Below are 56,511 nucleotides of genomic sequence, written 5' to 3' on the forward strand. Positions count from 1 at the left end.
AGCAACATCAGCAGCCTGGACGCCTGCATCACCCGCCTGCGCATCGCGGTGCGGGAGCCGGCCAAGGTCAACCAAGCCAAGCTCAAGAGCATGGGCGCGTCAGGCGTGGTGGTGGTGGGCAACGGCATCCAGGCCATCTTCGGCCCGCAGTCGGAAAACCTGAAAACCGATATGGAAATCTATCTGCGCGGCGCGGGCGCGGACGCCGAAATCGACGCCCCGGCCAGCGCGCCGGCTCCGGCGGCGCAAGCGGCGACGCCGACGCCCGCAGCGGATCAAGGCCAGGCCGCGGCGCTGCGCCAGGCGCTGGGCGGCGCGGCCAATCTGGCCAAGGTGGAAGCCATCGCCCATACCCGCTTGCGCGTGGAGCTGAAGCAGGGCTCGCTGCTCAATCAGGACGCGGCCCGAGCGGCCGGCGTGGCGGCGATGCTGGAAGTGGCGCCCGGCGTCTGGCATTTGATCGTCGGCGATCAAGCCGCCGGCCTGGCTCAAGCGCTTCAAGGCTGAGCGAACCGAAACGATCCGCACCACGTAAAAACGCCAGCGCAAGCGCTGGCGTTTTTTATTGGCGGGGCCCGTCTCGGCTATAAGGCGAACAACTCGCGCAGATGGCGCGCCACGCCGGCTTCGCGGTTGCTGCCGATGCGCGGCACATCCGGCAGTTGCTCGGCCAGCCGCGCCTGGGCGTTGCCCATCATCCGCGGGTGGCCGGCGGTGCGCAGCAGTTCAATATCGTTCTGACCGTCGCCAAAGGCCAGGCAATGCGCCTTGTCCAGGCCCAGATCCGACAACACCAGCTCCAGCGCGTGGCCCTTGGATACCCCGGGCGCCATCACCTCCAGGCAATCGTCGGCCGAGAAAGTAATGTACAGCTCATCGCCGAAGGCCTGGTGCAGCTTGCGCTCCACCTCCAGCAAATACGCGTGCTCGCCGATGTAGAGCACCTTGCCGACGCCCTCGCCGCCGTGCCCGGCCAGATCGGCCAATTGATAGCGCAGGCCGGAATCGGCGTGGAAATTGAGTAGATACTGGCAGGGTTGGTCGATCAGCCAGGCGTCGTCCAGATAGAAATTCAGCACCGTGCCGGCGGCGAACTCCGGCTGCGCCAGCCGGCGCACCAAGACGGGATCGATATCCTGGCGATGCACCAGCTTGTCGTCGGGATCATGCACCCGCGCGCCGTTGGACGTGATCAGGTGAGCGCGGATGCCCAGCGCCTGGCGTATGCCCTGCACGTCCAGATAATGACGGCCGGTGGCGATGGCGAAACGCACGCCGCGCGCCTGCAGGGCCTGCAAGGTGCTGGCGGTGAAATCGTCCACCGCGTGATTGGGGTCCAGCAAGGTGCCATCCAGATCGGATGCGATGAAGTGATACACCATCAAACTCCCGCGACAACAGAAGCGCACAGTATACGCCCGCCCGGCGGCGCTGCCCATCAATGCGAGCGAGCGCTTTCTGGTCCGAACCGGGATCAGCCGGGCGCGCTCTCCCCGCCGAACTGCTCATAGGCCTGCAAGGCCTCCGCCGCCGTCATCAAGGAAGGACCGCCGCCCATATAGACGGCCACTTGCAGCATCTCCATGAATTCGGCGCGGCTGCAGCCCAGTTCCACCGCCGCCTTGGCATGGAAGGCCAGACAGCCGTGGCAGCGGTTGGCGATGCCTATGGCCAGCGCGATCAGTTCCTTGGTCCGGTTCGACAAGGCGCCGTCCGCGTGAGCGGCCCGGCTCATCTGGCCGAAGCCTTTCATCGTTTCCGGGATTTCCTTGCGCAGCTTGCTCAACTCCGCGCCCAGTTCCGCACTCAAATCAGGGTAATGAAGGCTCATGCTCGTCTCCTTAACATAACAATATATATTATATTTAATCATATATTGAAAGATGAAAGCAAGCCGCAATGCAAAAAGCCGAACTCATCGAGTTCGGCTTTTCAGGCAGCTGGTGACCAGCCGCCATGGACGGCATGTAAAACGCCTCCGCCGCCCACTCGGCCTAAATCCCCTCCCTGCCCGACAAGGCCAGCAAACGCTCCTTGCGGGTTTTGCGCATGCCCACCAAGCTGATGACGATCCACAACACTTGCGCCAGCAATGAAGCCAAGTTGAAGGCGTAACACAGCGAGATCAGCAGCAGCATCGCGCCAATCAGATTGAAGCCGCTATAGCTGTAGTCGCTCAAGTCCACCAGCCTCCATTGCAGCAGGCTGTAGGCCAGGAGATAGAAAAACACCCCGATCAGCCCTATCCAGTCATACCACATCATCGCTCACCATCCTTGCGGTGTTCCGCCTTATTGGACCTGACGAGGCACCCATTCGTCCCATTCCCGCCGTTGCAGCAATTGCTCCCCCTCCCAAGCGCTTTGCTCTGCCTGAATGCGAAAATGATGGGCATCCGCCGTCAGCCTCAACTCGCTCTCCACCCTGACCCGCCAATCACCGCGGCCGGCGCTATAGCTCCACTTCACCACCCCGCTGGCCGATAAAGGCTGCTCGGGCCGGATACGGTAAATTTCCTCGCAGCTTTGCGCCACTTCCAAACCATGGTCGTCAAAGCGATAGTGGCCGAAGTCGTCGCGAATCTCGGTGCGCACCTCGCCGCTCATCGCGTCCTCGATGATTTCGCGGCTGCTGGCGGGAGAGCGCAAATAACTCAGCGCCAGCGGCGGCGCGCCTTCCGGCTCGGCAAAGGGCTGCGCCACCACGGTGCTCAGATCATGCACCGGCAGGCTGAGCGTGGCGCCGGCCAGGTCCAATGTCAGCCGGGCATGATCCGCTGCCGGCCAGATCAGCGGGAAGTAAGCGCTGGAGACGCTCAAGCGCAGCCGATGGCCCGCCGGCAGACGGTAGCCGCAATCATCCAGTTGCAGCCGGATATCCATCCACTCGTCCGGCCTGACCGCCCGCCGCTGTTGATAACCGTCGCGCAGCGCCAGGTTCAGCACCCCGTAACTGATGCGGGTGACCGCGCCATCCGGCGCCACATCGTTGAGCCGCACCGCCAGTTGACCGCTGGGGCTGTCGCACTTCAGCCGCAGCCGCAGCGTCGGCGCGCCCAACAGCGGCAGCTCCCGCTCCAACGCAGGGCTGTCGAACACCAGCGAGCCGGCGTCGTCGCGACGCTGATCCAGCGGGAACTCCGGCCCCAGCCAGATCACGCAGTATTCGCCGCAGGCGGCGCCGGTGGTCAGCGGCGAACGAATCGCGGCCTCCCCCTCGCTGGCCATGTCCGGCCGCAGCTCGCCCGCGGCGTTCAGCCCCCACTCCCTTCGCTGAACATGCGGGCTGGGCCAGGCCGGGTCGCGCAGCCAGACGCCCGGACGTGCGGCATAACTGGCCCGCGGCGGCGCCGCGTCTTGCAGATACAGGGTGACCGGGTCTTCCGCCATGATGCCGGTGTCGATATCCTTCAGCCAGTAGTCCCACCAGCGCAGCGCTTCCTGCAAAAAACCGATCGCCGGATCCGGTACTGCGAAGTGCGGATACTTATGGGCCCACGGACCGATCAGCGCTTTTTTCGGGCAGCTCAGATGCCGCATCATCCGGCCGACGGCGTTGTGATAGGCGTCTCCCCAACCGCCCACCGCGTAAACGGCGGCCTTGATGCTGCTGTAATCGGCGCAGATGGAACCATGCCGCCAATAGTCGTCGTCGGTCTGATGGCTCAGCCAGGTTTTGAGCAACATAGGCATCCGCTCCAAGCGTTGCAGCCAACGCTCCCGCCAGGCCTCGCCCACCAACAGCGGATCGGGCGCGGCGGCGCAATAGCTGAACATGGTGCCGGCCCAGCCCAGGTTTTCCAGCAATAGCGCACCGCCCTTATAGTGGATGTCGTCGGCGTAGCGATGGTCGGTGGAGCATAGCGTGATGATGGCCTTCAAGGCCTCCGGTTGGCGGGCCGCCACTTGCAGGCTATTGAAGCCGCCCCAGGAGATGCCCATCATGCCGACCTTGCCGCTGCACCATGCTTGCGCGGCGATCCAGGCAATCACCTCCAGCGCATCGTCCTGTTCCTGTTGCAGGTATTCATCGACGAAGTCGCCATCGGACTCGCCGCAGCCCCTCATGTCCACCCTAAGACATGCATAACCGTGGCCGGCGAAGTACGGGTGAGTCAGTTGGTCGCGCACAGCCGTGCCGTCGCGCTTGCGGTAAGGCAGGTATTCCAGAATCGCCGGCACCGGGCTGGCTTCGGCGTCCATCGGCAGCCACATCCGCGCGGCCAATTGGCAGCCGTCAGCCAGCGTGATGGTGAAGTGCTCCACTTCGCGAATGGCCCGCGGCAGCTGAGTGACGGTTTTCATGATCGCGTCTCCTTGACGACTACGGGCGCGTCGGAAGGCGGACATGTCAGCTTGCCGGAACGCACCAAGGCGATAAGCGACAGCATGCAGCCCATGATGATGAGCAAGGCCGGCAAACCACCTAGATTGGACATCATTTTGACGCCATCGACGCCGCCGGCGTAACTGGTCATCACCCAAGACACCACGCCGATCACCCCGCCCCACACCACTTTCATGCCCATGCCCGCTTTTTCGGCGCTGTCTGAGGAAAAACCGGCGGTGCACAGATTGCTGATAGCGTCGGTATTGCTGTCCGCCGCAGTGACATAGTTGAGGAAGGCGATGAACACCACCATGGCCACCATCAGTTCGCTCAAGGGCATCTGGCGGATGATGGTGTACAGCACATTCTCCACGCCCTGGCTCTCCAGCACGCCTTTGAGCAGGCCGGCCTGGCCCAAATCAATGGATAGGGCCGTTCCGCTGAAAATCATGATCCACAGCGCGGTGAAGCCGGCCGGCAGCAGCAAATTCATCACGATCACCTCCCGCACGGTGTAACCGCGGGAGATCTTGCCCAGAAACATGGCGCTGATCGGCGCCCAGGCAAACCATACCGCCCAATAGAAGATGGTCCAGGAGCCCGCCCAACCATCCTGGCTGGCCGCGCCGGTGGACAGGCTTAACCGAAAGAACTGGTTCAAATAGTTGCCAAACGACTCCAGGCCAAACGCCAGGATGAAAGTAGTCGGCCCAAAAATCAGCAAAAACCCGGCCAGCCCCAGCAAAACCCAGGTATTGACGCTGGACAACCAGCTCAGCCCGCGTTGCAAGCCGCTGAGCGCCGAGCAGACAAAGGTCACGACAATGCAGGCAATCACCAGGCCGATGCTGAACGGGCTGGCAGGCAGGGGCAGATACTGGTTGATGCCGCCCACCAGCGCCAAGGCGCCGGTGCCCAGGCTGGACGCCATGCCGGCCACCAGAGAGTACAAAGCCAGGGCGTCGATCAATTGCCCGCTGCGGCCCCCCACCCAGCGTCCCAGCAAGGGCCGCAACATGCTGCCTACCGAGAACGGCAGCTTGAGGTTGTAAAACACCAAGCCGAACAGCAGGGCCGGCACGGTGTAAATGGCGTAAGGGGTGAATGTCCAGTGCAGAAACATGGCCGACATGGCAAAACTGGCGGCCTCGGCGCTACCGGCGCGCAGGCCATACGCCGCCGGCGGGTAGTACAGGTGGTAGATCGGCTCGGCCGAGGTCCAGAACAGCACCCCAACCGCCATCGTGGTCATCAAGGTGACGGCGAACCAGCGCTTGCGACCCAACAAGGGCAAGGCGTCCGCACCGCCGATGCGCAGCTTGCCTATCGGCGAGCAGTAGACCCAGACACAGGTCAACAACAGGCTGAAACTGGCTAGGCTGAATAGCCAGGAAAAGTGGCCCAGTATCCATTTATTGGCTGCGCCGGCCAGACGGAGGAAGACCGACAGGTCAAGATAGCTGAGCAGCAAGGCCGCCAACAGCAGCAAAAAGGTGGGCCAGAATACCAGGGGCCGGATGCGATGATGGCTACGCATGGTTTGTCTCCTTGATGGAGCCTGCCGCCGCTGTCGCCCCTGGGGCGGCGGTTCTGATGCCGGCGCGGCTTGCAGGCAAGCCTGGGCTATTACCCAGGCCAAACCAGTGTCGGCGATAAACCCAAGCCGGGACAAACGATAGTTTTAGATAGATTTATGTTTTCAGCTCATCAATCAAGCCGTGTGATCGCCATCTTGCAGGCGTGAGGCCACCATCCGATGTCACCGCCGCATCACCGCCAGCGAGGCCAGCCAATCCGCGAACAATCTGGTGGCCGGCTTGGGCCGCCTCCGTTCCGGCAGCAACAAGTAAAAAGCGCCGCTCATCGTCACCTTGGCGTCCGACGCCATCACCAGCGCTCCGCTGGCCAGATAGCTGTCGATCAGATGCCCCCAGGCCAGCGCCACCCCCTGCCCGGCCAGCGCCGCCTGCACTGCCAAATGGTGGTTGGTCACGCTCAATTGTCTGGCGGCCGGTCTCCAGGCGATGTTTTGGGCGGCAAACCACTGCGGCCAGTTGAACCAGTCGCGCTGACCGCCATCCATGGTGATCAGCGTCTCGTCCAACAAAGCCGCTGGCTGGGCCGGACCGGCCGGCAAATAGCCCGGGCTGCAAACCGCGTACATGTGCTCATCGAACAAGGCCACCGCATCGGCGTCCTTGGGAGGCTGACGGAAATAGTAAACGCCGAGGTCGAATTCGAATGCCTGCAGCTCTTGAATATTATCATTGGCCAGAATGCGGATTGAGAGGTCGGGCTGAGCTTGGCGGAAGGCGGAGAGATTGGGCATGAGCCACAAGGAGGCGAGCGCGGTGGAACAGGCCACCGTCACCTGCTTGTCTTGCTGCCAATGCATCAGACTGGCGGTGGCGCCGGCCAATTGCTCCAGGGCGGAGCGGACTTCGCTCAGGTATTGTTCGCCGGCCGGAGTCAATTCCACCTTGCGGGTGCCCCGCTGCAGCAATTTGCACCCCAGATAGTCTTCCAGTAACTGCAGCTGACGGCTGACCGCGCCTTGCGACAGATTCAGTTCACCGGCGGCCTGGGTAAAACTGGAGAGCCGGGCCACAGCTTCAAAAGCGATCAGGGTATAAAGAGGCGGCAGCGGTTTCATGGCCTCATTATGGCACGCCCCCCAAAACCGGCGACAGGACAGACGTCCGCCGCCGCAATGCAAAAAGCCGAACTCAACGAGTTCGGCTTTTCAGGTATCTGGTGGCCAGTCGCGGAATCGAACCACGGACACGCGGATTTTCAATCCGCTGCTCTACCAACTGAGCTAACTGGCCATCACTGCTGCGCTGTCGCGCCGTCAGAGCCACGCATTTAATCAGAGGACGAATTCAGAGTCAAGGAATAATTGCAAAAAAACGAACCGCGGCGGCGCGGGAAAAGCAGGCGGGCGGGCCCTCTGAAACGACCGGCCCGCCGGATCAAAGACTTAGATCGCATCCGGCTGACGGGATGGATGCGCGTCGGCGAAAGCCGGCAGTTGCTCCAGCGCGTCCGCAACGCGGACGATGTGCGGATACGCGCTCAGGTCCAGGCCGAAACGCCGGGCGCTGAACACCTGCGGCAACAGGCAGACATCGGCCAGCGTCGGCTGCTCGCCCGCCGCGTAACGGCTGGGCGATTCCGCCAGCGCTTGCTCCAGCGCGTCGAAGCCGGTGCGAATCCAGTGCCGTATCCACGCCGCCTTGCCCTCTTCGTCCTTGCCGTACTCGGTCTGAAGATACTTGCCGACTCGAGTGTTCTGCAAGGGATGGATGTCGGCGGCGATGGCCAGGGCCAGCGCGCGGACCCGCGCCCGCGCCGCCGGAGCGGACGGCAACAGCCGCGGCGCATCCGGATAGGCCTCGTCCAGGTATTCGCAAATGGCCAGGGACTGCGCGATCTTGACCCCGCCGTCGTCCAGCAACGGCACCAGCCCCTGCGGATTGATGGCCAGATACTCGGGGCTGCGCTGCTCGCCCTTGAGCAGATTGACCGCTTGATAGCGGTAATCCAGCCCCTTGAGATTCAGCGCGATGCGCACCCGGTAAGCGGCGCTGGAACGGAAATAACCGTAGAGCACGCGCTCAACCATGTTTCACCACCGTCTGCTCGATGGCGCCGAAGACGCTGGCGCCGGCGGCGTCCTTCATCTCGATGCGCACGCGGTCGCCCACCTTCATGAACGGAGTCGTCGGCGCGCCGCTCTCTATGGTTTCTATCATCCGCTGTTCCGCCAGGCAGCAGGAGCCGACGCTGCGGTCGTGATTGGACACGGTGCCGGAGCCGATGATGGAGCCGGCGGCCAGCTCGCGGGTCTTGGCCACGTGCGCCACCAGTTGCGGGAAGCTGAACTGCATTTCCACGCCGGCGTTGGGACGGCCGTAAGGCGCGCCGTTGTATTCCACCAGCAGCGGCAGATGCGCCTTGCCGTCGCGCCAGGCGGCGCCCAATTCGTCCGGGCTCACCGCCACCGGCGAGAAAGCCGTGGCCGGCTTGCTCTGGAAGAAGCCGAAGCCCTTGGCCAGCTCGTTGGGGATCAGATTGCGCAGGCTGACGTCGTTGACCAGCATCAGCAGGCGGATCTGGCCCGCGCAGGCGTCGGCGTCCGCGCCCAGCGGCACGTCGCCGGTGATCACCGCCACCTCGCCCTCGAAGTCCAGGCCCCAGGCCTCGTCGCGCAGCGGGATGGGCGCCAGCGGCGGCAGGAAGGCGTCGGAGCCGCCCTGGTACATCAGCGGGTCATGGTAAAAGCTGGCCGGCACCTCGGCGCCGCGCGCCTTGCGCACCAGCTCGACATGATTCAGATAGGCGCTGCCGTCCGCCCATTGATAGGCGCGCGGCAGCGGGCTGTGGCAGCGCTCCGGCTCGAACGGGAAAGCGCCCGACACCTCGCCCGCGTTCAGCGCGGCGTAGACTTCCTGCAGCCGCGGCGCCAGCGCGTCCCAGCCGTCCAGCGCCTGTTGCAGACTGGCGGCGATCTGCGGCACCGCCACCGCACGGGACAGGTCGCGGCTGACGACCAACAACTGGCCGTCTCGGGTTTGATTCTGATATGTGGCGAGTTTCATCTTCTATTCTTTCTGCAGCTGGGCAGCTGAAATTCCAGTGATACGGGTATGACATGAAAGCTTCGTTTGAGGAGCATTTCGTCGCGAGCGGGCTGAGGTCGAAACGAGAAGCGCAGCGGTACAAATGGTACCGCGAACATCACAGTTTCGAGATCAGCCTGCGCAGTAGAAATGAACTCAAACAATCAGGGCTTGGGTTTCCAGCTGTCCACATACTGGGTCCACTCCACCGCCGGCATCTGCGGCCCCTGCTCCAAGGCGTCCCGCGTGTCTATCATCACCGCCACTTCGTCGGTGAAGGTCTTGGGCTCCGTCATCGCCTTGGCGAAGGCCTTGGGATGCGGCCCGTGAGTGAAGCCCGCCGGGTGGAAGGTCAGCATGCCGGGCTTGATGTTGTCGCGGCTGAAGAAGTCGCCGGCGTGATAGAAGATCACTTCGTCGTAATCGTCGTTGTTGTGATAGAACGGGACCTTCAAAGCGCCGGGATCGGATTCGATCGGCCGCGGCACGAAGGTGCAGATCACAAAGCCGTCGGCGACGAAGGTGGTGTGCGCCGATGGCGGCAGATGGTAGCGATGGCTCATCAGCGGCCGGATGTCGCGCCAGTTGATGCGGGCGACGGAATGATTGCCGTGCCAGCCTATCGCGTCCAGCGGATTGAACGGGTAAGTCACGGTGGACAGCGCGCCGCGGCGCTTGATCACCACTTGCCACTCGTCCTCGGTCTGCTGCGCGCGGAAGGCGTCGTCGATGGACGGCACGTCCAGCATCGCCTCGTCGAAGATGGCGTGCGGTCCCACCAGGCCCTTGTCCGGCAATTGGTAGGCGCCGTTGCTGGCTTCGATCAACAGCATGGTGGTGGGCGCGGCCGGTTCGATGCGCCAGCTGGTGGAGCGCGGCATCAGAATGTAGTCGCCGTCGCGGTAGCTCAGGTGGCCGTAATCGCAGAACAGCTCGCCGCTGCCGGCGTGGATGAACAGCATGTCGTCGCCGTCGCCGTTGCGGAACAGCTGGGTCATCGCCTGATCCACGCTCCAGATGCGCAGCTTGCATTGCGCGTTGTGCAGCACCAGCGGCGCGGCCCAGGGCGCGGCGACGCTCTTGGGCAGTTCGTTCAGATCAAAGGCGCGCGGGCGCAACGGGCCTTCCCAGGCGCTCCAGCCGGTGGGCGGATGCTTGTGGTGCAAATGAGTGGCGGGACCGAAAAAACCGCTGCGGCCCACTTCGCGCTCATAGATGGCCGTGTCCGGGAAATCGGCGTGGGCCTGGCGCGAGACGGTGCCTTCGCGGTGGGGGTACTGAATCCATTTACGCATGGTGTGTCCTTCAATCCCGCCGCCTGGGCGGCGGGATGGCATCGATGAACTGCGGGCTTTAGATGACGCCGCGGCGGATCTGGTCCTCTTCGATCGACTCGAACAGGGCGCGGAAGTTGCCCTCGCCAAAGCCCTCGTTGCCCTTGCGCTGGATGATCTCGAAGAAGATCGGCCCGATCACGGTCTCGGTGAAGATCTGCAGCAGGATGCCGGCGCCGTCCACCGGCGCGCCGTCCACCAGGATGTGGTTTTTGTGCAGGCGCGCCAGGTCTTCGCCATGGCCCGGCACCCGCTCGTCCACTTTTTCATAATAGGTGTCCGGGGTGTCGAGGAAGCGGGTGCCGGCGGCTTTCAGCGTTTCCACGGTGCGGTAGATGTCGCGGGTGGTCAGCGCGATGTGCTGGATGCCCTCGCCGTGGTATTCACGCAGGAATTCCTCGATCTGGCTCTTGTCGTCGGAGGATTCGTTGATCGGGATGCGGATTTTGCCGCAGGGGCTGGTCATCGCCTGGGACACCAGGCCGGTGAGCTTGCCCTCGATGTCGAAGTAACGAATTTCGCGGAAGTTGGCGATATCGGTGTAGAAACCCGCCCACTTGGCCATATTGCCGCGGAACACATTGTGGGTCAGGTGATCGATCTCATACAGGCCCACGCCTTGCGGATGCTGGTCTACGCCGTCCAGCGGCTGGAAGTCCACATCGTAGATGCTGTGTTCCGGACCGTAGCGATCGACGAAATACAGTGCCGAGCCGCCAATCCCCTCCACCGCCGGAATATTCAGCTCCATGAAGCCGATCGGGCGCTCGTATTTCTTGGCGCCCTGGGCCAGCGCGTATTCATAGGCCTTGGCCGCGTCCTTGACGCGCCACGCCATCGCACAAGCCGACGGGCCGTGCTCGTGGCCGAAATCGTTGGCCGGCTGCGACGACTCGCCGTTCAAGATGAAATTGATGTCGCCCTGGCGGAACAGGCTGACGTTCTTGCTGCGGTGGCGCGCCACTTCGCTGAAACCCAGCGACAGAAACAAGGCCTTCAGTTTGGCCAGGCCTTCGGCGCTGGGCGCGGTGTATTCGACAAATTCAAAGCCGTCGGTGGCCAGGGGGTTTTGCAGTATGGTTTCCATTTTCATCTGTTTCTCCTGTTGTAGATGAGTGTGCGGCCGCTGGGCGGCGAGCGGAGCGTGGCGCCGCTCTGAACCGGCGACTTGATCTGGTATTCCGCGCAACAAGCTTGTTTATAAACAAGTAACAGTAGCTTTTGATGACATGTCTTGTGATAGTCTTGTCATGACATGTTGTAAAAAGCCCTGTGCAACGCATTTGGCTTCGCGTGGAAAAGTCGGAAGGGAAAAGACTGAATGAGGAGAAAGGCGCTTGCCGCGCGCTGGTTTGACTTGCCGCGACGAACGACAAGCTTCTCCTCAGAATGTGAATCTTATCTCCGCCGTCTTATTCACTCGACAAACCCCGGTGCTTTTTTAGCGCCGTGTGTAGAATGCGTTTTTAGGCTTTTTATTCTATGGAAACTACGGGGCAATTTTCTTGCTAAATACCAAGAAACCAGTAATAACTAAGTATAAAACACTAATATTTTGCCTCTTTTAGGAGAAAACATGCCAAGTCTTACATTAGATAAGACAGACTTGCGTATTCTGGCCGAACTGCAACACGACGGCCGCTTAACCAATGTGGAATTAGCAGAACGGGTGGCCCTGTCTCCATCCCCATGCCTGCGTCGCCTAAAGCAGCTGGAGGAATCCGGCGTGATCCGCCAATACGTGGCGCTGCTGGACCCGGCCCGCATCGGCCTGGGCCTGCAAGCCTGGGTCAGAGTCACGCTGGAGAAACGCGGCAACGCGCATCTGCAAAGCTTCATCGAATCGGTGCAAAGCTGGCAGGAGGTCATCAATTGCTTTGCGATGACCGGCGAGATGGATTATCTGCTGCAGGTGTACTTCGAGGACATGGAGCACTTTTCGCGCTTCGTGATGGACGAGCTATTGCAACACCCCGGTGTCGCGGATGTGAAGTCCAGCTTCGTGCTCAAGGAGATCAAGCGGACCACCTCGCTGCCGCTCGGCCAGCTGCGTGGTCTTTAAGGCGGCGCGGCCCCGAACCGCATACGGATTTGAAAAAGAACGGCCCGGAATACCGGGCCGTTTTGCATGGGAACGCGTCCCGATTCACAAACCTAGCCGCTGCCAAATGGTGGACACCAAGCCGGCCTGATTCAGCGTGTAGAAGTGCAGACCCGGCGCGCCGTGCTGCAATAAGCGATCGCACAACTCGGTCACCACGTCCAGGCCCAGTGCGCGGATGGACGCGCTGTCGTCGTAATAGGCCTGCATGCGCTGGCGCAGCCAACGCGGCACTTCCGCGCCGCACATGTCGGAAAAACGACACAGTTGCCCGAAATTGGAGATCGGCATGATGCCCGGCACGATGGGAATATTCACTCCCCGGCCCTGAACCTCGTCGACGAAGCGGAAATAGGCGTCGGCGTTGAAAAAGTACTGGGTCATCGCCGAATTGGCTCCGGCGTGGACCTTGCGCACAAAGTTGCCGATGTCGTCCTCGGCCGAGCGCGCCTGCGGATGGAACTCCGGATAGGCGGCCACCTCGATGTGGAAATGGTCACCGTGCTCGGCGCGAATGAATTCGACCAACTCGTTGGCGTAGCGGAATTCGCCGGCCGCCACCATGCCGGACGGGATGTCGCCGCGCAGCGCGACGATGTGGCGGATGCCGTTGTTGCGGTATTCCTTGAGGATGGCGCCGATATTCTCGCGGGTGGAGCCGATGCAGGACAGGTGCGGCGCGGCGGCGTGGCCTTCGCTGCGGATTTCCAGCACCGTCGCCAGCGTGCCGTCGCGGGTGGTGCCGCCGGCGCCGAAGGTGACGGAAAAGAACTGCGGCTTGAACTGGGCCAGCTGCTGGCGCGTGGTGCGCAGCTTGGCGATGCCTTCCGGCGTCTTGGGCGGAAAGAATTCGAAACTGAAGGTTCGGCTCTGTGCTGTCATGATCTCTCTGCATCTCCCTGCGGGAGACTCCTTTGTTTTTATAGGTTGGCCGCGATCCGCAGCAGCGGACAAGAAAAAACGGACAGCACCATTCTAATAGCCCTGTCCGTTTTTCTATCGTTATAAAAATCAATAACGATAGTGATCCGGCTTATATGGACCTTGCTTGGGCACGCTGATGTAGGCGGCCTGTTCGTCGGACAGCTCGGTCAGCCTGGCGCCGATGCGGCCCAAGTGCAGGCGCGCCACCTTCTCGTCCAGATGCTTGGGCAAGACATACACCTGTTTGCCGTATTGCAGGCCGTTAGCGAAGATTTCCACCTGAGCCAGCACCTGGTTGGTGAAGGAGTTGGACATCACAAAGCTGGGGTGGCCGGTGGCGCAACCCAGATTGACCAGCCGCCCCTCGGCCAACAGGATCACTCGCTTGCCGTCAGGGAAAATGATGTGGTCCACCTGCGGCTTGATATTGTCCCACTGGTACTGGCGCAGGCTGGCGACTTCGATCTCGCTGTCGAAATGGCCGATATTGCAGACGATGGCGTTGTTGCGCATCTTCTTCATATGTTCGTGGGTGATCACGCCGACATTGCCGGTGGCGGTGACGAAGATATCGGCCTGGTCGGCCACTTCGTCCATGCGCACCACGCGATAGCCTTCCATCGCCGCCTGCAACGCGCAGATCGGGTCCACTTCGGTCACCCACACCGTGGCGCCCAGGCCGCGCAAGCTCTGCGCGCAGCCCTTGCCCACGTCGCCGTAGCCCAACACCACCGCCACCTTGCCGGCCACCATCACGTCGGTGGCGCGCTTGATGCCGTCCACCAGCGATTCGCGGCAGCCGTAGAGGTTGTCGAACTTGGACTTGGTCACCGAGTCGTTGACGTTGAAGGCCGGGAACGGCAAACGCCCCTCCTTCTCCAGCTGATAGAGCCGGTGCACGCCGGTGGTGGTTTCCTCGGTCACGCCCTTGATGTGCTTGAGCCGCTTGGAATACCACTGCGGGTCTTTTTCCAGATAACGGGCGATGGCGGCGAACAGCGCGGTCTCTTCCTCGTTGGACGGGTGGCTGATCGCGCCGCGATCGCTTTCCGCCTTGCTGCCCAGCATCAGCAGCAAGGTGGCGTCGCCGCCGTCGTCCAGAATCATATTGGCGGGCTCCTGCTCCGGCCATTCGAAGATTTTGTGACTGAACTCCCAGTATTCGTCCAGGCTCTCGCCCTTGAAGGCGAATACCGGAATGCCGGCCGCGGCGATGGCGGCGGCGGCGTGGTCCTGGGTGGAGAAGATATTGCAAGAGGCCCAGCGCACTTCCGCGCCCAGCGCCACCAGGGTCTCGATCAAGACCCCGGTCTGGATCGTCATGTGCAGACTGCCGGCGATGCGCGCGCCGCGCAGCGGCTGGCTGTGCCGGTGCTCATCGCGCAAGGCCATCAGGCCCGGCATTTCTGTTTCGGCAATCGCCAGTTCCTTGCGGCCCCAGGCGGACAGATTGATATCGGCAACATGAAAATCGGTGAAATCAGCCATCGCGAGCATTCCTTAGTTCACGCAGCCGGCCAGGATGCGGCTCACCCGCTCCCGTGCCCGGCACGGTTTTGATCAGGTGAGCGCCGTTGAAACGGGAGCGGCCCGAGCCTGGGGATGGATCATCCTCGCAGCGCCCCTCGGGCCGACCGGCCGCCGGCGGCGTGGACACGCGGACGGCGACGTTTCGATTATACCTATGCCGCTCGGAAAAGGTAGGAGTCTGCATGCCAAGAAGATACACTAGCCGCTTGCCGATTCATCCTCGCCCCATGACTTTCGACTTCACCCCGCTGGCCGCCCTGTCCGGGATCGCCGCGCTGATTTCCACCGCCATCGCCGCCATCGCCTGGTATCGCCGCCAGTTTCCCGGGGTGCGCTGGCTGGCGCTGCTGATGAGTTCGGTGGCGTTCTGGGCCGCCGGCGCGATGTGCGAGCTGTCCGCCGCCAGCCTGTCCGCCAAGATCGCCTGGTCCAAGCTGGAATACCTGGGCACGCTGAGCACCCCGGTGCTCTTCCTGCTGCTGGCGCTGGACTATAACCGCATCCAGCTGAGCCGGCGCTGGCTGGCGGCGCTGTTCGCCCTGCCCTTGCTCTGCCTGCTGCTGGCGTTCAGCAACGAAAGCCACCAATTGGTGTGGACCGGCTACCGGCCCAGCCCTTCCGGCTACAATCTGCTGATCTACGGGCACGGCCCGGCGTTCTGGATCGGCGTCGCCGGCTATTCCTACCTGATGATGCTGATCGGCTCGCTGATGCTGATCCGCGCGCTGCATTACTACCCGGCCCACTTCCGCGGACAATCCATCGTGCTGATGGCCAGCGCCTGCGCGCCCTGGCTGGGCAACATCCTTTACCTGAGCGGCGCCATGCCCTTGCAGGGCCTGGATCCGACGCCGCTCGCCTTCACCGTCACCGGCCTGGTGTTCGCGCTGGACCTGCTCTACCTGCGCCTGCTCTACTTGGTGCCGGTGGCGCGCGCGCGCTCCTTCGAAGCCATGGGCGACGGGGTGCTGGTGGTGGACGACGAGCTGCGCATCCTGGACCTCAATCCGGCCGCCGCGCGGCTGCTGGGCCGGCCCGGCCGTCAATTGCTGGGCCAGCCCTTGCCGGCGGACTGGCCGCGAGAGCAGATCCTGCGCGGCCGGGAGCAATCTCTGGAGCTGTCCTTGCAAGACGGCGCGCGCATCCTGGACCTGCGCGTGTATCCGATCGCCCAGCAGCCTCAGCCTCACTCCAGCCGCATGCTGGTGGCCCGCGACATCACCGAGCGGCGCCGGGCCGAGGAGGCGCTGCGCGGCGCCAATCAGACTTTGGCCCTGCGCATCGCCGAAATCGAAGCGCTGCAGGCGGCGCTGCGCGAGCAGGCCTTGCGCGATCCGCTGACCGGTTTGTACAACCGCCGCTATCTGGACGACACCTTCGCCCGCGAACTGAGCCGCGCGCGCAGCGAGGGCGCGCCGCTCAGCATCGCGCTGATCGATCTGGACGATTTCAAGCGCATCAACGACAGCTTCGGTCATTACTTCGGCGACGAGGTCTTGCGCCGCCTGTCCGCGCTGCTCGCCGAAGACGGCCGCGGCGGCGACATCCTCTGCCGCCTGGGCGGGGAGGAGTTTCTGGTGCTGATGCCCGGCTGCTCGCCGTCCCAGGCCTGGGAACGCGCCGAGCGCTGGCGGCAAGCCTTCGCCCGTCAGCCCCACGGCGCCGGCGACGACAGTTTCTGCGCCACCTTCTCCTGCGGTCTGGCCGCCTTCCCCGTGCACGCGGACAGCCCGGCCGCCCTGTACCAGGCCGCGGACCGGGCTTTGTACGCGGTCAAGGCCGGCGGCAAGAACGCCTGCCGCCTGAGCGCGGCCCTCTAGCAAGACACAAAAAAACGCCTGTCCGTGGACAGGCGTTTCTTGGCGCGAAGCCGAGCGCGGTTTACAGACCGGCGTCGGCGCGCAGCGCTTCCACCTTGTCGGTGCGCTCCCAGCTGAATTCCGGCTCTTCGCGGCCGAAGTGGCCGTAAGCGGCGGTCTTGCTGTAGATCGGGCGCAACAGGTCCAGCATCTGAATGATGCCTTTCGGGCGCAGATCGAAATGCTTTTTCACCAGCTCGACGATCTTCTCGTTCGGAATCGAGTTGGTGCCGAAGGTGTCCACCGCGATCGAGGTCGGCTCGGCCACGCCGATGGCGTAGGAAACCTGGATCTGGCACTGGCGCGCCAGGCCGGCGGCGACGATGTTCTTCGCCACGTAGCGGCCTGCGTAGGCGGCGGAACGGTCCACTTTGGACGGGTCCTTGCCGGAGAAAGCGCCGCCGCCATGCGGCGCCGCGCCGCCGTAGGTGTCGACGATGATCTTGCGGCCGGTCAGACCGCAATCGCCCATCGGGCCGCCAATCACGAAGCGGCCGGTCGGGTTGATCAGGAATTTGGTTTCCGGCGTGATCATATCCGGCGGCAGCACCGGCTTGATGATGTCCTCGATCACCGCCTCGGTCAGCGTCTTGTGATCGATCTCCGGGGTATGCTGGGTGGACAGCACCACGGTGTCGATGCGCTTGGGCAGGCCGGTGGCGCCGTCGTAGACGCAAGTGATCTGGCTCTTGGCGTCCGGGCGCAGCCACGGCAGGCGGCCGTCCTTGCGCAACTCGGCCTGACGCTGCACCAGACGGTGCGCGTAGTAGATCGGGAACGGCATCAGCGTCGGGGTTTCGTCGCAGGCGTAGCCGAACATCAGGCCCTGGTCGCCGGCGCCCTGGTTCAGATCCAGGCCTTCGCCTTCGTTGACGCCCTGGGCGATGTCCTGCGACTGCTTGTCGTAGCAAGCCATCACCGCGCAACCGCGGAAATCGAAGCCCAGCGCGGAATCGTCGTAACCGATGCGCTTGATGGTTTCGCGGGCGATCTTGATGTAATCGATATTGGCGCTAGTGGTGATTTCGCCGGCCAACACCACCAGGCCGGTGTTCACCAGGGTCTCGGCGGCGACGCGCGCGTGCTTGTCCTCGCGCAAGATGGCATCGAGGATGGCGTCGGAGATCTGATCGGCGACTTTGTCCGGGTGTCCTTCCGACACCGACTCAGATGTAAACAGATATTCGCTCATTTATTATTCGTTCCCGAAAAATGCAAAACCTTGTGATGATAAAATAGGTCGCTTTAAGACCAAGACTGAGCTTCATATGTCTAAGCTAGTCCATTTATTGCTGTCTTTCCTGGCGCACCTGCCTTTATCCTGGCTACAAGGCCTAGGTGCCGTTCTTGGACGACTGACTTATCATGCGTCCCCCCGCTACAGAGCACGGCTCCGGGAGAACCTAAGTTCTAGTAAAATCTGTGGAAATTATCAGCTTTTACCGCGTTTAGTCAAACAAAGCGCCGCGGAAACCGGAAAGGGCGCGCTGGAACTGGCCATCGCCTGGTGCCGCGAGCCGGACGACATCGCCGCCATGGTCCAATCCTGCTCCGGCTGGGAGCACGTCGAGGCGGCGCTGGCCAAGGGCCACGGCATCGTCTTCGTCACCCCGCATCTGGGCAGCTACGACATCGCCGGCCGCTACATCAGCTCGCGGCTGCCGTTTCCGCTGACCGCGATGTACCGCCCTCCCAAGATGGCTTGGTTGGAACCGGTGATGCAGGCCGGCCGCGCCCGCGGCAAGGGCAAGACCGCGCCGGCCACCGGCGCCGGCGTGCGCGTGCTGATGAAGGCGCTGAAATCCGGCGAAGCCACCATCATCCTGCCGGACCAGGTGCCCGGCAACGGCGAGGGCGTGTGGGCGCCGTTCTTCGAACGCCCGGCCTACACCATGACCCTGGTGCCGCGACTGGCGCAGATCAGCGGCGTGGAGACCTTGTTCTTCGTCGGCGAGCGCCTGCCGGGCGGCCAGGGCTTCCGCGTCCACATCGAACCGCCGGCGCAAGCCTTCAGCGGCGACAAGGAACAGGACGCCGCCCAGCTCAACGCCCAGGTGGAAGCGCTGATCCGCCGCTTCCCCAGCCAATACCTGTGGAGCTATAACCGCTATAAATGTCCGCCCGGCGTCAGCCGGCCGGACGCGCAATAACAGGGATCCAAGACAAACCGTCACGAGCGGCTTGAGAGCAAGGCGCCCCCGTTGGACATTGGCGCACAGCGACCGAGATAGTACAAACAGTACAGCGAGGGAGCGCGCACGGAGCAACGCAGCTATCGAGCCGCGCAGTCGGTTTGTCGAGCATCCCAACAAGGAAATCTATGAAATTCGCTTTTGCCCTGCTATGGCTCATCCGCCTGCTGCCGATGTGGGCGATCGGCCTGCTGGCCCGCGGCCTGGGCAATGTCGCCTACTGTCTGGCGCGCGACCGCCGCCGCGTCGGCATGATCAATCTGCGCCTGTGCTTTCCCGAGATGCCGGTGGCGGAACGCCGCCGGCTGATCCGCCGCAATTTCCAGCACATGATACGCATGGTGCTGGAGTACGGCGTGGTCTGGTGGAGTTCGGCCGCGCGCATCGACAAGCTGGTCGAGATCAAGAACCTGCACTACGTCACCGAACTGCGCGAACGCGGCGAAGACGTGATTCTGTTCTACCCTCACTTCATCGGCTTTGAAATGTGCGTGTATTCGCTGAACCAGCACATCCCGCTGGTCAGCGTCTACTCCCACCAGAAGAACGAGGCGCTGGACCGCCAGATCTATCAGGGCCGCCAGCGTTACGACAACGCCTACATCGTGTCCCGCCAGGAGGGCCTGCGCCCCATCATCAAGGCGATGCGCAAGGACCACGCGCCCTTCCTCTATCTGCCGGACCAGGACTTCGGCGTGCGCGACTCGGTCTTCGTCGACTTCTTCGGCGTCAAGGCCGCCACCATCACCGGCCTGTCCCGCATCAGCAAGCTGGCGCGCGCCAAGGTGGTGCCGGCCATCGCCCGCCGCGTCGGCGACCGCTTCGAGCTGGAGTTCTACCCGCCGTGGGACGACTATCCCAGCGAGGACGTGGAGGCCGACACCCGCCGCATGAACGCCTTCCTGGAGCAGCGCGTCCGTGAAATCCCGGACCAGTACTTCTGGCTGCACAAGCGCTTCAAGAGCCGGCCGCAGGGCGAGGCCCGCTTTTACTAAGAACCTGTTCACGATCTGCTACGTGTCGGTAGAGACATTGTGCGATGAGTGCCCGCTTTGAAATGCTCATGTACCGCTTGACCATTCCGCTTTCTCAGCTGTTTTCGCCTTGTCTCGCTCTTACTCGCGAGATCGTAAACACGTTCTAAGCAAGGCGCCGCAACGCGGCGCCTTTTTCAATCAACTGCCGGCCTCGGCGAAGGCGTCCATCAGCAAAAAAGTGCCCGCCTGTCGCTGCCGGCTGTCGATCTGCGGCACCAGCCGCCGGAAATGTTCGGTTTGGCAATGCCGATCCAGGGCCTCCCTGTCCGGCCAGGTCTCGATGAAGACGAAATGGCCGGGGTCTTTCTGATCGATGAACAGCTCATAGCCGATGCAATCCGGCTCTTGCCGCGTCTTCTCCACCAGTTCGCGATACAGCGGCATCACCTCGGCCACGCGGTCCGGCTGAATGAAGTCCTGAGCAATCACTTTCAACATCCCGTCCTCTCCCTTCGTCTCATCGCGCGGGCCTCGCTACGCCGCCGCGCCCTTCCCCCCCAAAAAAAACAGCGCGGACGGGAAATCCCGTCCGCGCCGCGTATTGCGTCCGCCCAGCCCGGCTAGGCCCGTCGCCGCCAGAAATAGCGATAGACGTAGCCCGGAAACGCGAACACCAGGAATAAGGACAAGGTGGTCACGTAGAACTGCCAGTTCTGCGACTGCACCGGCATCAGCCGGCTTTCCAGCAGGTAGGCGAAACCGCCCACCAGCAGATACAGCGCCGTCAATTCCAGAAAGCGCCAGCCAAAATGCTTGTTGGCCACTTTCCACACTCCGCCCACTTTCTGGGTCAGGAACGGCAGGTTCGCCGCCGCCAGGGCGACGATCAGCAAAACGATGACGCTGGATTGCATGGTGGACAGGCCTTAAATCACGGTGAGCGATTGACGCACGACTTGCAGGCACAGCTCCATCGCGCGTTCCGGCAGCAGGCCGATGAAGAGCAAGGCCAGCGCGTTCAGCGACAGCACCAGTTTCATATCGCCGCGCACCACGATGTCGCTGCGGTCTTCGGCGTCGTCGAAGTACATCGCCTTCACCACGCGCAGGTAGTAGAACGCGCCGATCACCGACATCAGCACCGCGAAGATGGCCAGCTTGATCATGCCGATGTCGACGATGGCCTTGATCACCGCGAACTTGGCGTAGAAGCCCACCAGCGGCGGGATGCCCGCCATGGAGAACATGGTCAGCAGCATCAGCAGCGCATACCAGCTGTTGCGGCTGTTCAGGCCCTTCAGATCGTCGACCTTCTCGCATTCGAAACCGGCGCGGGACAGCGCCAGCAGCATGCCGAAGCTGACCAGCGACATCAGCACATAGCTCAGCGCGTAGAACAGCGCCGCCGAGTAGCCGACCTTGGTGCCGGCCAGCACGCCCAGGAGCAGGAAGCCCATGTGCGAGATCGTCGAATAGGCCAGCATCCGTTTGATATTGGTCTGCACGATGGCGGTGATGTTGCCGATGGCCATGGACAGCGCGGCCACGATCACCAGCATCTGCTGCCAGTCCGCCACCAGCGCGTCCAGGCCCTGGGCCAGGATGCGCAGCGTGAACACGAAGGCCGCCAGCTTGGGCGCCGCGCCCACCATCAGCGTCACCGAAGTCGGCGCGCCGTGGTAAACGTCCGGCACCCACATATGGAACGGCACCGCGCCCAGCTTGAAGGACAGGCCGGCCACGATGAAGACCAGGCCGAAGACCAGCAACACGTCGTTGGCCTTGTGCGCGGCGATGGACTTGGCGACCGTCGCCAGTTCCAGAGAGCCGGTGGCGCCGTAAACCATGGAGATGCCGTAGAGCAACAGGCCGGAGGCCAGCGCGCCCAGCACGAAGTACTTCATCGCCGCCTCGGTGGCCTGCACCGAATCGCGCTGCAGCGCGATCAGCGAGTACAAGGCCAGCGACAGCAGTTCCAGACCCATGTACAAGGTCAGGAAGTGCGAGGCCGACACCATCAGGTTCATGCCCAAGAGCGCGAACAGGGCCAGCGAGAAGTACTCGCCCTTGAACAGCTGACGGTCGGCGGTGTACTGCCGGCTGTAGATCAGCACGATGGCGGTGACCGCGTACATGGCCAGCTTGACCACGCCGCCCATCGGATCGGCGACGAACATGCCGGAGAAGGTGACCACCGGCTGCGCGGTGAAAGTCATCACCTGCGCCACTGCCGCGCCCAACAGGCTCAGCAGGGTCAGGCCCAGGGTGATGCCGCGCTTTTCGTCCGAAACGAACAGGTCCGCCATCAGCACGAACAGAATCGCGCCGGCGAGGAACATCTCGGGAATTGCCGGTATCAGGTTGAGATCAGCCCAATTCATTGTTTCCATTCCTTCCGCGCTTACAGCTTGCTCTGCGAGACATGCAGGATCAGGTCATTGACCGACAGGTGCATTTTCTCGACGAAGGCTTGCGGATACAGGCCCATGCCCAGCACCGCGATGGCCAGGATGGCCAGCACCAGGAACTCGCGCTTGTTGACGTCGGACAGCTCGGCCACATGGCTGTTGCCCACCTCGCCGAAGATCACGCGCTTGTACATCCACAAGGTGTAAGCGGCGCCGAAGATCAGCGTGGTGGCGGCCAATACCGCGTACCAGAAGTTCACCTGCACCGCGCCCATGATCACCATGAACTCGCCGACGAAGCCGGAGGTGGCCGGCAGGCCGGAGTTGGCCATCGCGAACAGCATCATGAAGGCGGCGAAGATGGGCATCTTGTTGGCCACGCCGCCGTAGTCGGCGATGTTGCGGCTGTGCACGCGGTCGTACATCACGCCGATGCAGAAGAACATCGCGGCGGAGACGAAGCCGTGGGACACCATTTGCACCAGCGCGCCTTCAACCGCCCACTGGTTCAGTTCGGAACCGGTGAACAGGAACAGGCCCAGGGTGACGAAGCCCATGTGCGAGATGGAGGAATAAGCCACCAGCTTTTTCATGTCGGACTGCACCAGCGCCACCAGGCCGATGTAGACCACCGCCACCAGCGACAGCGCCACCATCACGCCGGACAGCTCGCGCGCGGCGTCAGGCAGGATGGGCAGCACGAACCGCAGGAAGCCGTAAGCGCCGATCTTCAGCGTGATCGCGGCCAGCACCATGGAGCCGCCGGTCGGCGCTTCCACGTGGGCGTCCGGCAGCCAGGTGTGCACCGGCCACATCGGCACCTTCACCGCGAAGGACAGGAAGAAGGCGACGAACAGCAGAATCTGCACCGTCAGCGGGATCTTGGCGATGTCGTGGAAAGCCTGGATGTCGAAGGACTTGCCGGCCTGGAAGTACAGGTAGATCAAGGCCACCAGCATCAGCAGCGAGCCGAGCAAGGTGTAGAGGAAGAACTTGATCGACGCGTACACGCGACGCGGGCCGCCCCAGACGCCGATGATCAGATACATCGGAATCAGCATGCCTTCGAAGAAGACATAGAACAGGATGGCGTCCAGCGCGGCGAAGGCGCCGTTGATCAGACCGGACATGATCAGGAAGGCGGCCATGTACTGCGACACGCGCTTCTGGATCACCTGCCAGCCGGCCACCACCACCAGCAAGGTGGTGAAGCTGTTGAGCACCACGAACAGCATCGAGATGCCGTCCACGCCCAGGTGATAGTTGATGCCGAGGGATTCGATCCACGGCTTCATCTCGACGAACTGCATGCCGCCGCTGAGGTTGTTGAACTCGGTGAACAGCGGCAGCGACAGCAGGAAGCCCGCCAGGGCTCCCGCCGCGGCCAGCCAGCGCGCCAGCGACGCGCGCTGATCGCCCCCCGTAGCCAGCACCAGCAACCCGGCCGCGATAGGGGTCCAGATCACCAGAGACAATAGATTTGTGAACATAGTCAAACCCAAGTTGTTATTCCAATCCCGGAGCCCGGGCTCAACGCCAGATCAGTTGCCAGAACCACATCGTCATCAGCGCCAGCACCCCGATGATCATCGCGGTGGCGTAGCTGTAGATGAAACCGGTCTGAGCGCGGCGGATGAAGCCGGAGAAAGTCGCCACCAGCTTGGCGGTGCCGTTCACCAACAGACCGTCGATCAGCAACATGTCGCCCACCTTCCAGAAGAAGGTGCCCAGAGCGCGCGAGCCCTTGGCGAACACGGCGAAATAGATCTCGTCCAGGTAGTACTTGTTTTCCAGGATCTTGTTCACCAGGCTGAACTTCTGCTTGATGGCGGCCGGAATCTGCGGCGCCTTCATGTAGAAGAACCAGGCGGTGGCCACGCCGGCCAAGGCCAGCCACAGCGGCAGCGTGCTCAAGGAATGCACGCCCATGGCGGCGGCGCCGTGGAACTCGCGGGCGATCTCTTCCATCGCCGGATGCAGTTCGTGGTTGACGGCGATCACGCCCTTGAAGAAGTCGCCGTACAGCAGCGGCTCGATCGCGAAGTAACCGACCAGCACCGACGGAATCGCCAGCAGCACCAGCGGCAGGGTCACCACCCACGGGGACTCGTGCGGCTTGTCGTTCGGACCCAGACCATGGTGATGGTCGTGATCGTCATGGCCGTGATCGTGATGATCGTCCTTCTTCTCCATCCAGCGTTCCTTGCCGTGGAAAACCAGGAAGTACATGCGGAAGGAGTAGAAGGCGGTGACGAACACGCCGGCGATCACCGCGAAGTAGGCGAAACCGGCCGCGGACAGATTGGACGCGTGCACCGCCTCGATGATGGAGTCCTTGGAGTAGAAGCCGGAGAAGAACGGCGTGCCGATCAAGGCCAGCGAACCCAGCAGCGAAGTTAGCCAGGTGATGGGCATGTACTTGCGCAGGCCGCCCATATTGCGCATGTCCTGATCGTGATGCATGCCGATGATCACCGAGCCCGCCGCCAGGAACAGCAGCGCCTTGAAGAAGGCGTGGGTCATCACATGGAACATCGCCACCGAGTAGGCCGAGGCGCCCAGCGCCACGGTCATATAGCCCAGCTGCGACAGCGTGGAGTAAGCCACCACGCGCTTGATGTCGTTCTGGACCACGCCGAGGAAGCCCATGAACAGCGCAGTGATGGAACCGGCGACCATGATCACGTTCAGCGCGGTGTCGGACAGTTCGAACAGCGGGCTCATCCGCGACACCATGAAGATGCCGGCGGTCACCATCGTGGCCGCGTGGATCAGCGCCGAGATCGGCGTCGGGCCTTCCATCGAGTCCGGCAGCCAGACGTGCAGCGGGAACTGCGCCGATTTGCCCATCGCGCCGATGAACAGCAGGATGCAGGTCACGCTCAGCAGCGACCATTCGGTGCCCGGAATCAGGCTGATGGTCTTGTTAGCAAGCGCCGGAGCGGCGGCGAACACATCGCTGTAGTTCAGCGAGCCGCCGAAGTAGGCCAGCACCAGGCCGATGCCCAGCAGAAAGCCGAAGTCGCCGACGCGGTTGACCAGGAAAGCCTTCAGGTTGGCGTAGATCGCGGTCGGACGCTTGAACCAGAAGCCGATCAGCAGATAGGACACCAGGCCCACCGCTTCCCAACCGAAGAACAGCTGGATGAAGTTGTTGCTCATCACCAGCATCAGCATCGAGAAGGTAAACAGCGAGATATAGCTGAAGAAACGCTGATAGCCCGGGTCTTCCTGCATGTAGCCGATGGTGTAAATATGCACCATCAGCGACACGCTGGTCACCACCACCAGCATCATCGCGGTCAGCGAATCCACCAGGAAGCCTACGGAGAACTCGTAGCCTCCCACCGTCAGCCAGGTGTAAACCGGACCGTTGAACACTTCAGCCTGCCCGGTCAGGAAGGCGTGAAGCACCTTGAGCGACAGCGCGGCGGACAGCGCCACGCCGGCTATCGTCACGACGTGCGAAGCGCGCCGGCCGATGGCCCATCCAAATAGGCCTGCAATGATGGAACCCGCCAGCGGGGCGAGTGCAATCAGCAGGTATAAGCTCTTCATATCCATGCTTGTGTGCTTTGTGTAGGTTCCGGTTTGCCTTAGCCTTTGAGGCTGCCCAAGTCTTCAACGTTGATGGTGCGCAGATTGCGGAACAGCACCACCAGGATGGCGAGACCGATCGCGGCTTCGGCCGCGGCCACCGTCAGGATGAAGAATACGAAGATCTGGCCCGCCGTATCCGACAGGTAATGCGAGAACGCGATGAAATTGAAGTTCACCGCGAGCAGCATCAGCTCGATGGCCATCAGCAGCACGATCAGATTTTTCCGGTTCAGGAAAACGCCCAGCACGCCGATGGCAAACAGGATTGCGGCCAGCACCAGGAAGTGAGTCAGTGTCAGCACATTTCCTCCCTTATGTTGATTGGCCGTCAGGCCTGTTGCTTACCGGATTCGGCCTCGGAGGCCTCCTCCACCGTGGATTCTTCAGCAGGCTGTTCGGCCTGCATCTTCACCAGACGCACGCGGTCGTTGCGCTTGACCTTGACCTGCAGCGCCGGATCGATAGCTTTGGTGTCCTTGCGGCTGCGCATGGTCAGACCGATGGCGGCCACCATGGCCAGCAGCAGCACCACCGCCGCCACTTCGAAAGGCAGCAGATAGGTGGTGTACAGCTGGCGACCCAGCACTTTGACGTTGCTGAAGTCCGCCGCCAGCGGCGCGGCCGCCTGGTAGGCGTCCAGCCGCGCGCTGGGGCTGGCCAGAATCATCGCCATTTCAAACACCATGATGATGCCGACGGCGGCGGCGACCGGAAGATTCCTCCAGAAGCCCTCGCGCAGTTTCTCGATGTTGATGTCCAGCATCATCACCACGAACAGGAACAGCACCATCACCGCGCCCACATACACCACCACCAGGGTGATGGCCAGGAACTCGGCTTCCATCAGCAGCCACAGGCCGGCGCTGTTGAAGAAGGCCAGCACCAGGAACAAGGCCGCGTGAATCGGGTTCTTGGCCGTCACCACGCGGATGCCCGCGAACACCAGGATGGCGGACAGAACATAGAAGACAAACAGTGTGAAGTTCATGACCCCCCCTTAGCGATACTTGGCGTCGGCCGCCTTGTTGGCGGCGATCTCGGCCTCGTACTTGTCGCCGATCGCCAGCAACATCGGCTTGGTGTAGTACAAGTCGCCACGTTTTTCGCCGTGGTATTCGAAGATGTGGGTTTCCACGATGGCGTCCACCGGACAGGCTTCCTCGCAGAAGCCGCAGAAGATGCACTTGGTCAGATCGATGTCGTAGCGCGTGGTGCGGCGGGTGCCGTCGTCGCGCTGCTCGGACTCGATGCTGATCGCCATCGCCGGGCACACCGCCTCGCACAGTTTGCAGGCGATGCAGCGCTCTTCGCCGTTGGCGTAGCGGCGCTGCGCGTGCAGACCGCGGAAGCGCGGCGAAATCGGCGTCTTCTCTTCAGGGAACTGGACCGTGATCTTGCGGGCGAAGAAGTAGCGGCCAGTGACCATCAGGCCCTTGACCAGCTCCACCAGCAGGAAGGTCTTGAAAAAGTTTCGGATCGAATTCATCTTTTCACCTATCCCCGTCTCAGTGCCACAAGGACAGCGGGGTCATCATCCAGACGCCCACCACCAGGATCCACACCAGGGTCACCGGGATGAACACCTTCCAGCCCAGACGCATGATCTGGTCGTAGCGATAACGCGGGAAGGTGGCGCGGAACCACAGGAAGCAGAACAGCACCATGGCCACTTTAAGCGCCAGCCAGAAGAAGCCGCCCGCGCCCAGAATGCCCCAGGACGCCGGGAACGGCGACAGCCAGCCACCGAGGAACAGCAGCGCGGTCAGCGCGGCGACCAGGATCATGTTGGCGTATTCGGCCAGGAAGAAGATGGCGAAGGCCATGCCCGAGTACTCGACGTGGAAACCGGCGACGATCTCGGATTCGCCCTCGGCCACGTCGAACGGCGCGCGGTTGGTTTCGGCCACGCCGGAAATCAGGTAGACCACGAACAGCGGGAACAGCGGCAGCCAGTTCCACGACAACACGGAACCGCCGGCCATGCCCTGCCCTTGCTGCTGGACGATTTCCACCAGGTTCAGGCTGCTGGACACCATCAGCACGCCGATCAGCGCGAAGCCCATCGCCAGTTCGTAGGACACGATCTGGGCGGCGGAACGCATGGCGCCGAGGAAGGAGTACTTGGAGTTGCCCGCCCAGCCGGCGATGATCACGCCGTACACGCCCATCGAGGTCAGCGCCAGGATGTAGAGCAGCGAGGCGTTGACGTTGGCCAGCACCAGCTTGTCGGTGAAGGGAATCACCGCCCAGGCCGCCAGCGCCGGAGCGATGGACAGCACCGGGGCCAGCAGGAACAGGCCCTTGCTGGAGTTGGTGGGCAGGATGATTTCCTTCATCAGCAGCTTGACCGCGTCGGCGATCGGCTGCAGCAGGCCCAGCGGGCCTACCCGGTTGGGGCCGATGCGGATCTGCATGAAGCCGATGACCTTGCGCTCGGCATAGGTCAGGTAGGCGACGCACAGCAGCATCGGCAATACGATGGCGATGATCTTCAACAGGGTCCAAACCACGAGCCCCGCGTCAGTGCCAAGAATACCTTGCAAGAACTCCATGCTTTACCCCTGGGTGATCTCGATAGCGTCGAACATGCCGCCCAGCGCCAGCGTGGCCGCGTGAGCGGTGGCGATGCGGACCGTATCCTGCGGCAGGCTGTCGTCGGCGACGATGCGCACGCGAGCCTGGCCGGAACCCTGGCTCAGCAATGCGGTGCTGTCGACGGCGATGCCCAGCTTCTGCAGCAGGCCGCTGTGGGCGGAAGCCACCGGCTCGGCCGCGTCGCGGGTCTGTTGCAGCGACTCGGCGCGGCGGCAGACGGCGTCGGCCTGGTACAGCGGCACTTCGCCGATGCGCGCCACGCCGGCGGCCGCGGCGGCCGCGACGTTCAGCGGGTTCAGCGCATTGTTCAGGCGCGCGGCGATGTCGCCCTTGGCCAGCAGCTCGGCGCGCACTTCCTCGGCGCTGTTGAAGTCGAAGCCGGACAGATTCAGCATATTGCCCAGTACGCGCAGCACTTTCCAGGCCGGGCGGGCTTCGCCCAGCGGACGCACCACGCCGTTGAAGCTCTGCAGCTTGCCTTCCATATTGACGAAGGAGCCGGCGGTCTCGGAGAACGGCGCGATCGGCAGCAGCACGTCGGCGTAATCCAGCAGGCCCTGGCCCTTGAACGCGGTCAGCGCGATCACGGTGGCGGCCTGCTTCATCGCGGCGACGGCGGCTTGCGGGTTGTAGCTGTCGAACTCGACTTCGGTGTTCAGCAGCACGTAAGCCTTCTTCGGCTGGGCGATCATCGCGGCGGCGTTGGCGCCCGCGCCTTGCGGCAGCGCGCCCGCCAGTTCCGCGCCCACGCTGTTGGCGGCCTCGGACAGCACGCCGAAGCGGGCGCCGCTCAGGCGAGCGATCTCCTGCGCCACGGCCAGCAGTTGGCTGAACGCCGGATGGTGTTGCGCCACGTTGCCCAGCACCACGGCGGCGGTTTCCGCGCCGCTCAGGCTCTCGGCGATGCGGCGCGCCTCGGCGGACACTTGCACCGCGGACAGATCGACGGCGGTTTCGCCGCCCTTGATCTCGGCCACGGCCTTCAGCACCTGGGCGAAGCCGTTGACCAGCGCCAGCGGCGATACGATCAGCTTGGCGTTGATCTTGATCAGCAGCTCGTCGTCGGCGACATGGATAATGTTAAGCTCGCTGCCTTTCTTGGCCGCGGTGCGCAGACGCGAGGTCAGCAGCGGCTGTTCCTTGCGCAGCGTGGAGCCGACCACCAGCACCGACTTGGCCGCGACCAGATCGGCAATGCCGGAACCCAGCCACTCGGCGCCCTGCTTGGCCGCGTCGGCGGCGAAGTCGCTGCGGCGCAGACGGTAATCAATGCTTTCCACGCCGAAGGCGCGCGCCAGCTTTTGCGCCAGATGCAGTTCTTCGGTGGTGGAGTGCGGGCTGGTCAGGAAGCCGATGGCGTCCTTGCCGTGATCGGAGGACACGCCGTTCAGGCCCTTCACCACGTAGTTCAACGCGGTTTCCCAGTCGGTTTCGTGCCACTGGCCGTCGAACTTGATCATCGGCTGCTTCAGACGCTCGGCCGAGTTCAAGCCCTCGTAGGAGAAGCGGTCGCGGTCGGCGATCCAGCACTCGTTGATGGCCTCGTTTTCCAGCGGCAGCACGCGCATCACTTCATTGCTCTTGACCTGAACGATCAGGTTGGAGCCCAGGCCGTCGTGCGGGCTGACCGATTTGCGGCGCGACAGCTCCCAGGCGCGGGTGCTGTAGCGGAACGGCTTGGAGGTCAGCGCGCCCACCGGACACAGATCGATGACGTTGCCGGAGATTTCCGAATCCACGGTCTTGCCGAGGAAGGGCAGAATCTCGGAGAACTCGCCGCGATGAGCCATGCCGATTTCCTGGAAGCCGCCGACTTCCTCGGTAAAGCGCACGCAACGGGTGCAGTGAATGCAGCGCGACATTTCTTCCGCCGAGACCAGCGGGCCCATGTCCTTGCCCACCACCACGCGCTTTTCTTCCTGATAGCGCGAGGAGGAGTTGCCGTAGCCCACGGCCAGATCCTGCAACTGGCATTCGCCGCCCTGGTCGCAGATCGGGCAATCCAGCGGATGGTTGATCAGCAGGAATTCCATCACGCCGGCCTGGGCCTTCTTGGCCATGTCGGAGTGGGTATGGACCTTCATGCCGTCGGTCACAGGGGTGGCACAAGCCGGCAGCGGCTTGGGCGCTTTTTCCACTTCCACCAGACACATGCGGCAGTTGGCCGCGATGGACAGCTTCTTGTGGTAGCAGAAGTGCGGAATGTACGTGCCCACCGAGTGGGCCGCTTCCATGACGGTGCTGCCTTGCGGGACCGTCAGTTTTTTTCCGTCGATTTCGATTTCAAGCATCGCTCAACACCATTTGTGGTCCACCAAGGTCTTTCCGTGTTCGATCGCGTACTCGAACTCGTGACGGAAATGCTTGGTGAAACTGCGAACCGGGAACACGGCGGCGTCGGCCAGCGCACAGATGGTGCGGCCCGCCATATTGTTGCCCACGGAATCCAGAAGCTCCAGATCGCCCGGACGGCCCTGGCCGTTGGCGATGCGATGGATCACGCGGTACAGCCAGCCGGTGCCTTCGCGGCACGGCGTGCACTGGCCGCAGGATTCTTCATGGTAGAAGTAGGCCAGACGCTCCAGCGCCTTGATCATGCACACGTCTTCGTTCATCACGATGACGGCGCCGGAACCCAGCATCGAGCCGGCTTTGGCGATGCTGTCGTAGTCCATCGTGCACTGCATCATGACGTCGGCGGGCAGGATGGGCGCGGACGAGCCGCCCGGGATCACCGCCTTGAGCTTTTTGCCGTCGCGCATGCCGCCGGCCATTTCCAGCAGTTCGGAGAACGGGGTGCCCAGCGGGATTTCGTAGTTGCCCGGACGGTTCACGTGGCCGGACACCGAGAACAGCTTGGTGCCGCCGTTGTTCGGCTTGCCCTTTTCCAGGAAGGGCTGCGCGCCGTCGCGGATGATGAAGGGCACCGAGGCGAACGATTCGGTGTTGTTGATGGTGGTCGGCTTGCCGTACAGGCCGAAGCTGGCCGGGAACGGCGGCTTGAAGCGCGGTTGGCCCTTCTTGCCTTCCAGCGATTCCAGCAGCGCGGTTTCCTCGCCGCAGATGTAGGCGCCGTAGCCGTGATGGGCGAACAGGTCGAAGTTGAAGCCGGAACCCAGGATGTTCTCGCCGAGGAGGCCCGCCTTGCGCGCTTCGTCCAGCGCTTCTTCGAAACGCTCGTACTCGGCGAAGATTTCACCGTGGATGTAGTTGTAGCCGGCCTTGGTGCCCATCGCGTAACCGGCGATGATCATGCCTTCGATCAGCGAATGCGGATTGAAGCGCAGGATGTCGCGGTCCTTGAAAGTGCCCGGCTCGCCCTCGTCGGTGTTGCACACCACGTATTTGTCGCCCGGGAAGGAGCGCGGCATGAAGCTCCACTTCAGGCCGGTGGGGAAACCCGCGCCGCCGCGGCCGCGCAGGCCGGAGTTCTTCACTTCGGCGATCACGTCTTCCTGGGCCATCTTGCTGTCCAGGATGCGGCGCAGCGCCTGGTAGCCGCCGCGCGCCTCGTAGGCGCTCAGTTGCCAGCAATTGGGATCGGAAGTGTCGACGCCATCGAAAATCACGCCATTGACGAAGATTGCCATTATTTCAGCTCCGCCAGTTTCTTATCGATTGCTTCGGGCGTCATGAAGCTGCACATCTTGTGGTTGTTGACCAGCAAGACCGGCGCGTCGCCACAGGCGCCCATGCACTCCCCTTCCAGCAAGGTGTACTTGCCGTCGGCGCTGGTTTCGCCGATGGCGACGCCCAGCTTCTTGGAGATGTACTCGGCGGCGTTGACGCCGCCGGACAAGGCACAGGGCAGGTTGGTGCAGACAGTGATCTTGTACTGCCCAACCGGCTTCATGTCGTACATATTGTAAAAGGTGGCGACTTCGTACGCGGCTACCGGCGGGATCTGCAGGTAGTTGGCGACGAACTCGATCACCTCGGTATTCAGGCAACGCTCCTCCGGAGCGGAGCCCGCTTCGCGACGTTCAGTCAGCGCGATGCGCAAGGCGCCCATCACCGCGGACCGTTTCTGGTCGGCGGGATATTTGGCGACTTCGCGATCGATTTTGGCTAGCGATTCAGCGGACAGCATCAGCGGTCAATCTCCCCAAACACGATATCCTGCGTACCGATGATGGCCACCACGTCGGCGATCATATGGCCCTTGGCCATCTCGTCCAGCGCCGCCAGGTGGGCGTAGCCGGGCGCGCGGATCTTCAGGCGGTACGGCTTGTTGGCGCCGTCGGACACCAGGTAGACGCCGAACTCGCCTTTCGGGTGTTCGGTGCCCACATAAGCCTCGCCCTCCGGCACGTGCATGCCTTCGGTAAACAGTTTGAAGTGGTGGATCAGGTCTTCCATATTGGCCTTCATGCCTTCGCGCGAAGGCGGCGCCACTTTATGGTTGTCGGTGATCACCGGGCCCGGGTTCTTGCGCAGCCATTCCACGCACTGGCGGATGATGCGGTTGGACTGACGCATTTCCTCGACGCGCACCAGATAGCGGTCGTAGCAATCGCCGTTGACGCCCACCGGGATGTCGAAATCCAGCTTGGAATACACATCGTAGGGCTGCTTCTTGCGCAAATCCCAGGCAATGCCGGAGCCGCGCAGCATCGGGCCGGTCAGGCCCAGGTTCAGCGCGCGCTCGGGCGTCACCACGCCGATGCCGACGGTGCGCTGTTTCCAGATGCGGTTGTCGGTCAGCAGGGTCTCGTACTCGTCCACATAGCCCGGGAAGCGCTGGGTGAACTCGTCGATGAAGTCCAGCAGCGAACCCTGGCGGCCTTCGTTGCGGCGGGCCAGTTCGCGGGCGTTCTTGATCTTGGAGACGGTGTACTGCGGCATGCTGTCCGGCAGATCGCGATACACGCCGCCGGGACGGAAGTAAGCCGCGTGCAGGCGCGCGCCGGACACCGCCTCATAGCAGTCCATCAGGTCTTCGCGTTCGCGGAAGGCGTACAGGAACACGGTCATCGCGCCGATGTCGAGGCCGTGCGCGCCAATCCACAGCAAGTGGTTCAGCAGACGGGTGATCTCGGCGAACATCACGCGGATGTATTGCGCGCGTTCGGGCACCTCGATGCCCAGCAGCTTCTCGATGGACAGGCAGTAAGCGTGCTCGTTGCACATCATGGACACGTAGTCGAGACGGTCCATATAAGGCAGCGACTGGATGAAGGTCTTGCTCTCGGCCAGCTTTTCGGTGCCGCGGTGCAGCAGGCCGATGTGCGGGTCCGCGCGCTGGACGACTTCGCCGTCCAGTTCCAGCACCAGGCGCAACACGCCGTGCGCGGCCGGGTGCTGCGGGCCGAAGTTGAGGGTGTAGTTACGGATTTCAGCCACCGTAGTTCTCCTCGCGAATGATGCGCGGCGTGATTTCGCGCGGCTCGATGGTCACCGGCTGATAGATCACGCGCTGTTGTGTCGGGTCGTAACGCATTTCCACGTGACCGGACAGCGGGAAGTCCTTGCGGAACGGATGGCCGACGAAACCGTAGTCGGTCAGGATGCGGCGCAGGTCGGGGTGGCCGTCGAAAACGATGCCGAACAGGTCGAACGCTTCGCGCTCGAACCAGTTGACGCCGCTCCAGACGCCGACGACCGAGTCGACCACCGGGAAGGCGTCGTCTTCGGCGAACACGCGCAGGCGGATGCGCTGATTGTGCTTGACCGACAACAGGTGGTAGACAACGGCGAAGCGCGGACCGTCCCATACCTCGTCGCGGTATGCGCTGTAGTCCACGCCGCACAAATCGATGCATTGCTCAAAAGACAGGTCGGCGTGGTCGCGCAGCGTGGTCGCCACGGCGATCAGATCCGCCGCCTTGCATACAATGGTCAGCTCTTCCAGAGCCAGCGTGCTTTGCACGAGCTTGTCGCCCAGCGCCTGCTGCACAGCCGACCCTAACGCTTCCATTTTCTTGGAGGCCATAAGTTTCTACCTTAGCGGGCGATGGTGTTGGTGCGTTTGATCTTGTTCTGCAGCTGAATGATGCCGTACAGCAAGGCCTCTGCAGTTGGCGGACAGCCGGGCACGTAGACGTCGACCGGCACGATGCGATCGCAGCCGCGCACGACTGAATAGGAATAATGATAATAGCCGCCGCCGTTGGCACAGGACCCCATCGAGATCACCCAGCGCGGCTCGGCCATCTGGTCGTAAACCTTGCGCAGGGCCGGAGCCATCTTGTTGCACAGCGTGCCGGCCACGATCATCAGATCGGACTGGCGCGGGCTGGGACGGAACACGATGCCGAAACGGTCCAGGTCGTAGCGCGCCGCGCCGGCGTGCATCATCTCGACCGCGCAACAGGCCAGACCAAAGGTCATCGGCCACAGCGAACCGGTTCGGGTGTAATTGATGAGCTTGTCAGCCGTCGTGGTGACAAACCCCTTCTCCAGAATACCTTCTACTCCCATTCCAGAGCTCCTTTTTTCCACATGTAGACGAAGCCCAGGGTCAATACGCCCAGGAACTCCACCATGACGCCCAGACCATAGGTCCCCAGCTCCTTCAACACCACCGCCCACGGCAGCAGGAAGGCGACCTCGAGGTCGAACAGGATGAAGAGGATGGCTATCAGATAATAGCGGACGTCAAACTTCATGCGGGCATCTTCGAAAGCCTCGAAGCCGCACTCATACGGAGACAGTTTCTCAGGATCGGGACGGTTGGGAGCCAGCAGTTTGCCCAATAAAATAGGGCCTACGCCGACCAACAGTCCGACCATGACAAACAGCAGAATGGGAAAGTAATTTTGCAGCATTTCCCGTACACCCCCACAAAAAAGGGGGTTACCCCCCTTGGCTCCAAATAAAACAGGCCACCGGAGTCCCGGTGGCCTGTTTTTGAATGGTGGTGCCGACAGTGAGACTCGAACTCACACAGCTTTCGCCACTACCCCCTCAAGATAGCGTGTCTACCAATTTCACCATGTCGGCACAGCAAGCTTTAATTGTTACTCCGGTATTTTCGATGTCGTACCCGAAGCTTTATCGCTAGGCACACCGGCCGGGATTTGCGGTGCAACCTGTTCAACCTTGGTCCCCATTACGCCCAAATCGCTTTTTCCGCCCCCAGACAGAAAAACCAGAGCAAGGGAAGTCGAGAAGAACACGGCCGCTGCGACAGCGGTTGTCCTACTCAAGAAATTCGCAGAACCAGACGCGCCGAACAAGCTACCGGAAGAGCCGCTACCGAAAGCCGCTCCCATGTCCGCGCCTTTGCCGTGCTGCATCAAAACCAGCACGATAATAGTCCCTGCAGACAGGATATTTACAATCCAGATAAGCGTCTTAATAAGTTCCATACTATATCAATTTTCCTGCGGCTTGGCAAATTGCCCTGAATGAACCGGCGTCCAGAGATGCCCCTCCAACAAGGGCTCCGTCGACATTTTCAGTCGCCAGAATCGCTTCGGCATTCTCTGCCTTGACACTGCCGCCGTAGAGGACGCGAATATTATCGGAGGCCTTGACGTTTTGCAAGCACCAATTTTTGATCGCGCCGTGGATTTCGGCGATTTGCGCCAGCGTCGCCACCTTGCCGGTGCCGATGGCCCAGACCGGTTCATAAGCCACAACGTATTCACCATGGTCTATCTCGGACAGAAGCGCAAGCTGATCTCTAATCACCTCCAACTGACGGCCCGCCTCGCGCTCGTCCAGCGTTTCCCCGACGCACAACACCGGCACCAGGCCGGCGGCGATGGCGGCGCGCATCTTCTTCAGTAGAACCGCGTTGCTCTCGCCAAAGTATTGGCGGCGCTCCGAGTGGCCCACCAGGGTGTAAGTGCAGCCGATGTCGGCCAGCATCGCGGCGCTGGTCTCGCCGGTGAAGGCGCCGTCCTGATCGAAGGCGCTGACGTCCTGCGCGCACAGGCGCAAGGCCTGACCGCGCAGCCGCTCGCCCAGGCCTGCCAGGTAGACCGCCGGAGCGGCCACGCCGACCCAGTCGCGGTTGCTCGTCTCGTCCGCCAGCAGCGCCTGCAGCAGCGTCTGCGCGCTGTCGGCGCGGGTATTCATCTTCCAGTTGCCAATCACCAGCTTGCCGGCCATCTCCGCCTCCCGCGATTCTTGAATATCCGCCGATTATATCCGCAGCCGCCATCTTGGCTCAAACCGGCATCCGGCGGATGTTGATTGTCCGCAAACGAAGCCGTTTCGACGACTTGTAATATTCCTGAAAAATTTCAGCCTTAGCATGCGCCCATCACCACGCACCTCATCCATTCTCAGGAGTAGGCATGAAACAGTCTGTTCGTCTGGCCGCATCGTTTGTACTGGGTTCCGTCTGCCTGTCCGGCGCGGCCGTGGCCGCCGACATCACCGGCGCGGGCGCCACCTTCCCGTACCCGCTGTACGCCAAATGGGCCGCCGCCTACAAGGCCGGCACCAATAATAATCTGAACTATCAATCCATCGGTTCCGGCGGCGGCATCAAGCAGATCCAGTCCAAGACCGTGGATTTCGGCGCGTCCGACATGCCGCTGAAGCCGGAAGAGCTGGAAAAATCCGGACTGACCCAATTCCCCACCGTGATCGGCGGCGTGGTGCCGGTGCTGAACGTGCCCGGCATCACCCCGGGACAAGTGAAGTTCACCGGCCCGCTGCTGGCCGACATCTACCTGGGCAAGGTGTCCAAGTGGAACGACCCGGCCATCGCCAAGCTGAACCCCGGCGTCAAGCTGCCGGACCTGCGCATCTCCGTGGTGCGTCGCTCCGACGGCTCCGGCACCACCTTCATCTTCACCAACTACCTGTCCAAGGTCTCTCCGGACTGGGCCAAGGAAGTGGGCTCCAACACCGCGGTCAGCTGGAAAGGCAACCCGGTGGGCGGCAAGGGCAATGAGGGCGTGGCCAACTACGTGACCCGCATCAAGGGCGCGATCGGCTACGTGGAATACGCCTACGCCAAGCAGAACAAGCTGGCCTTCGGCCTGATGCAGAACCAGGCCGGCAGCTTCGTCAAGCCGGACGAGTCCAGCTTCAAGGCCGCCGCCGCCAACGCCGACTGGAAAAAAGCGCCGGGCTTCTACCTGCTGCTGACCAACCAGCCGGGCAAGGACAGCTGGCCGATCGCCGGCGCCACCTTCATCCTGATGCACAAGAAGCAGGACAAGCCGGCGCAAGGCGGCGAGGTGCTGAAGTTCTTCGACTGGGCTTACAAGAACGGCGACAAGACCGCGCTGGATCTGGACTACATCCCGATGCCGGACGCGATCAAGGGCGTGATCCGCGCCAGCTGGAAGCAAATTGCCGACAACGGCGGCAAGCCGGTGTGGAACTGAGCCGCATACAATGCACGCAAGCGGCCGGGGACGCGCTCCCCGGCTTTTTGTCTGATAAATGAGCATGCATATGCAAAAGTTGAGCAATCCGCAGCAAATCAAAACCCAGTTATTGCTGGACAATCTGTTCCGCTGGGTCACCCGTTTTTTCGCCTTCCTGGTGCTGGCCTTGCTGGTGGGCATCCTGATTTCGCTGTTGATCGGCGCGCTGCCGAGCATCCACGCCTTCGGCTTCAAGTTTCTGGTCACCAGCGACTGGGACCCGGTCAATGAGCGGTTCGGCGCGCTGGTGCCCATCTTCGGCACCCTGGCCACCTCTTTCATCGCCTTGCTGATCGGCGTGCCGGTCAGCTTCGGCATCGCCCTGTTCCTGACCGAGCTGTGCCCCACCTGGCTGAAGCGGCCGCTGGGCATCGCGGTGGAACTGCTGGCCGGCATCCCGTCCATCATCTACGGCATGTGGGGCCTGTTCGTGTTCGCGCCCATCTTCGCCGACCACGTGCAGCCGCTGCTGATCGACACCCTGGGCGAGGTGCCGCTGCTGGGCGTGCTGTTCCAGGGCGCGCCGATGGGCATAGGCATTTTCACCGCCGGCCTGATCCTGGCCATCATGATCATTCCCTTCATCGCCTCGGTGATGCGCGACGTGTTCGAAGTGGTGCCGGTGATGCTGAAGGAGTCCGCCTACGGCCTGGGCTCCACCACCTGGGAAGTGGTGCGCTACGTGGTGCTGCCCTATACCAAGACCGGCGTGGTCGGCGGCATCATGCTGGGCCTGGGCCGCGCGCTGGGCGAGACCATGGCGGTGACCTTCGTCATCGGCAACTCCACCCGTTTCGCCGCCGGCCTGTTCGAGCCGGGCAATTCCATCGCCTCCTCGCTGGCCAATGAGTTCGCCGAGGCCAACGGCGAGCTGTATCTCTCCTCCCTGATTCAACTGGGCCTGATTCTGTTCTTCATCACCTTCGTGGTGCTGGCGTGTTCTAAACTGCTGTTGCTGCGCCTGAAGAAACAGGAAGGTCGTCCTTCCTGAGCATGAGAGACGCTAACCGCATGAGCCAAACCGTTATGACTTCCGCCCTGCGCCCGCCCCAGTCCGCCATCGCCGCCAAAGCCGACAGCAGCGTCTATCGCCGCCGCCGGCTGGTGAACCGCGTCAATATGGGCGCCTCGATGTTCACCATGGCCTTCGGGCTGTTCTGGCTGTTCTGGATTCTGACCACCCTGTTGCAGCACGGCCTGTCCGGGCTGAACTGGGAGGTGTTCACCTCCAGCACCCCGCCGCCGGGCAGCACCGGCGGCCTGGCCAACGCCATTTACGGCAGCCTGATGATGACCGGCTTCGGCACCTTGTTCGGCACGCCGATCGGCATTCTGGCCGGCATCTATCTGGCCGAGTTCGGCCAGCGCGGCTGGCTGGCGCCGGCCACTCGCTTCATCAACGACATCCTGCTGTCCGCGCCGTCCATCGTCATCGGCCTGTTCATCTACGAAGTCTACGTGGTGTCGGTCGGCCACTTTTCCGGCTGGGCCGGCTCCTTCGCGCTGGCCATCCTGGTGATTCCGGTGGTGGTGCGCACCACCGAGAACATGCTGCGCCTGGTGCCGGGCAGCCTGCGCGAAGCCGCGTCCGCGCTGGGCGCGCCGCAGTGGAAGGTCACTTTGCACGTCACCCTGCGCTCGGCCAAGGCCGGCGTGCTGACCGGCATCCTGCTGGCGGTGGCGCGCATTTCCGGCGAAACCGCGCCGCTGTTGTTCACCGCGCTGAACAACCAGTTCTTCAACAGCAATATGAACCAGCCGATGGCCAACCTGCCCATCGTGATCTTCCAGTTCGCGATGAGCCCGTACGAGGACTGGCACAAGCTGGCCTGGGCCGGCTCCCTCTTGATCACCTTCAGCGTGCTGACGCTGAATATCGTTGCCCGCTGGATGGGCAGCCAGAAAAACCAATCGCATTAAGGCTTGCAGACCATGGCTGAAATCCACTCCAAGCTTCAGGTCAAGAATCTGAACTTCTTTTACGGCAATTTCCACGCGCTGAAGAACATCCAGCTGGAAATCGCCTCGCGCAAGGTCACCGCCTTCATCGGCCCGTCCGGCTGCGGCAAGTCCACGCTGCTGCGCACCTTCAACCGCATGTACGAGCTCTACCCCGGCCTGCGCGCCGAGGGCGACATCCTGCTGGACGGCCACAACGTCCTGGGCCGCGACGTGGACGTCAACCTGCTGCGCGCCAAGGTGGGCATGGTGTTCCAGAAGCCCACCCCGTTCCCGATGTCCATCTACGACAACATCACCTTCGGCGTGAAGCTCTACGAAAAACTGTCCAAGGGCGAGATGGAGGACCGGGTGGAATGGGCGCTGCGCAAGGCCGCGCTGTGGGACGAGGTCAAGGACAAGCTCAAGCAGTCCGGCAACTCGCTGTCCGGCGGCCAGCAGCAGCGGCTGTGCATCGCGCGCGCGGTGGCGTCCAAGCCGGAAGTGCTGCTGCTGGACGAGCCCACTTCGGCGCTGGACCCGATTTCCACCGCCCACATCGAAGAGCTGATCCATGAGCTCAAAGAGGACTACACCATCGCCATCGTCACCCACAATATGCAGCAGGCGGCGCGGGTGTCGGACTACACCGCCTATATGTATCTGGGCGAATTGATCGAGTTCGGCGACACCGACTCCATCTTCACCACCCCGCAGAAGAAGGCCACCGAGGACTACATCACCGGCAAGTTCGGCTGATTCCGCCCCGGCTCGCAGACCGCCGTCATGACCGTTTCCGGCATGACGGCCGTTGGCGTTTCCACGCGGGCAAAAGCGCATGACGGCGGCAAAAAACGGCCTAAATCCGCCGTTCTCCCCGCCCGGTCTGTCAAGGCGATTCCGCATGCTTTTCCGGCAAATACGACACCATTTATTTTTTTTTTATAAGTACTTGACGGCATTGGCCTTGGACACAACAATCCCGCCTTTACGATACTGCGTGCACATTTCACCATGTTGGACCTGTTTTCCGGGCTTGAGACCCACGTCGCCATCACCTTGGTGCTTTCCCTGGGCTTCGTGCTCGCCTTTGAGTTCATCAACGGCTTCCATGACACCGCCAACGCGGTGGCAACCGTTATCTATACCCAATCGATGAAACCGCGTCTCGCGGTGTTCTATTCCGGCATTTTCAACTTCCTCGGCGTAATCACCGGCGGCCTCGCCGTCGCCTACGCCATCGTGCACCTGCTGCCGGTGGACCTGCTGATCTCGATCAACACCACCCGCGGCATGGCCATGGTGTTCGCGCTGTTGACCGCCGCCATCGCCTGGAACCTGGGCACGTGGTATTTCGGTCTGCCCGCTTCCAGCAGCCACACGCTGATCGGCGCCATTTTGGGCGTGGGCGTGGCCAATAGCCTGATCCACGGCACCTCGCTGTCCCACGGCATCAACTGGAGCAAGGCCATCGACGTCGGCGCCTCGCTGCTGGCCTCGCCCGTGGTGGGCGCCTTGCTCGCCGCGCTGATCGTCATTCTGCTGCGGCGCTACCGGCCTCACAGCAATGTGCACAAAACCCCCTACCAACGCCAGCAGGTGGAAGGCCGCAAGCATCCGCCGTTCTGGACCCGCTTCATGCTGATCGTGTCGTCCATGGGCGTCAGCTTCGCCCACGGCTCCAACGACGGCCAAAAAGGCGTGGGCCTGATCATGCTGGTGCTGATCGGCATCGTGCCGGCCAAATTCGTGCTGGATCTGGACAGCACGCCTTACCAGCTGGACCGCACCCGCGACGCCGCCATTCACCTGCAGAAGTTCTATGAACGCCATCAGGTGGAACTGAGCAAGATCATCGTGCCGTCCAAGGGCAGCAGCCAGTACGAGTGCCATCCGCTGGAAACCGGCGACACCGTCAAGCGCCTGCTGAGCACCATGGGCGACGGCGGCGACTACCACGCGCTGAGCTCGGAACAGCGTTGGAACGTGCGCACCGAGCTGCTGTGCCTGGACGACGCCGCCAAGAAGGCCTCCGCGCTGCCCAAGCTGTCCGCCGACGACAAGCAGATGCTGCAAAACCTGCGCAAGGATCTGACCACCACCACCGAATACGCGCCCACCTGGGTGATCGTCGCCGTGGCGCTGTCGCTGGGCATCGGCACCATGGTGGGCTGGCGCCGCGTGGTGAAGACCGTGGGCGAAGGCATAGGCAAGAAGGACATGACTTACGCCCAGGGCGTGTCGGCGCAGATGACCGCCGCCATCTCCATCGGCCTCGCCAGCCAGTTCGGCTTCCCGGTGTCCACCACCCAGGTGCTGTCCAGCGCCGTGGCCGGCACCATGGTGGCGGACAAGGCCGGCCTGCAGATGTCCACCATCCGCTCCATCGCGCTGGCCTGGCTGTTCACCCTGCCGGTGTCCATGCTGCTGGCGGGCGGGCTGTACTACGTGGCCTCGCTCTGGCTGTAATCAAGTCCGGTCACGGTCTTTCAGCCTCTGTTTAAGGCTGCCGGAAAAAAACAAAGCCACCGCATCGCGGTGGCTTTTTCTTTTGGCATTTCCGCCCGGAAAATTTTCGATTGACCTGGGTCAAGCTTTAAGCCCGGATTGCTTGTGCCAATATTTTATAAATTGCTAATATTTGCTCGCTTCATCATGGTTTCTCCTTTGTTGTTTGCAGCAATCCCTTTGCGCCTCAGCCCCCCAGCCGAGGCGCTTTTTTTTTGCCCGATTCATGGCGCACTCAAGCCTTGAGAAACTGCTCGCGCCCCGCCAGCCAACGGTCCAGATGAGCGTCCACCGCCTGCGGATGGCGCTCCAGCAGCAAGGGCGCCAGCTCGCGCGCCGCTTCCAGCAGTTCCAGATCCTCTTCCAGGTTGGCGAAACGCAGCATGGGCAGGCCGCTCTGACGCGCGCCCAGCAGTTCGCCGGGGCCGCGGATCAGCAAATCCTGGCGCGCGATCTCGAAACCGTCAACATTCTCGTAAATCACTTTCAAGCGCGCCTTGGCCAAGTCCGACAAGGGGTTGTCGAACATCAGCACGCACACGCTCTTGGCTCTGCCGCGCCCCACCCGGCCGCGCAATTGATGCAACTGGGCCAGGCCCATGCGTTCGGCGTGCTCGATCACCATCAGGCTGGCGTTGGGCACGTCCACGCCCACCTCGATCACCGTGGTGGCCACCAGCACTTGCAGCTCGTTGCGGGCGAAGGCCGCCATCACCGCCGCCTTTTCGTCCGCCTTCATCCGGCCGTGCACCAGGCCCACGCCCAAATGCGGCAGATCGGCGGTCAGTTGCTGGTAGGTGTCCACCGCGGTCTGCAATTGCAGGGTTTCCGATTCTTCGATCAGCGGGCACACCCAATAGGCCTGCTGCCCGTCGGCGCAGGTTTTGGCCACGTGGGCGACGATCTCCTCGCGGCGCGCGCTATTGATCAGCTTGGTGACGATGGGCGTGCGCCCCGGCGGCAATTCGTCTATCACCGACACGTCCAGGTCGGCGTAGAAACTCATCGCCAGCGTGCGCGGAATCGGCGTCGCCGACATCATCAGCTGATGCGGCTCGCCGCCCTTCTCTTTCAGCGCCAGCCGCTGGCCCACGCCGAAGCGATGCTGTTCGTCGACGATGACCAGGCCCAGGCGCTCAAAAGCCACCTCGTCCTGGAACAGCGCGTGAGTGCCCACCGCCAGCCGCGTGTCGCCGCTGGCGATGGCCGCCATCGCCTCCTGTTTCTGCTTCTTGCGCAGGCTGCCGGCCAGCCAGCGCACCGGGACGCCCAGCGGCTCCAGCCAGGCGGACAGCTTGAGGAAATGCTGCTCGGCCAGGATTTCGGTCGGCGCCATCAAGGCCACCTGGTAGCCGGATTCGATCGCGGTCAGCGCCGCCAGGGCCGCGACGATGGTCTTGCCGCTGCCCACATCGCCCTGCAGCAGCCGGTGCATCGGGTGCGGCTGGGTCAGGTCGGCGCGGACTTCCGCCAAGGCGCGTTGCTGCGCGCCGGTCAGCGTGAACGGCAGGCGCTCGGCCAAGGCCCGGCTCAAGGCGCCGTCGCCGCGCAAGGGCGGCGCGCGGCCCAGCCTGCGCGCGCGATAGGCCAGCCGCATCGACAGCTGCTGCGCCAGCAACTCGTCGAACTTGAGCCGCTGCCAGGCCGGCAGGGCCGGATCGGCCAGCTGGCCGGCGCTGTAGTCCGGCGTCGGCAGGTGCAGCAGGCGGATCGCCTCGGCGAACGGCGTCAGCCGCAACGGCGCGGCCAATTCCTCCGGCAGCGTCTCGCCCAGCGGCTGGCTGTCCAGCTCGGCGTGGATCAGCTTGCGCAGCGCCGGCTGGGTCAGGCCGTTGACCGTGGGATAGATGGGCGTCAGGCTGTCCGCCAGCGGCGCGCCGTTGCCCACTTCGCGGATCTTGGGATGCACCATCTCGTCGCCGGCGAAGCCGCGGCGGATCTCGCCCAGCGCGCGCACCCGGTTGCCGGTGGTGAATTGCTTGACCTGATTGGGGTAGAAATGAATGAAGCGCAGCACCAGGCTGCCGCTGGCGTCCTCGATGCGCGCCACCAGTTGGCGGCGCGGTCGGAACTGGATCTCATGGGCGATCACCTCGCCCTCCACCAGCACCGCCTGGCCGTAAGGCGCGTCGGCGATGGCGTACAGATGGGTCTCGTCCTCATAGCGCAGCGGCAGATGCAGGACCAGATCGAAACGGCGGCGTATGCCCAGCTTTTCCAGCTTCTTGGCCAGCGCCGGCGCCACGGCCGGCGGCTGATTGGCGGGGTCGATTAGGGAGCTCATCAGCAGCGATTGTACCCAATAAAGAAAAAGGCGGAAGCTGTTCGCGCTTCCGCCTTGCTCACGCGCGCCGCGTCGCGGCCCTTGCGCTTACTGGCGCTCCCACACCTGGGAACGGAAGAAGGGGCCGATGTAGCCGCGCACGCGCAGCTTCTTGCCGTCTTCGATCAGCTTGGCGCCGGAGGTGTAGATCTTGCCGGACTTGGGATCCAGGATTTTGCCGCTGCCCCACTCGGCGCCGTCCTTCTTCAGGCCCCACAGGATTTGCATGCCGTTAACCGGCTTGCCTTTGCGGTCCCCTTCGCACTTGTCGCACACCGCTTCCGGATTGGCGAACAGCTTGATGATCTTGCCGTTCAGCTCGCCGCCGGCGCTTTCCGTGATCTGCACCAGGGCCTTGGCCTGCTTGGTTTCGTCGTCTATCGTCTTCCAGACGCCGGCGGCGCTGTCGGCCAGCGCCATATGGCTGAACAGGCCCAGCGCGGACGCCAGGCAGGCGGCTTTGGCGAATTTGCTCATCTTGATTTCCTCGCGAATCGGACCGCGAGGCCGCGCCGCGAACGGGCGGCCGCAGCGGCCTTTTAATTATCTGAACGCCGCCCCGGAACCGCCGGCACGCCGAAAAGAAACGTTGGTTTGGAGCAGCGGCTCTAGGATGCCAACAGCCAATGCCGACGTCAAGAATGGAAACGAGGGACGATGCAACTCACAGGGAGATCTCGCCGCGGCCTATCCGCAACACCCGCCCGCCCACCAGGATATCGCCCGCGGCGTCCACTTGCAGATGCAGCACATTGGGCCGCGCCAGCGCCGCGCCCTGCTCCACCCGCCACTGCAAGGGCCCCAGACCGTTGAGCGCGCACCAGCCGCCCAGATTGGCGCAGGCCGAACCGGTGCCGGGATCTTCCAGCACCGCGCCCTGCTGTTCGAAAAACAGCCGCACAGTGGCGACGCCGCCGTCCTCATGCCACAGATAGGCGACGCTGCGCCCCGGCCTCAAGGTGGCGTCGCGCAACAGCAAGGCGTGCACGGGCCGGGCGCGCAGCACCGCGCCGGCGCTGGCGGCGCGGATCAGCAATTGTTCGCTGCCGGTGTCCAGCCATGTCGGCTCCAGCGCGATGTCCTCCTCGTCCAGCCCCAGCATCGCCGCGGCCTGGCCGCGGCTGAGGCCGGCGTCGCGCGCGCTTGGCGGATTCGCCCGCAAGGTGTAAACGCCGTCGCTGTGGAGGATGGGGATCAGGCCGGCGTTGGTGCGCAACTGAAAGCGGGAATCCAGTTCGCCGCGCCAGTGCAGCACCGCCGCCGCGCCCAGGGTGGGATGGCCGGCGAAGGGCAGCTCCTGGCTGGGCGTGAAGATGCGCAAGCGCGCCGCCGCTTCGCCGTCCGGAAACAGGAATACGGTTTCCGACAGATTCATCTGTCTGGCCAGGAGCTGCATCTCGCGCTCGTCCAGCCCGCTGGCGTCGGTGAACACCGCCAGCGGATTGCCGCCGAAGCGCTCCTCGGCGAACACATTGACCAATTCGAACGAATACCCGCTCATGCCCCCTCCTGGAATCGATGACACGCCGCCGCGGCCAGTTTCTCTTCCACGCCGGCCAAGCGCTCGGCCAGGGATTTCCTGGCCGGCGCCGCCGCCGCGGACTGCCGCAAGCGCCGTTGCTGAAGCTCCAGACCATGACAGCGGCGGCGCGCTTTGTCCAGTTCCCGCGCCTGCGCGCGTTCGTCGCGGCGTTGCTGCGCCTGGCGCCGCCTGGCCTCGCGCGCCTCGTCGGCGGCCCAGCGCCGGCCTTGGTCCTGGTGCTTGGCTGCCTCGCGGCGCTGGCGCTCGTCTTGCTCCACTACATTGAGCGGCGGCGGCTGGAAGGTTTCCGCCGCGCCGCCGTCGGCGCAAGCCCGATCGCTGTAGGCCAGCCGGCCGTCCGCGCTCCGACATTTGTAAACCTGGGCCCAGGCCAGGCCCGGCAGCAATAGCAATAGCGCGATCCGGACTCTCATGCGACCTCCACGGCTTAAGATGAGGAGTCCGGATAGTTAACATGAAAAAAGGCGGCCTGGGCCGCCTTGTGGTCTGACATTTGGAGCAGTTGGGCCGCTCAGAACCTGTTTACGATCTCGCGAGCTAAGGCGAGACAAGGCGAAAACGGCTGAAAAAGCGGAATGTACACACGGTACATGAGCATTTTGAAGACGTACTCACCGTGCCACGTCTCACGAAGCGCAGCAGATCGTAAGCAGGTTTAGAGTACCAGAACCGCTTCCGCTTCCACCAACACGCCCTTGGGCAGGCTGGCCACGCCGACGGCGGCGCGCGCCGGGAAGGGCTGGCTGAAGTACTGGCCCATGATTTCGTTGAAGGTGGCGAAATTGGACAGGTCGGTCAGATAGGCGTTGAGCTTGACGATCTGGTCCAGGCTGCCGCCGGCGGCTTCGCACACGGCCTTCATGTTCTTGAACACTTGATGGGTTTCAGCGGCGAAACCGCCTTCCACCACGTTCATGGTGGCCGGGTCCAGCGGGATCTGGCCGGACAGGTAAACGGTGTTGCCGGCTTTCACGGCTTGCGAGTAAGCGCCGATGGCGGCCGGAGCCTTGTCGGTGTGGATGATTTCCTTAGCCATTATTCATCTCCTTCTTTCAGGAACAGGGTTAATAAATCATTGAGGAAACGCTGGCCCTTGAGCGTGGGCCGCAACATCACGGCGTCGCGCGCGATCAGGCCTTGCGCCTCGGCTTGCGTCAAGGCGGATTGTATGACGGACAGCGGCAGGCCGGTGCGCTCTTGGAACAGGCGCAATTCGAAGCCTTCGGTCAGCCGCAGCAGATTCATCATGAATTCGAAGGGCAGTTCGCTCCGCCCCACCTTGCGGCTGTTTTGCAGGGGCTTGCCCTCGGCCACCGCCTGCAGGTAGGCGGCCGGCTGCTTGTAGCGCATCTGGCGGACGATGCCGGCATGGCTGCTGATCTTGCCGTGGGCGCCGGCGCCGATGCCGATATAGTCGCCGAACTGCCAGTAGTTGAGATTGTGGCGCGCGCGGCGGCCCGGCCGCGCGAAGGCCGAGGTCTCGTAATGTTCGAAGCCGGCGGCGGCGAGCCGGGCTTCTATCGCCTCCTGCATGTCGGCGGAGACTTCGTCGTCCGGCAGATTGCGCGGCGTCTCCACGGCGAACAGGGTGTTGGGTTCTATCGTCAGATGGTAGGCGGACAGATGGGTGATGCCGTAGGACAGCGCGGTGTCCAGATCGGCCAGCGCTTCGTCCAGGGTCTGCCCCGGCAGCGCGTACATCAGGTCCAGATTGACGTTGTCGAAGTGGCTCAGCGCGATGTCGATGGCGCGACGCGCTTCCTCGCCGTCGTGAATGCGGCCCAGCGCCTGCAAATGCGCCGGCTTGAAGCTCTGGATGCCGATGGACAGCCGGTTGATGCCGGCCTCGCGGTAGCCGCGGAAACGCTCGGCCTCGAAGGTGCCGGGATTGGCCTCCATGGTGATTTCCGCGTCCGGCTGCAGCCGCATGCGCGCGCGCACGCCGGCCAGCAGCGCGTCCATCGCCTGAGGCGAGAACAGGCTGGGGGTGCCGCCGCCCATGAAGATGCTGCTCAGCGGACGGCCCCAGACCTCGGGCAGGCTGAATTCCAGATCGCGCAGCAAGGCGTCGACATAGGCCATCTCGTCGAAGCCGCTCTTGGGCTCGTGCGAGTTGAAGTCGCAATACGGGCATTTGCGCACGCACCACGGGAAATGGATGTAGAGCGACAGCGGCGGCAGCTCTTTCAAGCCGACTTGACCGCCCAGCCCAAGCGCGGACAGCGAAATCTTGCTCACCTGCACGTCGCGGCTCCTTGCGGCTCCAGCCGCGCCGGCCGGGCGCTGAACGAAGGGACCCGCTTCATGCCAGCGCGCGCAGCTTGGCCAGCAGCGCTTGCAGCGCCTGGCCGCGGTGGCTGACGCGGTTTTTCTCCGCCGCGTCCATCTCCGCCACGCTACAGCCGTGCTGCGGCAGCCAGAAATGCGGGTCGTAGCCGAAGCCGCCGGCGCCGGCCGCCTCGTCGCGCACTTCGCCGAACCACATGCCGTCCGCCACCAGCGGCTGCGGATCGTCGGCGTGGCGCACCAAGACCAGCACGCAGTAATACCAGGCGCGGCGATTGGCCTCGCCCTGCAGCGCCGCCACCAGCTTGGCGTTGTTGGCGGCGTCGGACTTGGGTTCGCCGGCGTAGCGGGCCGAGTACACGCCCGGCGCGCCGGACAGCGCCTCGACGCAGATGCCGGAGTCGTCGGCCAACGCGGGCAAGCCGCTCACGCGGCTGGCGTGACGCGCTTTTTCCAGCGCGTTTTCCAGGAAGGTGTGGTGCGGTTCCGGGCATTCCGGCACTTGCAGTTCCACCTGCGGAATCACTTGTATGCCCAGCGGCGCCATCAGCGCGGCGAATTCCTTCAACTTGCCGGCGTTGTTGCTGGCCATCACTAATTTGTCGAACATGAGAACTCCATCGAATGCGACGCAGCCCCGACGATGCCGGGGCTGCGGAATATCTATTAAAGACAAGCTTAACGGCTGACCTTCACTTCCGTCCACATCCGCGCCAGCGAGCGCCGCTCCGCCGGCGTCAGTTCGCGCAACACCGTCCATTTTTTCACGGTGTCCGGCGTCGGATCGATCACCGGATGGCTTTTCAAATCCGCGCGGAAAAAGGGCGCGGCGGTCTTGACCGGATTGGTGGCGCCGTTGAGATTGGTCAATTGAGCGGCGTTCTTGCCGTCCAGCATGAAGTTGATGAACTGATGCGCCAGGTCCGGGCGTTTGGCGCTGGCCAGCACCGCCATGGTGTCCACGCCCAGCTCATTGCCTTCCTTCTGCGCCACATTGGCGATGCGGAAGCGGCGCTTGGCCTGGCGCGCGTCCTCGGCGGCCTGGAAGAACTCGGTGGAGTAGCCCAGCGACACCCAGATATTGCCCACCGCCAGCTCTTTCAGATAACTGGCGTTGGAGAAGGTGGCCCAGTAGGGCTTGGCCTGCTTGATCACCGCCTGCGCCGCGCGATAATCGGCCTGGCTGGCGGTGTTGGGGTTCTTGCCCAGGTAGAACAGCGCGGCGGCGAACACCTCGCGCGAGCTGTCCAGCACCGTCACCTTGCCCTTGATCTTTTGCAGCACCTTGGGATCGAAGATCACCGACCAGCTGTGCGGGTCGATGCCCAGTTTCTGCAGACGCTCCGCGTTGTAGCCGACCGAAGTCAGCGACAGCACCGTGGGCACGGTGTAGCGGTTGCCCGGATCGTAGCTTTGGGACAAATAGGCCGGGTCGACATTCTTCAGGTTCGGCAATTTGGCGTGATCCAGCGGCCGCAGCAGCTTCTGCTTGCTCATCGCCTCGATCACGAAGCTGGACGGAAACACCATATCGTAGCCCTTGGCCCCGGCCGCCAGCTTGGCCAGCATTTCCTCATTGTCGCCGTAGTAATTCTGCACCACGCGGCAATCACAGCTTTTCTCGAACTGGCGGAGGATGGCGTCCGACAAGGAGCCGCTCCAGTTATAGATGTGCAAGACGTCCTTGGGTCCGGCCCAGACGGCGGACGACAGGATGGAGGACAATAGGACAAGCTTCAGCGGTTTCAATTCAGATTCACCTCCAGACGGCCATGACCAGCATGGCGAACAGAAAAGGCGGCAAGCCGCCATGGCGGGCTCCCCCTTGGGAAGTCCCGCGACTTGGAACCTGTTCACGATCCGCAGCGCTTCGCGGGAGCTGACGCGGCGTCGAGACGCTCTTGCGCCACGCGCGGCTTCCGCCTTGTCTCGCGCTTGCTCCTTGGATCGTCAACACGTTCTTAATATGGCGGCGTCGGGCCCTGCCTCAGCAAGAACAGCGCTCTCGCCTTGCTACAGCAGACCCCGGCGCCGCGAATCCGTTCCTGGCCGCGGCGGCCAGGCGGTTTATTCTGTTGATTCCGCGCGGCGGGCGGCGCCCAGCGTCGCTTCCAAGGCCTGTTGCAGCAGACGCTCGTCGGCGCCGTCCAGCAGTTTGGCGTCGGACAGCATGCGCCGCCAGTTTCTCGCGCCGGGAATGCCCTGGAACAGGCCCAGGATGTGGCGGGCGATATTGCGCGTCTTGTGGCCCTCGGCCAGGCGCGCCGCCACATAGGGCATCATCGCGGCCACCACCTGTTCACGCTCCGGCGCGGCGCCGGCGCCGTAGTAGCGCTGGTCCCAATCGGCCATCAGCCAGGGATTGTGGTAGGCCTCGCGCCCCACCATCACGCCGTCCACATGACGCAGATGCTCGTCGATCTCGGCCGGATTCTTGACGCCGCCGTTGATCAGGATTTCCAGATCCGGGCGTTCCCGCTTCAGCCGGTAGACGTAATCGTACTTCAGGGGCGGGATTTCGCGGTTTTCCTTGGGGCTCAGGCCCTTGAGGATGGCGTTGCGCGCATGGACGATGAAGGTGCGGCAGCCGGCGTCCGCCACTTGCTCGACGAAGTCGCGCAGGTAATCGTAATGCTCGATGCGATCGATGCCGATACGGTGCTTGACCGTCACGTCGATGGACACCGCGTCGCGCATCGCCTTGACGCAGTCGGCCACCAATTGCGGCTCGGCCATCAGACAGGCGCCGAAAGCGCCCTTTTGCACGCGCTCCGACGGGCAGCCCACGTTCAGATTGACTTCGTCGTAGCCCCATTCCGCCGCCAGCTTGGCGCAACGCGCCAGCTCCGCCGGCTCGCTGCCGCCCAGTTGCAGCGCCAGCGGGTGCTCCGCCTCGTCAAAACGCAGATGGCGTTCGACGTCGCCGTGCAGCAGCGCGCCGGTGGTGACCATCTCGGTGTAGAGCCAGGTATGCCGGGTGATCTGACGCGCGAAATAGCGGTAGTGACGGTCGGTCCAATCCAGCATCGGCGCCACCGACAGCCGGCGCGACGGCAGGCCGCCGCTCTCCTGAACCCTAGAATGCTTCACTCCGCTGTCCTGCATCGTATCCCTATCCACCCGAAAGCCAATCACCGCTCAGCGTCGGCGGCCAGCCGGCCCGCCATCGCGCTAAGCGTTTGAAAAAAGGCATGAATTATCCTCCCGTAGCCGATCCAGGGTCAAGCATTGAGACAAAAACGCCGAGCAATCAAGTAGATGCGTCGCACAGCCCCAGGCAATTCCTCGCCGCAGGCAACTTTTTCAAAAATTGAATTTCATAAGCTTTAGCCTCGACGGCCGCTTCTTCGCGCCGAACGCGCCCTGGCAGGGGCGTCCAACGCGCAATCCATTACTAACAAAAACTATTCACAAATGAATATATTCATAAAAAGAGAACCCAGCCTCCACGGCTGTCCGCAGGTCCGGCCTCGCCGCCGGACCTGCGTCGCCAGCGGCAAGACGGGCCTGCCCGTCATTCCGGATGCCTCCACTTCAGCACAAGGTTGAACCATGTCCAAACCACTTTCCCTGCGCCTGCCGGCGCTGATGCTGTTGCCAGCGCTGCTGAGCGGCTGCCTTGAGCAGCCCAGCGTCGAGCAGCAAGCCGCGCGCATCGTCGAACAGATGAGCGTCCGCGAGAAGATCGGCCAGAAGATCATGATGGCCTTCCGTTACTGGTGCCCGGACGATCAGCCCGCCTGCACCGCCGGCATGACCGAACTGCCGGACGCCGCCAGCCGCGCGCTGCGCGACAACGCCATCGGCGGCGTGATTCTGTTCGCCAACAATCTGAGCGATTTGCAGCAAACCCGGCGTTTGTCCGAGCAGATCCGCCGGGCGCGGCCGCAGAACAGCCCGGTCGGACTGTTGATCGGCTCGGACCAGGAGGGCGGCAATGTCTTCCGCCTGCCGCGCCCGCTGGCCACCAGCTTCCCCGGCAATATGGCGCTGGGCGCCGCCTATGAAGCGACGCGGGACAGCAACCTCGCCCGCGACTCCGGCCGGGTGCTGGCCGCCGAGATCCGCGCCGTCGGCTTCAACGTCAACTTCGCGCCGGACGTGGACGTCAACAGCAATCCGCTCAATCCGGTGATCAATGTCCGCGCCTACGGCGACGATCCGGCCACCATCAGCCTGCTGGGGCAGGCCACGACGCAGGGCATGCGCGAGCAAGGCGTGATCGGCTCCTTCAAGCACTTCCCCGGCCACGGCGACACCGCCACCGACTCCCATTACGGCCTGCCGGTGGTGAACAAATCGCGCGCCGACGCCTACGCCATCGACCTGGCGCCCTACCGCCAGGCCATCGCCTCCGGCCAGCCGCCGGAGATGATCATGACCGCCCACATCCAGTACCCGGCGCTGGACAGCAGCCAAATCACCGCCCGCAACGGCGAACGCATGATCGCGCCGGCGACGATGTCGCGCAAAATCCAGCACGATCTGCTGCGCGGCGAGATGCGCTACCAGGGCGTCACCGTCACCGACGCGCTGGACATGAAGGGCATCAGCGATTTCTTCGAGCAGGCCGACGCGGTGATCAAGGTGTTCCAGGCCGATGTGGACATCGCGCTGATGCCCACCGAGTTCCGCACCGCCGCGCAAGCCGGCCGGCTGCGCCAATTGATAGACCAAGTGGCCGCCGCGGTGGCGGACGGTCGGATAGACCGCGCCGAACTGGACCGCTCGGCGCGGCGCATCGTGGCGATGAAGCTGCGCAACGAGGTCACCCCGGCCGGCGAAGCCAAGCCGCTGCCGGCGCTGAGCACCATAGGCGGCGCGGAGCATCGCGCGGTGGAAGCTAAAATCACCCGGCAATCCATCACCCTGCTGCGCAATCAGGGCGCGGCGCTGCCGCTGCGCTCGCCCAGCCAGCGCATCTTCATCCTGACGCCCTGGGGCGAACAGGCCGAGGCGATGCGTCGCCGCTTCGATGAAAAAGGCTATCGCCAGGTCAGCGGCGCCAAACTGAGCGCCACGCCGTGGGAAGCGCAGAAACAGGCGATCGATCAGGCCGACGTGGTCGTCATCGGCACCCTGGCCACCGGCGTCAGCCCGGTGGAACGCAACGGCGACCCCAACGCGCCGGCCATCGCGCCGCGGATGAAGCGCAGCCTGCAGACCGAGCCGGCGCCGGCCGCCGGCAACGGTTCCCTGGTCTTCAATGTGGCGGAAGACCTGCCCGCGCTCCGGACCCGCTTCGCCCGCAGCCTGTCCGCGCCGCCGCTCAGCGAGGCGCAGCAAATGCGCAATGCGATGGAATACGCCAAGCGGCAAGGCAAGAAGCTGATCCACGTGACCCTGCGCGCGCCTTACGACGTGATCAATTACGACGATCTGGCCGACGCCACGCTGGCCACCTACGCCTACTACGGCTATGAGAACGGCCTGCGCGGGCCCTCCATGCCGGCGCTGGTGGACGTGATGCTGGGCGCGAACCCGCCCGGCGGCAAGCTGCCGGTGGCCATCCACGCGCTGGACGAAAACGGCCAGCCGGGCGCGCTGCGCTACGCGCGCGGTTTTGGGTTGAGCTTCTGACGAAGCATCGCTCTTCTTAACCCTCCTCCTGCGCACCGCGGTCCTCCGGCCGCGGTGTTTTCTTTTGTCCCTGCGGCGGGCGGCTCCGCCGCTCCAAGGCATTCGCATTGAAATAGACACAATTTATACTGTATGAATATTTTGTGCGCTGCAGTATCATGAGCCTGAACCGACGGCTGAAGACGCCCGCACAACAGGGCCGCAAGCCGCGCGGAACCGGGCTACCCTCAAATAAGAAAGCAAGCGCATGGCCATAGAATCCAACGCCGTCCTACCGGACTTCGCCGCGTGGAGCATGTCCAAGGACTTTCCCAGCGGTCATCAAGTCGGCCGCCACCAACACCGCGAAGGCCAGCTGATTTTCGCCGTTTCCGGCGTGATGGAACTGTCCACCGCCGACGGTCTGTGGCTGGTGCCGCCGCAGCGCGGCGTCTGGATGCCGCCCGCGGTGGAGCACAGCATGCGCGCCCGCGGCACGGTGTCGCTGCGCACGCTGTACATCCAATCCCCGCACTATCTGGCGCAATTGCCGCGCCACTCCAAAGCCATCGCCATTTCGCCGCTGATGCGGGAACTCATCATCCGCCTGATGCGCACGCGCGGCATTCCCCACGCCGATCAAAAAGAAGGCCGCTTGCTGGACGTGCTGATCGACGAAATCGAATGGTCGGGGGAAACGGCCTTGCCGCTGCCGCCGCTGAGCGATCAGCGTTTGCAGCGGGTGTGCTCGGCGATTCTGGCCAATCCCGGCGACCGGCGCGGGCTTAACGAATGGGCGGAACTGGTGGGCGCGTCCAGCCGCACGCTGGCGCGGCTGTTCCAGCAGGAGCTGGGCGTGTCTTATCTGTACTGGCGTCAGCAAGTGTGCGCGATCTCGGCGCTGCCGCGGCTGGGCGCCGGCGAGCCGGTGACCCTGATCGCCTCCGATCTGGGTTATGAAACGCCCGGCGCGTTTTCCTCCATGTTCCGCCGCATCATGAACGCGGCCCCCAGCCAGTACTTCTCCTGATCCCATCCGCGGTTCAAAGCCCAGCCGACAAGAGCGAGGCTTTGAACCGCCTCTTTTCCGCCCCGCGGACCCGCGCGCCGACACGGCTTTGCCGCAGCGCAGCATAATTGTCCGTTTTGAAGCAGCAATTGTCCGCTTGCAAGAAGCCTGAACCAAACCGTTTCAATATGATAAATGGCTATTGAAACCGCCGTCTGGCCAGGTGACCATGTCCCATCCCAACTACGACGCCAAACGCTATTGGCTGCTGATTCTGGCCGCCACCTTTCTGTTCGGCTCCACCTTTCCCACCTCCAAGATCGTGTTGTCGGAAATGCCGCCCTTGTGGGCCGCGGTGGCGCGTTTCACCGCCGCCGCCGCCGGCATCGTGCCCATTCTGCTGTGGCAGCGCTTCCGCTATCCGCGCGCCTTCGTCCGCCCTCGCCCCTGGGGCGTGCTGGCCTTGATCGGCCTGTTGCAGACCGCCGGATCGATGGGCTTTCTCAATATCGGGCTGCGCAGCACCACCCCGGCCAAGGCCGCCATTCTGATGGCCTGCACCCCGCTGATCGTGGCCTTGATGTCGCGGCTGGCGCTGAAGGAAAAAATCCACCCTCTGGCCGCCGTCGGCCTGGTCCTGGCCTTCTTCGGCGTCGCCGTCTGCATCGGCCTGAACAAGCTGGACGGCTTCGGCGCCGGCGACGCGCTGGTGCTGTGCGGCGCGGCCTGCTGGGCGGCGTCCACGCTGGTGATCAAGGGCAGCCGCATCGTGATCAACGTCTGGGCGCTGACCTTCTGGCAGATGCTGGTGGGTTCGGCCTGCCTGGCGCTGCTGGCCTGGGCCGGCGGCGAAGTCCCGACACTGCCTCACAGCGAGCGGGTGCTGGCCGCCTTCCTCTGGCTGGCGCTGCCGGCCACCACCGGCGCGATGGCGCTGTGGTTCATGGCGCTGGACCTGGGCGGCGCGGTGCGCACCAGCGGTTTCCTGTTTCTGTCCCCGCTGTTCGCCACCCTGATTTCCTTCGCCGCCTTCGGCTATTCGCTGTCGCTGCATGAGCTGATCGGCGGCGTGCTGATCGGCGTCGGCATTTATCTAGTGTCCAAGCGCCCGGACGCCGCCGCGCAGCCGCAAACCGCCCCCGTCGGCGACAAGATCTGAACACCGCAGCTTTTTCCTCTTTCATTCACATGAGCGTTCCCACCATGCAAAAACTCATCATCACCGCCGCCGTCAACGGCGGCATCACCAGCCGGCAGAAACATCCCGGCGTGCCGTTTTCGCCGGAAGAAATCGCCCAGGCCGCCTATGAATGCTGGAACGCCGGCGCTTCGGTGGTCCACATCCACGCCCGCAACCCGGACGGCACGCCCAGCTACGACGCGGACATCTACGGCGATATCGTCCGCCGCATCCGCGAGCGCTGCGACATCCTGATCAATCTGAGCACCTCCGGCCTCAATCTGCCGCCGCAGCTGGAGAAGAAGGAAGCCTGGAACCATCTGTCCTTCCGTCCGGACATCGCCTCCTTCAACTGCGGCTCG

General features: G+C 63.2%; 54 protein-coding genes, 2 tRNA genes and 1 riboswitch (2 of these 57 running past the window's edge). Of the genes, 14 read left to right on the forward strand and 42 right to left on the reverse strand.

Going from position 1 to position 56,511, the window contains the following annotated elements; all coding sequences use genetic code 11:
- A protein-coding gene (gene ptsG / locus ACODSD_RS14795) for a PTS glucose transporter subunit IIBC (RefSeq protein WP_253314537.1) crosses the window boundary here: on the forward strand, positions 1-507 show its 3' portion. Its footprint begins 1,257 nt before the window's first position; 507 of the gene's 1,764 nt are visible here — the last part of the coding sequence; the start codon falls outside the window, past its left edge; the stop codon is at positions 505-507.
- A gap of 77 nt (positions 508-584) precedes the next feature.
- Here ptsG and ACODSD_RS14800 read toward each other — a convergent pair whose 3' ends face one another.
- The 11 genes from ACODSD_RS14800 to hppD all read right to left on the reverse strand — a co-directional run bounded on the left by ACODSD_RS14800 (position 585) and on the right by hppD (position 11,378).
- On the reverse strand, positions 585-1,382 hold the full coding sequence (locus ACODSD_RS14800) for a Cof-type HAD-IIB family hydrolase (protein ID WP_227104730.1): 798 nt from the start codon (positions 1,380-1,382) through the stop codon (positions 585-587).
- A 92-nt stretch (positions 1,383-1,474) separates the two neighbouring features.
- On the reverse strand, positions 1,475-1,831 hold the full coding sequence (locus ACODSD_RS14805) for a carboxymuconolactone decarboxylase family protein (RefSeq protein WP_488877690.1): 357 nt from the start codon (positions 1,829-1,831) through the stop codon (positions 1,475-1,477).
- A gap of 163 nt (positions 1,832-1,994) precedes the next feature.
- Complete coding sequence (locus ACODSD_RS14810) at positions 1,995-2,264, reverse strand: CBU_0592 family membrane protein (RefSeq protein WP_107800380.1); 270 nt, start codon at positions 2,262-2,264, stop codon at positions 1,995-1,997.
- 27 nt (positions 2,265-2,291) lie between these two features.
- The gene (locus ACODSD_RS14815; protein ID WP_488877691.1) at positions 2,292-4,304 is read right to left on the reverse strand and encodes a CocE/NonD family hydrolase; all 2,013 of its coding nucleotides are present in this window, start codon (positions 4,302-4,304) and stop codon (positions 2,292-2,294) included.
- Positions 4,301-5,866, reverse strand: coding sequence for a BCCT family transporter (locus ACODSD_RS14820; RefSeq protein ID WP_107800382.1), 1,566 nt, complete (start codon positions 5,864-5,866; stop codon positions 4,301-4,303). Before ACODSD_RS14820 ends, ACODSD_RS14815 begins: the two co-directional genes overlap by 4 nt.
- A 222-nt stretch (positions 5,867-6,088) precedes the next feature.
- Positions 6,089-6,982: a LysR substrate-binding domain-containing protein gene (locus ACODSD_RS14825; RefSeq protein ID WP_107800383.1), complete on the reverse strand. Its 894-nt coding sequence runs from the start codon at positions 6,980-6,982 to the stop codon at positions 6,089-6,091.
- Positions 6,983-7,081: 99 nt separating this feature from the next.
- Positions 7,082-7,157: transfer RNA gene (locus ACODSD_RS14830), tRNA-Phe, on the reverse strand.
- Between the two features lie 152 nt (positions 7,158-7,309).
- Positions 7,310-7,954 carry a maleylacetoacetate isomerase gene (maiA, locus tag ACODSD_RS14835; protein WP_227104737.1) on the reverse strand — a complete coding sequence of 215 codons (645 nt, stop codon included), beginning with the start codon at positions 7,952-7,954 and terminating at the stop codon, positions 7,310-7,312.
- Entirely contained in the window at positions 7,947-8,930 is a 984-nt protein-coding gene (locus ACODSD_RS14840) for a fumarylacetoacetate hydrolase family protein (protein ID WP_488877692.1), read from the reverse strand. Before ACODSD_RS14840 ends, maiA begins: the two co-directional genes overlap by 8 nt.
- A gap of 185 nt (positions 8,931-9,115) precedes the next feature.
- Positions 9,116-10,246, reverse strand: coding sequence for a homogentisate 1,2-dioxygenase (locus ACODSD_RS14845; protein WP_253314542.1), 1,131 nt, complete (start codon positions 10,244-10,246; stop codon positions 9,116-9,118).
- Positions 10,247-10,304: 58 nt separating this feature from the next.
- The gene (gene hppD / locus ACODSD_RS14850) at positions 10,305-11,378 is read right to left on the reverse strand and encodes a 4-hydroxyphenylpyruvate dioxygenase (RefSeq protein WP_488877693.1); all 1,074 of its coding nucleotides are present in this window, start codon (positions 11,376-11,378) and stop codon (positions 10,305-10,307) included.
- A gap of 483 nt (positions 11,379-11,861) precedes the next feature.
- On the opposite strand from hppD, the gene ACODSD_RS14855 reads away from it, so the two are divergent.
- The gene (locus ACODSD_RS14855; RefSeq protein WP_107800388.1) at positions 11,862-12,347 is read left to right on the forward strand and encodes an Lrp/AsnC family transcriptional regulator; all 486 of its coding nucleotides are present in this window, start codon (positions 11,862-11,864) and stop codon (positions 12,345-12,347) included.
- Between the two features lie 84 nt (positions 12,348-12,431).
- Here ACODSD_RS14855 and metF read toward each other — a convergent pair whose 3' ends face one another.
- Positions 12,432-13,268: a methylenetetrahydrofolate reductase [NAD(P)H] gene (gene metF, locus ACODSD_RS14860; protein ID WP_107800389.1), complete on the reverse strand. Its 837-nt coding sequence runs from the start codon at positions 13,266-13,268 to the stop codon at positions 12,432-12,434.
- A 129-nt stretch (positions 13,269-13,397) separates the two neighbouring features.
- Positions 13,398-14,807: an adenosylhomocysteinase gene (gene ahcY, locus ACODSD_RS14865; protein ID WP_199225919.1), complete on the reverse strand. Its 1,410-nt coding sequence runs from the start codon at positions 14,805-14,807 to the stop codon at positions 13,398-13,400.
- Positions 14,808-14,869: 62 nt separating this feature from the next.
- Positions 14,870-14,943, reverse strand: a riboswitch (S-adenosyl-L-homocysteine riboswitch).
- A 79-nt stretch (positions 14,944-15,022) separates the two neighbouring features.
- On the opposite strand from ahcY, the gene ACODSD_RS14870 reads away from it, so the two are divergent.
- Positions 15,023-16,660 (forward strand): histidine kinase N-terminal 7TM domain-containing diguanylate cyclase, encoded by a 1,638-nt coding sequence (locus ACODSD_RS14870; protein ID WP_253314544.1) that lies wholly within the window; start codon positions 15,023-15,025, stop codon positions 16,658-16,660.
- Positions 16,661-16,721: 61 nt separating this feature from the next.
- Here ACODSD_RS14870 and metK read toward each other — a convergent pair whose 3' ends face one another.
- Positions 16,722-17,891, reverse strand: coding sequence for a methionine adenosyltransferase (metK, locus tag ACODSD_RS14875; protein WP_107800392.1), 1,170 nt, complete (start codon positions 17,889-17,891; stop codon positions 16,722-16,724).
- A 76-nt stretch (positions 17,892-17,967) separates the two neighbouring features.
- Here metK and ACODSD_RS14880 point away from each other — a divergent pair, with 76 nt between their 5' ends.
- Both ACODSD_RS14880 and ACODSD_RS14885 read left to right on the forward strand, forming a co-directional pair.
- Positions 17,968-18,849 carry a lysophospholipid acyltransferase family protein gene (locus ACODSD_RS14880; RefSeq protein WP_107800393.1) on the forward strand — a complete coding sequence of 294 codons (882 nt, stop codon included), beginning with the start codon at positions 17,968-17,970 and terminating at the stop codon, positions 18,847-18,849.
- 170 nt (positions 18,850-19,019) lie between these two features.
- Entirely contained in the window at positions 19,020-19,886 is an 867-nt protein-coding gene (locus tag ACODSD_RS14885) for a lipid A biosynthesis lauroyl acyltransferase (RefSeq protein ID WP_107800394.1), read from the forward strand.
- A gap of 180 nt (positions 19,887-20,066) precedes the next feature.
- Here the strand turns inward: ACODSD_RS14885 and ACODSD_RS14890 are convergent, their stop codons facing one another.
- The 19 genes from ACODSD_RS14890 to tpiA all read right to left on the reverse strand — a co-directional run bounded on the left by ACODSD_RS14890 (position 20,067) and on the right by tpiA (position 36,529).
- The gene (locus ACODSD_RS14890) at positions 20,067-20,366 is read right to left on the reverse strand and encodes a putative quinol monooxygenase (RefSeq protein WP_227104747.1); all 300 of its coding nucleotides are present in this window, start codon (positions 20,364-20,366) and stop codon (positions 20,067-20,069) included.
- Positions 20,367-20,488: 122 nt separating this feature from the next.
- Entirely contained in the window at positions 20,489-20,782 is a 294-nt protein-coding gene (locus tag ACODSD_RS14895) for a DUF2818 family protein (protein ID WP_107800396.1), read from the reverse strand.
- 12 nt (positions 20,783-20,794) lie between these two features.
- Entirely contained in the window at positions 20,795-22,249 is a 1,455-nt protein-coding gene (nuoN, locus tag ACODSD_RS14900) for an NADH-quinone oxidoreductase subunit NuoN (protein WP_048413409.1), read from the reverse strand.
- A gap of 20 nt (positions 22,250-22,269) precedes the next feature.
- Positions 22,270-23,766 (reverse strand): NADH-quinone oxidoreductase subunit M, encoded by a 1,497-nt coding sequence (locus ACODSD_RS14905; protein ID WP_107800397.1) that lies wholly within the window; start codon positions 23,764-23,766, stop codon positions 22,270-22,272.
- A 40-nt stretch (positions 23,767-23,806) separates the two neighbouring features.
- Positions 23,807-25,840, reverse strand: coding sequence for an NADH-quinone oxidoreductase subunit L (gene nuoL / locus ACODSD_RS14910; protein WP_107800398.1), 2,034 nt, complete (start codon positions 25,838-25,840; stop codon positions 23,807-23,809).
- 32 nt (positions 25,841-25,872) lie between these two features.
- Positions 25,873-26,178, reverse strand: coding sequence for an NADH-quinone oxidoreductase subunit NuoK (nuoK, locus tag ACODSD_RS14915; protein ID WP_019102195.1), 306 nt, complete (start codon positions 26,176-26,178; stop codon positions 25,873-25,875).
- Between the two features lie 26 nt (positions 26,179-26,204).
- Positions 26,205-26,864 (reverse strand): NADH-quinone oxidoreductase subunit J, encoded by a 660-nt coding sequence (locus tag ACODSD_RS14920; protein WP_107800399.1) that lies wholly within the window; start codon positions 26,862-26,864, stop codon positions 26,205-26,207.
- Positions 26,865-26,873: 9 nt separating this feature from the next.
- Positions 26,874-27,353: an NADH-quinone oxidoreductase subunit NuoI gene (gene nuoI / locus ACODSD_RS14925; protein ID WP_196783887.1), complete on the reverse strand. Its 480-nt coding sequence runs from the start codon at positions 27,351-27,353 to the stop codon at positions 26,874-26,876.
- A 28-nt stretch (positions 27,354-27,381) separates the two neighbouring features.
- Positions 27,382-28,428 carry an NADH-quinone oxidoreductase subunit NuoH gene (gene nuoH, locus ACODSD_RS14930; RefSeq protein WP_048413406.1) on the reverse strand — a complete coding sequence of 349 codons (1,047 nt, stop codon included), beginning with the start codon at positions 28,426-28,428 and terminating at the stop codon, positions 27,382-27,384.
- 3 nt (positions 28,429-28,431) lie between these two features.
- Positions 28,432-30,762, reverse strand: coding sequence for an NADH-quinone oxidoreductase subunit NuoG (nuoG, locus tag ACODSD_RS14935; RefSeq protein ID WP_488877694.1), 2,331 nt, complete (start codon positions 30,760-30,762; stop codon positions 28,432-28,434).
- Positions 30,763-30,765: 3 nt separating this feature from the next.
- Positions 30,766-32,061: an NADH-quinone oxidoreductase subunit NuoF gene (gene nuoF / locus ACODSD_RS14940; RefSeq protein ID WP_205467332.1), complete on the reverse strand. Its 1,296-nt coding sequence runs from the start codon at positions 32,059-32,061 to the stop codon at positions 30,766-30,768.
- Positions 32,061-32,561, reverse strand: a complete 501-nt coding sequence (gene nuoE / locus ACODSD_RS14945; RefSeq protein ID WP_107800402.1) for an NADH-quinone oxidoreductase subunit NuoE — start codon at positions 32,559-32,561, stop codon at positions 32,061-32,063. Before nuoE ends, nuoF begins: the two co-directional genes overlap by 1 nt.
- Positions 32,561-33,814: an NADH-quinone oxidoreductase subunit D gene (locus ACODSD_RS14950; protein ID WP_107800403.1), complete on the reverse strand. Its 1,254-nt coding sequence runs from the start codon at positions 33,812-33,814 to the stop codon at positions 32,561-32,563. The genes nuoE and ACODSD_RS14950 overlap by 1 nt, the downstream gene beginning before the upstream one ends.
- Positions 33,807-34,403: an NADH-quinone oxidoreductase subunit C gene (locus ACODSD_RS14955; RefSeq protein WP_107800404.1), complete on the reverse strand. Its 597-nt coding sequence runs from the start codon at positions 34,401-34,403 to the stop codon at positions 33,807-33,809. The genes ACODSD_RS14950 and ACODSD_RS14955 overlap by 8 nt, the downstream gene beginning before the upstream one ends.
- 11 nt (positions 34,404-34,414) lie before the next feature.
- The gene (locus tag ACODSD_RS14960; RefSeq protein WP_019103471.1) at positions 34,415-34,891 is read right to left on the reverse strand and encodes a NuoB/complex I 20 kDa subunit family protein; all 477 of its coding nucleotides are present in this window, start codon (positions 34,889-34,891) and stop codon (positions 34,415-34,417) included.
- Positions 34,882-35,238, reverse strand: a complete 357-nt coding sequence (locus ACODSD_RS14965) for an NADH-quinone oxidoreductase subunit A (RefSeq protein ID WP_019103472.1) — start codon at positions 35,236-35,238, stop codon at positions 34,882-34,884. The genes ACODSD_RS14960 and ACODSD_RS14965 overlap by 10 nt, the downstream gene beginning before the upstream one ends.
- 90 nt (positions 35,239-35,328) lie before the next feature.
- Positions 35,329-35,413: transfer RNA gene (locus tag ACODSD_RS14970), tRNA-Leu, on the reverse strand.
- Positions 35,414-35,430: 17 nt separating this feature from the next.
- On the reverse strand, positions 35,431-35,781 hold the full coding sequence (gene secG, locus ACODSD_RS14975; protein WP_227104753.1) for a preprotein translocase subunit SecG: 351 nt from the start codon (positions 35,779-35,781) through the stop codon (positions 35,431-35,433).
- Position 35,782: 1 nt separating this feature from the next.
- The gene (tpiA, locus tag ACODSD_RS14980) at positions 35,783-36,529 is read right to left on the reverse strand and encodes a triose-phosphate isomerase (protein ID WP_488877695.1); all 747 of its coding nucleotides are present in this window, start codon (positions 36,527-36,529) and stop codon (positions 35,783-35,785) included.
- Positions 36,530-36,717: 188 nt separating this feature from the next.
- Between tpiA and pstS the strand changes: the two genes are divergently transcribed.
- The 5 genes from pstS (at position 36,718) to ACODSD_RS15005 (ending at position 42,210) form a co-directional block, all read left to right on the forward strand.
- Complete coding sequence (gene pstS / locus ACODSD_RS14985) at positions 36,718-37,761, forward strand: phosphate ABC transporter substrate-binding protein PstS (protein WP_107800407.1); 1,044 nt, start codon at positions 36,718-36,720, stop codon at positions 37,759-37,761.
- A gap of 70 nt (positions 37,762-37,831) precedes the next feature.
- Positions 37,832-38,794, forward strand: a complete 963-nt coding sequence (gene pstC, locus ACODSD_RS14990) for a phosphate ABC transporter permease subunit PstC (protein ID WP_107800408.1) — start codon at positions 37,832-37,834, stop codon at positions 38,792-38,794.
- A gap of 35 nt (positions 38,795-38,829) precedes the next feature.
- A complete protein-coding gene (gene pstA, locus ACODSD_RS14995) occupies positions 38,830-39,723 on the forward strand; it encodes a phosphate ABC transporter permease PstA (RefSeq protein WP_227108605.1) in 894 nt (297 codons plus the stop codon).
- 12 nt (positions 39,724-39,735) lie between these two features.
- Positions 39,736-40,500, forward strand: a complete 765-nt coding sequence (gene pstB, locus ACODSD_RS15000) for a phosphate ABC transporter ATP-binding protein PstB (RefSeq protein WP_043590752.1) — start codon at positions 39,736-39,738, stop codon at positions 40,498-40,500.
- A 255-nt stretch (positions 40,501-40,755) separates the two neighbouring features.
- Positions 40,756-42,210: an inorganic phosphate transporter gene (locus ACODSD_RS15005; protein ID WP_107800410.1), complete on the forward strand. Its 1,455-nt coding sequence runs from the start codon at positions 40,756-40,758 to the stop codon at positions 42,208-42,210.
- 274 nt (positions 42,211-42,484) lie between these two features.
- Here the strand turns inward: ACODSD_RS15005 and recG are convergent, their stop codons facing one another.
- From recG to dusA, 9 genes are all read right to left on the reverse strand, one after another.
- A complete protein-coding gene (recG, locus tag ACODSD_RS15010) occupies positions 42,485-44,533 on the reverse strand; it encodes an ATP-dependent DNA helicase RecG (RefSeq protein WP_488877696.1) in 2,049 nt (682 codons plus the stop codon).
- Between the two features lie 87 nt (positions 44,534-44,620).
- The gene (locus tag ACODSD_RS15015) at positions 44,621-45,049 is read right to left on the reverse strand and encodes a DUF2147 domain-containing protein (RefSeq protein ID WP_227104759.1); all 429 of its coding nucleotides are present in this window, start codon (positions 45,047-45,049) and stop codon (positions 44,621-44,623) included.
- A gap of 187 nt (positions 45,050-45,236) precedes the next feature.
- Positions 45,237-46,073: a PhzF family phenazine biosynthesis protein gene (locus ACODSD_RS15020; RefSeq protein WP_488877697.1), complete on the reverse strand. Its 837-nt coding sequence runs from the start codon at positions 46,071-46,073 to the stop codon at positions 45,237-45,239.
- Entirely contained in the window at positions 46,070-46,528 is a 459-nt protein-coding gene (locus ACODSD_RS15025; protein ID WP_488877698.1) for a DUF4124 domain-containing protein, read from the reverse strand. Before ACODSD_RS15025 ends, ACODSD_RS15020 begins: the two co-directional genes overlap by 4 nt.
- Before the next feature lie 242 nt (positions 46,529-46,770).
- Positions 46,771-47,151 (reverse strand): RidA family protein, encoded by a 381-nt coding sequence (locus ACODSD_RS15030; RefSeq protein ID WP_043642167.1) that lies wholly within the window; start codon positions 47,149-47,151, stop codon positions 46,771-46,773.
- Positions 47,151-48,359 carry a radical SAM family heme chaperone HemW gene (gene hemW, locus ACODSD_RS15035; protein WP_227104765.1) on the reverse strand — a complete coding sequence of 403 codons (1,209 nt, stop codon included), beginning with the start codon at positions 48,357-48,359 and terminating at the stop codon, positions 47,151-47,153. Before hemW ends, ACODSD_RS15030 begins: the two co-directional genes overlap by 1 nt.
- A 58-nt stretch (positions 48,360-48,417) precedes the next feature.
- Positions 48,418-49,011: an RdgB/HAM1 family non-canonical purine NTP pyrophosphatase gene (rdgB, locus tag ACODSD_RS15040; RefSeq protein WP_107800416.1), complete on the reverse strand. Its 594-nt coding sequence runs from the start codon at positions 49,009-49,011 to the stop codon at positions 48,418-48,420.
- Between the two features lie 68 nt (positions 49,012-49,079).
- Positions 49,080-50,150, reverse strand: a complete 1,071-nt coding sequence (locus ACODSD_RS15045) for an ABC transporter substrate-binding protein (protein ID WP_107800417.1) — start codon at positions 50,148-50,150, stop codon at positions 49,080-49,082.
- 318 nt (positions 50,151-50,468) lie between these two features.
- A complete protein-coding gene (dusA, locus tag ACODSD_RS15050) occupies positions 50,469-51,491 on the reverse strand; it encodes a tRNA dihydrouridine(20/20a) synthase DusA (RefSeq protein ID WP_371926204.1) in 1,023 nt (340 codons plus the stop codon).
- Positions 51,492-51,953: 462 nt separating this feature from the next.
- Here dusA and ACODSD_RS15055 point away from each other — a divergent pair, with 462 nt between their 5' ends.
- From ACODSD_RS15055 to ACODSD_RS15070, 4 genes are all read left to right on the forward strand, one after another.
- Positions 51,954-53,981 (forward strand): glycoside hydrolase family 3 protein, encoded by a 2,028-nt coding sequence (locus ACODSD_RS15055; protein WP_488877699.1) that lies wholly within the window; start codon positions 51,954-51,956, stop codon positions 53,979-53,981.
- A 247-nt stretch (positions 53,982-54,228) separates the two neighbouring features.
- Entirely contained in the window at positions 54,229-54,990 is a 762-nt protein-coding gene (locus tag ACODSD_RS15060) for an AraC family transcriptional regulator (RefSeq protein ID WP_199225921.1), read from the forward strand.
- A gap of 208 nt (positions 54,991-55,198) precedes the next feature.
- Positions 55,199-56,128, forward strand: coding sequence for a DMT family transporter (locus ACODSD_RS15065; RefSeq protein WP_107800420.1), 930 nt, complete (start codon positions 55,199-55,201; stop codon positions 56,126-56,128).
- A 44-nt stretch (positions 56,129-56,172) separates the two neighbouring features.
- A protein-coding gene (locus tag ACODSD_RS15070; RefSeq protein WP_048415426.1) for a beta-keto acid cleavage family enzyme crosses the window boundary here: on the forward strand, positions 56,173-56,511 show its start. It continues 483 nt past the right edge of the window; the window shows 339 of its 822 coding nt (coding positions 1-339); the start codon lies at positions 56,173-56,175; its stop codon lies off the right edge, out of view.

Source organism: Chromobacterium sp. FG22, from assembly GCF_057809415.1.

Excerpts from the sequence above, each read along its gene's own strand:
- ACODSD_RS14800 (WP_227104730.1), bottom strand. The coding sequence starts at position 1,382 with ATGGTGTATCACTTCATCGCATCCGATCTGGATGGCACCTTGCTGGAC.
- ACODSD_RS14805 (WP_488877690.1), bottom strand. The coding sequence starts at position 1,831 with ATGAGCCTTCATTACCCTGATTTGAGTGCGGAACTGGGCGCGGAGTTG.
- ACODSD_RS14810 (WP_107800380.1), bottom strand. The coding sequence starts at position 2,264 with ATGATGTGGTATGACTGGATAGGGCTGATCGGGGTGTTTTTCTATCTC.
- ACODSD_RS14815 (WP_488877691.1), bottom strand. The coding sequence starts at position 4,304 with ATGAAAACCGTCACTCAGCTGCCGCGGGCCATTCGCGAAGTGGAGCAC.
- ACODSD_RS14820 (WP_107800382.1), bottom strand. The coding sequence starts at position 5,866 with ATGCGTAGCCATCATCGCATCCGGCCCCTGGTATTCTGGCCCACCTTT.
- ACODSD_RS14825 (WP_107800383.1), bottom strand. The coding sequence starts at position 6,982 with ATGAAACCGCTGCCGCCTCTTTATACCCTGATCGCTTTTGAAGCTGTG.
- maiA (WP_227104737.1), bottom strand. The coding sequence starts at position 7,954 with ATGGTTGAGCGCGTGCTCTACGGTTATTTCCGTTCCAGCGCCGCTTAC.
- ACODSD_RS14840 (WP_488877692.1), bottom strand. The coding sequence starts at position 8,930 with ATGAAACTCGCCACATATCAGAATCAAACCCGAGACGGCCAGTTGTTG.
- ACODSD_RS14845 (WP_253314542.1), bottom strand. The coding sequence starts at position 10,246 with ATGCGTAAATGGATTCAGTACCCCCACCGCGAAGGCACCGTCTCGCGC.
- hppD (WP_488877693.1), bottom strand. The coding sequence starts at position 11,378 with ATGAAAATGGAAACCATACTGCAAAACCCCCTGGCCACCGACGGCTTT.
- ACODSD_RS14855 (WP_107800388.1), top strand. The coding sequence starts at position 11,862 with ATGCCAAGTCTTACATTAGATAAGACAGACTTGCGTATTCTGGCCGAA.
- metF (WP_107800389.1), bottom strand. The coding sequence starts at position 13,268 with ATGACAGCACAGAGCCGAACCTTCAGTTTCGAATTCTTTCCGCCCAAG.
- ahcY (WP_199225919.1), bottom strand. The coding sequence starts at position 14,807 with ATGCTCGCGATGGCTGATTTCACCGATTTTCATGTTGCCGATATCAAT.
- ACODSD_RS14870 (WP_253314544.1), top strand. The coding sequence starts at position 15,023 with ATGCCAAGAAGATACACTAGCCGCTTGCCGATTCATCCTCGCCCCATG.
- metK (WP_107800392.1), bottom strand. The coding sequence starts at position 17,891 with ATGAGCGAATATCTGTTTACATCTGAGTCGGTGTCGGAAGGACACCCG.
- ACODSD_RS14880 (WP_107800393.1), top strand. The coding sequence starts at position 17,968 with ATGTCTAAGCTAGTCCATTTATTGCTGTCTTTCCTGGCGCACCTGCCT.
- ACODSD_RS14885 (WP_107800394.1), top strand. The coding sequence starts at position 19,020 with ATGAAATTCGCTTTTGCCCTGCTATGGCTCATCCGCCTGCTGCCGATG.
- ACODSD_RS14890 (WP_227104747.1), bottom strand. The coding sequence starts at position 20,366 with ATGTTGAAAGTGATTGCTCAGGACTTCATTCAGCCGGACCGCGTGGCC.
- ACODSD_RS14895 (WP_107800396.1), bottom strand. The coding sequence starts at position 20,782 with ATGCAATCCAGCGTCATCGTTTTGCTGATCGTCGCCCTGGCGGCGGCG.
- nuoN (WP_048413409.1), bottom strand. The coding sequence starts at position 22,249 with ATGAATTGGGCTGATCTCAACCTGATACCGGCAATTCCCGAGATGTTC.
- ACODSD_RS14905 (WP_107800397.1), bottom strand. The coding sequence starts at position 23,766 with ATGTTCACAAATCTATTGTCTCTGGTGATCTGGACCCCTATCGCGGCC.
- nuoL (WP_107800398.1), bottom strand. The coding sequence starts at position 25,840 with ATGGATATGAAGAGCTTATACCTGCTGATTGCACTCGCCCCGCTGGCG.
- ACODSD_RS14920 (WP_107800399.1), bottom strand. The coding sequence starts at position 26,864 with ATGAACTTCACACTGTTTGTCTTCTATGTTCTGTCCGCCATCCTGGTG.
- nuoH (WP_048413406.1), bottom strand. The coding sequence starts at position 28,428 with ATGGAGTTCTTGCAAGGTATTCTTGGCACTGACGCGGGGCTCGTGGTT.
- nuoG (WP_488877694.1), bottom strand. The coding sequence starts at position 30,762 with ATGCTTGAAATCGAAATCGACGGAAAAAAACTGACGGTCCCGCAAGGC.
- nuoF (WP_205467332.1), bottom strand. The coding sequence starts at position 32,061 with ATGGCAATCTTCGTCAATGGCGTGATTTTCGATGGCGTCGACACTTCC.
- nuoE (WP_107800402.1), bottom strand. The coding sequence starts at position 32,561 with ATGCTGTCCGCTGAATCGCTAGCCAAAATCGATCGCGAAGTCGCCAAA.
- ACODSD_RS14955 (WP_107800404.1), bottom strand. The coding sequence starts at position 34,403 with ATGGCCTCCAAGAAAATGGAAGCGTTAGGGTCGGCTGTGCAGCAGGCG.
- ACODSD_RS14960 (WP_019103471.1), bottom strand. The coding sequence starts at position 34,891 with ATGGGAGTAGAAGGTATTCTGGAGAAGGGGTTTGTCACCACGACGGCT.
- ACODSD_RS14965 (WP_019103472.1), bottom strand. The coding sequence starts at position 35,238 with ATGCTGCAAAATTACTTTCCCATTCTGCTGTTTGTCATGGTCGGACTG.
- secG (WP_227104753.1), bottom strand. The coding sequence starts at position 35,781 with ATGGAACTTATTAAGACGCTTATCTGGATTGTAAATATCCTGTCTGCA.
- tpiA (WP_488877695.1), bottom strand. The coding sequence starts at position 36,529 with ATGGCCGGCAAGCTGGTGATTGGCAACTGGAAGATGAATACCCGCGCC.
- pstS (WP_107800407.1), top strand. The coding sequence starts at position 36,718 with ATGAAACAGTCTGTTCGTCTGGCCGCATCGTTTGTACTGGGTTCCGTC.
- pstC (WP_107800408.1), top strand. The coding sequence starts at position 37,832 with ATGCAAAAGTTGAGCAATCCGCAGCAAATCAAAACCCAGTTATTGCTG.
- pstA (WP_227108605.1), top strand. The coding sequence starts at position 38,830 with ATGACTTCCGCCCTGCGCCCGCCCCAGTCCGCCATCGCCGCCAAAGCC.
- pstB (WP_043590752.1), top strand. The coding sequence starts at position 39,736 with ATGGCTGAAATCCACTCCAAGCTTCAGGTCAAGAATCTGAACTTCTTT.
- ACODSD_RS15005 (WP_107800410.1), top strand. The coding sequence starts at position 40,756 with ATGTTGGACCTGTTTTCCGGGCTTGAGACCCACGTCGCCATCACCTTG.
- recG (WP_488877696.1), bottom strand. The coding sequence starts at position 44,533 with ATGAGCTCCCTAATCGACCCCGCCAATCAGCCGCCGGCCGTGGCGCCG.
- ACODSD_RS15015 (WP_227104759.1), bottom strand. The coding sequence starts at position 45,049 with ATGAGCAAATTCGCCAAAGCCGCCTGCCTGGCGTCCGCGCTGGGCCTG.
- ACODSD_RS15020 (WP_488877697.1), bottom strand. The coding sequence starts at position 46,073 with ATGAGCGGGTATTCGTTCGAATTGGTCAATGTGTTCGCCGAGGAGCGC.
- ACODSD_RS15025 (WP_488877698.1), bottom strand. The coding sequence starts at position 46,528 with ATGAGAGTCCGGATCGCGCTATTGCTATTGCTGCCGGGCCTGGCCTGG.
- ACODSD_RS15030 (WP_043642167.1), bottom strand. The coding sequence starts at position 47,151 with ATGGCTAAGGAAATCATCCACACCGACAAGGCTCCGGCCGCCATCGGC.
- rdgB (WP_107800416.1), bottom strand. The coding sequence starts at position 49,011 with ATGTTCGACAAATTAGTGATGGCCAGCAACAACGCCGGCAAGTTGAAG.
- ACODSD_RS15055 (WP_488877699.1), top strand. The coding sequence starts at position 51,954 with ATGTCCAAACCACTTTCCCTGCGCCTGCCGGCGCTGATGCTGTTGCCA.
- ACODSD_RS15060 (WP_199225921.1), top strand. The coding sequence starts at position 54,229 with ATGGCCATAGAATCCAACGCCGTCCTACCGGACTTCGCCGCGTGGAGC.
- ACODSD_RS15065 (WP_107800420.1), top strand. The coding sequence starts at position 55,199 with ATGTCCCATCCCAACTACGACGCCAAACGCTATTGGCTGCTGATTCTG.